General features: G+C 64.8%; 62 protein-coding genes, 3 tRNA genes and 1 pseudogene (1 of these 66 only partly in view). 35 read left to right on the top strand and 31 right to left on the bottom strand.

Annotation, left to right across the window (positions count from 1 at the left end; translation table 11 throughout):
- From VF194_RS18935 to VF194_RS18925, 3 genes are all read right to left on the bottom strand, one after another.
- Positions 1-374 carry the beginning of a carbohydrate ABC transporter permease gene (locus VF194_RS18935; protein WP_330892765.1) on the bottom strand. It extends 526 nt beyond the left edge of the window, so only the first 374 of its 900 coding nucleotides appear in the window; it begins with the start codon at positions 372-374; the stop codon falls past the left edge of the window.
- 12 nt (positions 375-386) lie between these two features.
- A complete protein-coding gene (locus tag VF194_RS18930; protein ID WP_330892764.1) occupies positions 387-1,289 on the bottom strand; it encodes a sugar ABC transporter permease in 903 nt (300 codons plus the stop codon).
- 74 nt (positions 1,290-1,363) lie between these two features.
- Complete coding sequence (locus tag VF194_RS18925) at positions 1,364-2,689, bottom strand: ABC transporter substrate-binding protein (protein WP_330892763.1); 1,326 nt, start codon at positions 2,687-2,689, stop codon at positions 1,364-1,366.
- Between the two features lie 370 nt (positions 2,690-3,059).
- Here VF194_RS18925 and VF194_RS18920 point away from each other — a divergent pair, with 370 nt between their 5' ends.
- Positions 3,060-3,446 carry a nuclear transport factor 2 family protein gene (locus VF194_RS18920; RefSeq protein WP_330892762.1) on the top strand — a complete coding sequence of 129 codons (387 nt, stop codon included), beginning with the start codon at positions 3,060-3,062 and terminating at the stop codon, positions 3,444-3,446.
- 21 nt (positions 3,447-3,467) lie between these two features.
- On the opposite strand, the gene VF194_RS18915 is transcribed toward VF194_RS18920, so the two are convergent.
- Positions 3,468-4,721 (bottom strand): MFS transporter, encoded by a 1,254-nt coding sequence (locus VF194_RS18915; protein ID WP_330892761.1) that lies wholly within the window; start codon positions 4,719-4,721, stop codon positions 3,468-3,470.
- 200 nt (positions 4,722-4,921) lie between these two features.
- Between VF194_RS18915 and VF194_RS18910 the strand changes: the two genes are divergently transcribed.
- Entirely contained in the window at positions 4,922-5,752 is an 831-nt protein-coding gene (locus VF194_RS18910; protein WP_330892760.1) for a penicillin-binding transpeptidase domain-containing protein, read from the top strand.
- 49 nt (positions 5,753-5,801) lie between these two features.
- On the opposite strand, the gene ruvX is transcribed toward VF194_RS18910, so the two are convergent.
- Entirely contained in the window at positions 5,802-6,308 is a 507-nt protein-coding gene (gene ruvX / locus VF194_RS18905; protein ID WP_330892759.1) for a Holliday junction resolvase RuvX, read from the bottom strand.
- Between the two features lie 78 nt (positions 6,309-6,386).
- Between ruvX and gatC the strand changes: the two genes are divergently transcribed.
- From gatC to VF194_RS18885, 4 genes are all read left to right on the top strand, one after another.
- The gene (gene gatC, locus VF194_RS18900; RefSeq protein WP_330892758.1) at positions 6,387-6,674 is read left to right on the top strand and encodes an Asp-tRNA(Asn)/Glu-tRNA(Gln) amidotransferase subunit GatC; all 288 of its coding nucleotides are present in this window, start codon (positions 6,387-6,389) and stop codon (positions 6,672-6,674) included.
- The gene (gene gatA, locus VF194_RS18895; protein WP_330892757.1) at positions 6,674-8,152 is read left to right on the top strand and encodes an Asp-tRNA(Asn)/Glu-tRNA(Gln) amidotransferase subunit GatA; all 1,479 of its coding nucleotides are present in this window, start codon (positions 6,674-6,676) and stop codon (positions 8,150-8,152) included. Before gatC ends, gatA begins: the two co-directional genes overlap by 1 nt.
- A gap of 1 nt (position 8,153) precedes the next feature.
- Positions 8,154-9,626 carry an Asp-tRNA(Asn)/Glu-tRNA(Gln) amidotransferase subunit GatB gene (gene gatB / locus VF194_RS18890; RefSeq protein ID WP_330892756.1) on the top strand — a complete coding sequence of 491 codons (1,473 nt, stop codon included), beginning with the start codon at positions 8,154-8,156 and terminating at the stop codon, positions 9,624-9,626.
- Between the two features lie 106 nt (positions 9,627-9,732).
- Positions 9,733-10,338 (top strand): DUF6655 family protein, encoded by a 606-nt coding sequence (locus VF194_RS18885; RefSeq protein WP_330892755.1) that lies wholly within the window; start codon positions 9,733-9,735, stop codon positions 10,336-10,338.
- A gap of 66 nt (positions 10,339-10,404) precedes the next feature.
- Here the strand turns inward: VF194_RS18885 and VF194_RS18880 are convergent, their stop codons facing one another.
- From VF194_RS18880 to VF194_RS18870, 3 genes are all read right to left on the bottom strand, one after another.
- On the bottom strand, positions 10,405-10,851 hold the full coding sequence (locus tag VF194_RS18880) for a CBS domain-containing protein (protein ID WP_330892754.1): 447 nt from the start codon (positions 10,849-10,851) through the stop codon (positions 10,405-10,407).
- Between the two features lie 196 nt (positions 10,852-11,047).
- On the bottom strand, positions 11,048-11,350 hold the full coding sequence (locus tag VF194_RS18875; protein ID WP_414656125.1) for a c-type cytochrome: 303 nt from the start codon (positions 11,348-11,350) through the stop codon (positions 11,048-11,050).
- Between the two features lie 234 nt (positions 11,351-11,584).
- Positions 11,585-11,947: a hypothetical protein gene (locus tag VF194_RS18870; protein WP_330892751.1), complete on the bottom strand. Its 363-nt coding sequence runs from the start codon at positions 11,945-11,947 to the stop codon at positions 11,585-11,587.
- 89 nt (positions 11,948-12,036) lie between these two features.
- Between VF194_RS18870 and VF194_RS18865 the strand changes: the two genes are divergently transcribed.
- Positions 12,037-12,411 carry a hypothetical protein gene (locus tag VF194_RS18865; protein WP_330892750.1) on the top strand — a complete coding sequence of 125 codons (375 nt, stop codon included), beginning with the start codon at positions 12,037-12,039 and terminating at the stop codon, positions 12,409-12,411.
- Positions 12,412-12,419: 8 nt separating this feature from the next.
- On the opposite strand, the gene VF194_RS18860 is transcribed toward VF194_RS18865, so the two are convergent.
- Positions 12,420-13,733 carry a flagellar hook-basal body complex protein gene (locus tag VF194_RS18860; RefSeq protein WP_330892749.1) on the bottom strand — a complete coding sequence of 438 codons (1,314 nt, stop codon included), beginning with the start codon at positions 13,731-13,733 and terminating at the stop codon, positions 12,420-12,422.
- A 210-nt stretch (positions 13,734-13,943) separates the two neighbouring features.
- On the opposite strand from VF194_RS18860, the gene VF194_RS18855 reads away from it, so the two are divergent.
- From VF194_RS18855 to VF194_RS18835, 5 genes are all read left to right on the top strand, one after another.
- Positions 13,944-16,181, top strand: a complete 2,238-nt coding sequence (locus VF194_RS18855; protein ID WP_330892747.1) for a PAS domain-containing sensor histidine kinase — start codon at positions 13,944-13,946, stop codon at positions 16,179-16,181.
- 130 nt (positions 16,182-16,311) lie between these two features.
- On the top strand, positions 16,312-17,298 hold the full coding sequence (locus VF194_RS18850; protein ID WP_330892746.1) for a sulfite oxidase heme-binding subunit YedZ: 987 nt from the start codon (positions 16,312-16,314) through the stop codon (positions 17,296-17,298).
- A complete protein-coding gene (locus tag VF194_RS18845) occupies positions 17,216-18,130 on the top strand; it encodes an NAD(P)-dependent oxidoreductase (protein WP_330892745.1) in 915 nt (304 codons plus the stop codon). The genes VF194_RS18850 and VF194_RS18845 overlap by 83 nt, the downstream gene beginning before the upstream one ends.
- A 19-nt stretch (positions 18,131-18,149) precedes the next feature.
- Positions 18,150-19,601, top strand: coding sequence for a D-aminoacylase (locus tag VF194_RS18840; RefSeq protein WP_330892744.1), 1,452 nt, complete (start codon positions 18,150-18,152; stop codon positions 19,599-19,601).
- A 17-nt stretch (positions 19,602-19,618) separates the two neighbouring features.
- Entirely contained in the window at positions 19,619-20,266 is a 648-nt protein-coding gene (locus VF194_RS18835) for a hypothetical protein (RefSeq protein ID WP_330892743.1), read from the top strand.
- Here VF194_RS18835 and VF194_RS18830 read toward each other — a convergent pair.
- The 5 genes from VF194_RS18830 to VF194_RS18810 all read right to left on the bottom strand — a co-directional run bounded on the left by VF194_RS18830 (position 20,261) and on the right by VF194_RS18810 (position 24,853).
- The gene (locus VF194_RS18830) at positions 20,261-22,393 is read right to left on the bottom strand and encodes a tetratricopeptide repeat protein (protein WP_330892742.1); all 2,133 of its coding nucleotides are present in this window, start codon (positions 22,391-22,393) and stop codon (positions 20,261-20,263) included. The two genes, VF194_RS18835 and VF194_RS18830, sit on opposite strands and share 6 nt — an antisense overlap.
- Before the next feature lie 54 nt (positions 22,394-22,447).
- Positions 22,448-22,729 (bottom strand): GNAT family N-acetyltransferase, encoded by a 282-nt coding sequence (locus tag VF194_RS18825; protein WP_330892741.1) that lies wholly within the window; start codon positions 22,727-22,729, stop codon positions 22,448-22,450.
- Positions 22,730-22,743: 14 nt separating this feature from the next.
- Positions 22,744-23,415, bottom strand: coding sequence for a glutathione S-transferase family protein (locus VF194_RS18820; RefSeq protein ID WP_330892740.1), 672 nt, complete (start codon positions 23,413-23,415; stop codon positions 22,744-22,746).
- Positions 23,416-23,488: 73 nt separating this feature from the next.
- Positions 23,489-23,905, bottom strand: a complete 417-nt coding sequence (locus tag VF194_RS18815; protein WP_330892739.1) for a hypothetical protein — start codon at positions 23,903-23,905, stop codon at positions 23,489-23,491.
- An 81-nt stretch (positions 23,906-23,986) separates the two neighbouring features.
- Positions 23,987-24,853: a class I SAM-dependent methyltransferase gene (locus VF194_RS18810; protein WP_330892738.1), complete on the bottom strand. Its 867-nt coding sequence runs from the start codon at positions 24,851-24,853 to the stop codon at positions 23,987-23,989.
- Positions 24,854-25,051: 198 nt separating this feature from the next.
- On the opposite strand from VF194_RS18810, the gene VF194_RS18805 reads away from it, so the two are divergent.
- Positions 25,052-25,939: an alpha/beta hydrolase gene (locus VF194_RS18805; RefSeq protein ID WP_330892737.1), complete on the top strand. Its 888-nt coding sequence runs from the start codon at positions 25,052-25,054 to the stop codon at positions 25,937-25,939.
- 200 nt (positions 25,940-26,139) lie between these two features.
- On the opposite strand, the gene VF194_RS18800 is transcribed toward VF194_RS18805, so the two are convergent.
- On the bottom strand, positions 26,140-26,448 hold the full coding sequence (locus VF194_RS18800; RefSeq protein ID WP_330892736.1) for a hypothetical protein: 309 nt from the start codon (positions 26,446-26,448) through the stop codon (positions 26,140-26,142).
- Between the two features lie 420 nt (positions 26,449-26,868).
- Here VF194_RS18800 and VF194_RS18795 point away from each other — a divergent pair, with 420 nt between their 5' ends.
- From VF194_RS18795 to VF194_RS18730, 14 genes are all read left to right on the top strand, one after another.
- Complete coding sequence (locus tag VF194_RS18795) at positions 26,869-27,573, top strand: glutathione binding-like protein (protein ID WP_330892735.1); 705 nt, start codon at positions 26,869-26,871, stop codon at positions 27,571-27,573.
- Between the two features lie 116 nt (positions 27,574-27,689).
- A complete protein-coding gene (locus tag VF194_RS18790) occupies positions 27,690-28,124 on the top strand; it encodes a GNAT family N-acetyltransferase (RefSeq protein ID WP_330892734.1) in 435 nt (144 codons plus the stop codon).
- A gap of 30 nt (positions 28,125-28,154) precedes the next feature.
- Positions 28,155-28,781, top strand: a complete 627-nt coding sequence (locus VF194_RS18785; protein ID WP_330892733.1) for a glutathione binding-like protein — start codon at positions 28,155-28,157, stop codon at positions 28,779-28,781.
- A gap of 24 nt (positions 28,782-28,805) precedes the next feature.
- Positions 28,806-29,444 (top strand): 2-hydroxychromene-2-carboxylate isomerase, encoded by a 639-nt coding sequence (locus tag VF194_RS18780; RefSeq protein WP_330892732.1) that lies wholly within the window; start codon positions 28,806-28,808, stop codon positions 29,442-29,444.
- The gene (locus VF194_RS18775) at positions 29,441-29,953 is read left to right on the top strand and encodes a YbaK/EbsC family protein (protein ID WP_330892731.1); all 513 of its coding nucleotides are present in this window, start codon (positions 29,441-29,443) and stop codon (positions 29,951-29,953) included. The genes VF194_RS18780 and VF194_RS18775 overlap by 4 nt, the downstream gene beginning before the upstream one ends.
- An 81-nt stretch (positions 29,954-30,034) precedes the next feature.
- Positions 30,035-30,127, top strand: a tRNA-Ser gene (locus tag VF194_RS18770).
- Between the two features lie 84 nt (positions 30,128-30,211).
- Positions 30,212-31,627: a multicopper oxidase family protein gene (locus tag VF194_RS18765; protein ID WP_330892730.1), complete on the top strand. Its 1,416-nt coding sequence runs from the start codon at positions 30,212-30,214 to the stop codon at positions 31,625-31,627.
- A 126-nt stretch (positions 31,628-31,753) separates the two neighbouring features.
- Positions 31,754-33,235, top strand: a complete 1,482-nt coding sequence (locus VF194_RS18760; protein WP_330892729.1) for a DegQ family serine endoprotease — start codon at positions 31,754-31,756, stop codon at positions 33,233-33,235.
- A gap of 63 nt (positions 33,236-33,298) precedes the next feature.
- Positions 33,299-33,979, top strand: a complete 681-nt coding sequence (locus VF194_RS18755; RefSeq protein ID WP_330892728.1) for a response regulator transcription factor — start codon at positions 33,299-33,301, stop codon at positions 33,977-33,979.
- The gene (locus VF194_RS18750) at positions 33,972-35,345 is read left to right on the top strand and encodes a HAMP domain-containing sensor histidine kinase (RefSeq protein ID WP_330892727.1); all 1,374 of its coding nucleotides are present in this window, start codon (positions 33,972-33,974) and stop codon (positions 35,343-35,345) included. Before VF194_RS18755 ends, VF194_RS18750 begins: the two co-directional genes overlap by 8 nt.
- An 89-nt stretch (positions 35,346-35,434) precedes the next feature.
- Positions 35,435-35,827: a hypothetical protein gene (locus VF194_RS18745; RefSeq protein ID WP_330892726.1), complete on the top strand. Its 393-nt coding sequence runs from the start codon at positions 35,435-35,437 to the stop codon at positions 35,825-35,827.
- A gap of 127 nt (positions 35,828-35,954) precedes the next feature.
- Positions 35,955-36,593 (top strand): nitrile hydratase subunit alpha, encoded by a 639-nt coding sequence (nthA, locus tag VF194_RS18740; RefSeq protein ID WP_330892725.1) that lies wholly within the window; start codon positions 35,955-35,957, stop codon positions 36,591-36,593.
- Positions 36,590-37,252: a nitrile hydratase subunit beta gene (nthB, locus tag VF194_RS18735; protein WP_330892724.1), complete on the top strand. Its 663-nt coding sequence runs from the start codon at positions 36,590-36,592 to the stop codon at positions 37,250-37,252. Before nthA ends, nthB begins: the two co-directional genes overlap by 4 nt.
- A complete protein-coding gene (locus VF194_RS18730) occupies positions 37,249-37,614 on the top strand; it encodes a nitrile hydratase accessory protein (protein ID WP_330892723.1) in 366 nt (121 codons plus the stop codon). Before nthB ends, VF194_RS18730 begins: the two co-directional genes overlap by 4 nt.
- Here the strand turns inward: VF194_RS18730 and VF194_RS18725 are convergent.
- The gene (locus VF194_RS18725; RefSeq protein ID WP_330892721.1) at positions 37,611-38,246 is read right to left on the bottom strand and encodes a helix-turn-helix domain-containing protein; all 636 of its coding nucleotides are present in this window, start codon (positions 38,244-38,246) and stop codon (positions 37,611-37,613) included. The genes VF194_RS18730 and VF194_RS18725 overlap by 4 nt on opposite strands.
- Positions 38,247-38,334: 88 nt before the next feature.
- On the opposite strand from VF194_RS18725, the gene VF194_RS18720 reads away from it, so the two are divergent.
- Positions 38,335-39,258, top strand: coding sequence for a VOC family protein (locus VF194_RS18720; protein ID WP_330892720.1), 924 nt, complete (start codon positions 38,335-38,337; stop codon positions 39,256-39,258).
- A gap of 6 nt (positions 39,259-39,264) precedes the next feature.
- Here the strand turns inward: VF194_RS18720 and VF194_RS18715 are convergent, their stop codons facing one another.
- The 5 genes from VF194_RS18715 to VF194_RS18695 form a co-directional block, all read right to left on the bottom strand.
- On the bottom strand, positions 39,265-40,326 hold the full coding sequence (locus VF194_RS18715; RefSeq protein ID WP_330892719.1) for an Ldh family oxidoreductase: 1,062 nt from the start codon (positions 40,324-40,326) through the stop codon (positions 39,265-39,267).
- A 70-nt stretch (positions 40,327-40,396) separates the two neighbouring features.
- Complete coding sequence (locus tag VF194_RS18710) at positions 40,397-41,194, bottom strand: xanthine dehydrogenase family protein subunit M (protein ID WP_330892718.1); 798 nt, start codon at positions 41,192-41,194, stop codon at positions 40,397-40,399.
- Between the two features lie 20 nt (positions 41,195-41,214).
- Positions 41,215-43,599: a xanthine dehydrogenase family protein molybdopterin-binding subunit gene (locus VF194_RS18705; protein WP_330892717.1), complete on the bottom strand. Its 2,385-nt coding sequence runs from the start codon at positions 43,597-43,599 to the stop codon at positions 41,215-41,217.
- Positions 43,600-43,603: 4 nt separating this feature from the next.
- Positions 43,604-44,074 (bottom strand): (2Fe-2S)-binding protein, encoded by a 471-nt coding sequence (locus tag VF194_RS18700; protein WP_330892716.1) that lies wholly within the window; start codon positions 44,072-44,074, stop codon positions 43,604-43,606.
- Between the two features lie 106 nt (positions 44,075-44,180).
- Positions 44,181-44,828 carry a carbon monoxide dehydrogenase subunit G gene (locus VF194_RS18695; protein ID WP_330892715.1) on the bottom strand — a complete coding sequence of 216 codons (648 nt, stop codon included), beginning with the start codon at positions 44,826-44,828 and terminating at the stop codon, positions 44,181-44,183.
- A gap of 99 nt (positions 44,829-44,927) precedes the next feature.
- Here VF194_RS18695 and VF194_RS18690 point away from each other — a divergent pair, with 99 nt between their 5' ends.
- Positions 44,928-45,659: a hypothetical protein gene (locus VF194_RS18690; RefSeq protein ID WP_330892714.1), complete on the top strand. Its 732-nt coding sequence runs from the start codon at positions 44,928-44,930 to the stop codon at positions 45,657-45,659.
- Positions 45,660-45,768: 109 nt separating this feature from the next.
- Positions 45,769-46,377 (top strand): cold-shock protein, encoded by a 609-nt coding sequence (locus VF194_RS18685; RefSeq protein ID WP_330892713.1) that lies wholly within the window; start codon positions 45,769-45,771, stop codon positions 46,375-46,377.
- Between the two features lie 55 nt (positions 46,378-46,432).
- Here VF194_RS18685 and VF194_RS18680 read toward each other — a convergent pair whose 3' ends face one another.
- Positions 46,433-46,969, bottom strand: coding sequence for a hypothetical protein (locus VF194_RS18680; RefSeq protein WP_330892712.1), 537 nt, complete (start codon positions 46,967-46,969; stop codon positions 46,433-46,435).
- Positions 46,970-47,100: 131 nt separating this feature from the next.
- On the opposite strand from VF194_RS18680, the gene VF194_RS18675 reads away from it, so the two are divergent.
- Together VF194_RS18675 and VF194_RS18670 are read left to right on the top strand one after the other, a co-directional pair.
- Positions 47,101-48,207 carry an acetoin utilization protein AcuC gene (locus tag VF194_RS18675; protein WP_330892711.1) on the top strand — a complete coding sequence of 369 codons (1,107 nt, stop codon included), beginning with the start codon at positions 47,101-47,103 and terminating at the stop codon, positions 48,205-48,207.
- Positions 48,204-48,704, top strand: a complete 501-nt coding sequence (locus VF194_RS18670; protein WP_330892710.1) for a DUF192 domain-containing protein — start codon at positions 48,204-48,206, stop codon at positions 48,702-48,704. The genes VF194_RS18675 and VF194_RS18670 overlap by 4 nt, the downstream gene beginning before the upstream one ends.
- Before the next feature lie 146 nt (positions 48,705-48,850).
- On the opposite strand, the gene VF194_RS18665 is transcribed toward VF194_RS18670, so the two are convergent.
- The 8 genes and pseudogenes from VF194_RS18665 to VF194_RS18635 all read right to left on the bottom strand — a co-directional run bounded on the left by VF194_RS18665 (position 48,851) and on the right by VF194_RS18635 (position 52,861).
- Entirely contained in the window at positions 48,851-49,567 is a 717-nt protein-coding gene (locus tag VF194_RS18665; RefSeq protein WP_330892709.1) for a site-specific integrase, read from the bottom strand.
- A 13-nt stretch (positions 49,568-49,580) separates the two neighbouring features.
- A complete protein-coding gene (locus VF194_RS18660; RefSeq protein WP_330892708.1) occupies positions 49,581-49,958 on the bottom strand; it encodes a hypothetical protein in 378 nt (125 codons plus the stop codon).
- Positions 49,959-49,981: 23 nt separating this feature from the next.
- Positions 49,982-50,131: pseudogene (locus VF194_RS19895) on the bottom strand (helix-turn-helix domain-containing protein); the annotation flags it as partial.
- A 127-nt stretch (positions 50,132-50,258) separates the two neighbouring features.
- Positions 50,259-50,681 (bottom strand): hypothetical protein, encoded by a 423-nt coding sequence (locus VF194_RS18655; protein ID WP_330892707.1) that lies wholly within the window; start codon positions 50,679-50,681, stop codon positions 50,259-50,261.
- Between the two features lie 958 nt (positions 50,682-51,639).
- Positions 51,640-51,885 (bottom strand): hypothetical protein, encoded by a 246-nt coding sequence (locus tag VF194_RS18650; protein ID WP_330892706.1) that lies wholly within the window; start codon positions 51,883-51,885, stop codon positions 51,640-51,642.
- Positions 51,872-52,048 (bottom strand): hypothetical protein, encoded by a 177-nt coding sequence (locus tag VF194_RS18645; RefSeq protein ID WP_330892705.1) that lies wholly within the window; start codon positions 52,046-52,048, stop codon positions 51,872-51,874. The genes VF194_RS18650 and VF194_RS18645 overlap by 14 nt, the downstream gene beginning before the upstream one ends.
- Before the next feature lie 9 nt (positions 52,049-52,057).
- Positions 52,058-52,186, bottom strand: coding sequence for a hypothetical protein (locus tag VF194_RS18640; protein WP_330892703.1), 129 nt, complete (start codon positions 52,184-52,186; stop codon positions 52,058-52,060).
- Positions 52,187-52,351: 165 nt separating this feature from the next.
- Positions 52,352-52,861 (bottom strand): helix-turn-helix domain-containing protein, encoded by a 510-nt coding sequence (locus VF194_RS18635; RefSeq protein WP_330892702.1) that lies wholly within the window; start codon positions 52,859-52,861, stop codon positions 52,352-52,354.
- A gap of 139 nt (positions 52,862-53,000) precedes the next feature.
- Between VF194_RS18635 and VF194_RS18630 the strand changes: the two genes are divergently transcribed.
- The 3 genes from VF194_RS18630 (at position 53,001) to VF194_RS18620 (ending at position 53,546) form a co-directional block, all read left to right on the top strand.
- Positions 53,001-53,077, top strand: a tRNA-Pro gene (locus VF194_RS18630).
- 39 nt (positions 53,078-53,116) lie between these two features.
- Complete coding sequence (locus VF194_RS18625; protein ID WP_330892701.1) at positions 53,117-53,413, top strand: ETC complex I subunit; 297 nt, start codon at positions 53,117-53,119, stop codon at positions 53,411-53,413.
- 56 nt (positions 53,414-53,469) lie between these two features.
- Positions 53,470-53,546, top strand: a tRNA-Arg gene (locus tag VF194_RS18620).
- A 24-nt stretch (positions 53,547-53,570) separates the two neighbouring features.
- Here VF194_RS18620 and VF194_RS18615 read toward each other — a convergent pair.
- Positions 53,571-54,462 (bottom strand): hypothetical protein (locus VF194_RS18615; protein ID WP_330892700.1); only part of this gene is annotated, 892 nt, incomplete at its 5' end.

Genomic DNA, 54,462 nt, shown 5'->3' with positions numbered 1-54,462 from the left:
CCCTTGAAGCGCAGCCTGGCGATCGCATAGGCCGCCAGCACCGAACAGAACAGCGACAGGGCGGTGGAGGCCACCGCCACGGTCATGGTGGTGACAAGCCATTGCGGATACTGGGTTTCGAACAGCAGCTTGTGGATATTGTCCAGCGTCGGATGCACCACCCAGAGCGGATCGAAATCGTGATAGTTCAGCAGCTCGCCGTTCGGCTTCACGGTCGTCAGCGCCATCCAGTAAAACGGGAACAGCAGCACGATGAGAAAGACGCCGAGCGGCAGCCATAACGTGACGAAACGGTAGGGGACCGTCTCGAGATACTGCATCCCTTCGCGGCCGGGCTTGGCGATCTTGGCGGTACTTTCTGCCTGAGCGCTCATCGCATCACCTCCTCACTGCCATTTCTTGCGCTGCAGCGCCAGGTAACTGACCGCCGTCGACAGGATCAGGAAGGGCACCATGGCAATGGCGATGGCCGCGCCTTCGCCCAGCATGCCGCCATTGATGCCGCGCTGGAAGGCCAGCGTAGCCATCAGATGGGTTGCGTTGTTGGGGCCGCCGCGGGTGATCGCGTAGATCAGCTGGAAATCCGTGAAGGTGAACAGGATCGAGAAGGTCAGCACGATGCTGAGCACCGGCATCAGGTTGGGCACGGTGACGTAACAGAAGCGCTGCCAGGCGTTGGCGCCGTCCAGCGACGCCGCTTCATACAGGCTGGGCGAGATCGTCTGCAGGCCGGCCAGCAGGCAGATCGCCACGAAGGGAATGCCGCGCCAGATATTGGCCGCGATCACCGCGGCGCGCGCGTTGTTCTCGTCGCCGAGGAAGTCGATGTATTGATCGATCAGCCCCAGTTTGGTCAGCATCCAGGACAGGATGGAGAATTGAGAATCGTAGATCCACCAGAAGGCGATCGCCGACAGCACGGTGGGCACGATATAGGGCAGCAGCACGATGGCGCGGATGAAGGCCTGGAACGGCAGGCGGCGATTCAGCAGCAGCGCCAGCCAGAGGCCGAGGGCGAATTTGACCACCGTGGCCGCGCTCGTATACAGCACCGTGTTGAACACCGATTTCAGGAAAATCGAATCCTGCAGCAGGGAGGCATAGTTCTCCCAGCCGATGAAAACGCCGGGACGTCCGATCCGCGTGTCGGTGAAGCCGAGCCAGATTCCCAAGCCCAGCGGATAGGTCAGGAAGACCAGCAGCAGCAGGCCCGCAGGCGCCATGAAAACGATGGTCAGAAAAAGCGTGTTGTCGCGCACGCGGTCCCAAAGCGGAACGTGGGGGGGCATACCAAGCCGATCCGTAGCAGACGATACTGTTGGGGAGGAGGCGGGGCGATAGCTCATATCGCCCCGCCCGGCCATCACACGCGGTAGACGCGCTGCAGCCGCTTTTCGGCTTCGGCCGCCGCTTCCTTCGGCGTTTTCGAGCCGGAAGCTGCCTGCGCCACCATGTTGTTGACGATGTAGTCGTTCAGCGCCGCCGCCGAAGAATAACCCAGCGTGCCCGAATAGCCGTGCCAGAGCATGTTCTTCACGGTATCGCGGTAGGGCAGGTTTTTCGGATCGGACTTCCAGACGGCATTGTTCTCATACGCCTTCAGCGGATGAGTGACGTAGCCGATCGCCGCCGACTGCCACGGCTCGTACTGCTCCTTCTCCATCATGTGCAGGAGATAGGCTTTCGCGGCATTCGGATACTTGGTGTATTTGAACACATAGGACTGGCTGAACAGATGCAGCTCCGTCGGATGTCCCACCGGGCCAACCGGGAAGTTGGCATGGTAGATGTCCTTGGCCATCTCGTTCAGTTTCGGATCGGGCGATTTCAGCGCCGCGTAGTAGACCGAGATGCCGTTATTGGTCAGGCTGATCTGGCCGTCGAGGAAGGCCTTGTTGTTGTTCGGATCGAGCCAGCCGAGCGTGCCCGGGATGAGGTTGGGATACAGCTCCTTGGCGTATTCGAGCGCCTTGATCGTCTCCGGGCTGTTGATGACGACATTGTTCTTGTCGTCGACCATCTTGCCGCCGAAGGCCCACATCAGCCAGTAGGTCCAGGAACCGTCGCCGACGGCGTTGCCGAGCGCGAAGCCGGCCGGCGTCCCCTTGTCATGCAGGCTCTTGCAGAGCTTGAGGAAGCCGTCCATGTCCTTGGGGAATTCCTTGAAGCCGGCGGCTTCCACATGGCTCTTGCGGTAGACCATGCAGGCGCCGGCCGCGCCCAGCGGCAGGCCGATCCATTTCTTGCCGCGCATGCTGTATTTTTCGCAGACCGGGAACCAGCCGCCGTATTTGTTGCCGAGATAGGTGGCGATGTCGGTCAGGTCGACGAGCTTGTCGGCGAAGAGCTGCGGCGAATCGAAGAAGTCGACGATGATGTCGGGGCCGGAGCCGACATTGGCCGCCACCGACGCCTTGGGCGACACGTCGGGCCAGTTCTCGCGGTCGATCCGGACTTCCACGCCGGTCTTCTCGGTGAACTTCTTGGTGTTCGCCATCCACTGGTCGATATCGCCCTGGACGAACTGGCTCCAGCGCAGCACGCGCAGTTTCGCGCCCTTCTCGATCTTCAGGTTCGGCGCCTGCTGCGCCATCACATGTTTCGGCAGCAGCAGGCCGCCGCCGGCAGCACCGACGGCAGCCGCGCCGACGGTGGTCTTCAGGACATCACGCCTGGTGAAATCTGACATGCGGATACGCCCTCCCATGGCTTCTTTTCGTTTCCGCCAGCCCCGCGGAATGCGTGGGCGGGCGATGATGAAACTCGCAACTGCCGCATATAAGGCGGCTTACGTGAACTGCGAACGCCACTCGTTAAGTCTGGGGTGCCCGCTTGGCACGGGCGCTTCGACGCTTCCTCACTCCTGCCCCGGTCATCGACGCCGCCGAGGTTGTATCTCATATACTTGTACCAAGCGTATGCATTGTAGCCCGCCGACGCAAGCGGCTTTGTCGCCGCACCCCGTTCCGGCGGCCGGCGGCCGGAAATGATCCCGTGCCAGGCATCGCTTGACGGCTCTGGCCGCGGTTGCTCTGCTGCCGCATGAGGAGGACAGCACCATGAGCATGCCGCAGGCCGAAGAGATTTTTCCCGTCGTTCAACTCTATCTCGATGGGCTTTACGAGGGCGATACCGCCAAGCTGCGTCAGGTCTTTCATCCGGCCTCGCACCTTTTTTCGGCGACCGGGGGCAAGCTGGTGGACGTGCCGTTCGAGCAATGGTGCGCCATGGTACAGAACCGCCCCGCGCCGCGCGCGACCGGGCAGGGGCGTCAGCATGATCGTATCCTATCGGTTCAGTTCCTCGCGCCGACCATGGCCGTGGTGGCCCTGAACTGCGCCATCCTGCCGAAGGTCTTCACCGACTGCCTGACCTTCATCAAACTCGATGGCCGCTGGCAGGTCATCAACAAGACCTACCATTTCGACCTTCAGCCGGCCGGCTGAGGCCGTCCGCCGACCTGATTCTTACTCGGCGGCGGCGGTCGCCGCTTGCGACTTGCGCCGCACGGTGAAGGCCGTGACGCTGCCGCAGGCCAGGATCGCCGCCACGAACAGCAGCACCTTATCGGCATGGCCGTGGTCCAGCAACTGGCCGATGATCAGCGGTACCAATGCCGAGCCGGCATCCAGGCCGGAATAGACGAAGCCGAAGACGCGGCCGGACGCGCCCTTCGGCGTGGCGCCGCGCACGATGAGATCGCGTGACGGCGTGGTGAATCCGAACAGGAAGCCGGCGCCGGCGACGCAGGCCACCAGCAGGGCGGCCGGCAGCGGCAGCAGGGCGACCACCAGCATCAGCGCGGCCGAGATGAGCAGGCCGCCGACGACGATCACCTCGACCGGAATGCCCCGGTCGGCGACCCAGCCGCCGCTCATGATGCCCACGGCAGAGGCCAGCAGGAAGCCGGTCAGCGCCGAGGTGCCGATGGCCAGCGGCGTGCCGAACAGGGTCTGCAAGGTCGCGGGCAGGAAATTCTGCAGGCCGATGGCGACGATCGACGTGAACATGAAATAGAAGAAACACATCACCACCGGCAGCGTCAGGATGGCGCCGAACGGTAATGGCGCCGGCACCGCCTGGCCCTGCTTGCCGGCATTGCGGCGGCTGGAGCCGGCATCGTCGCGCAGGAGGTTACGATTGAGGATCAGTGCGGCCAGGATCACCAGCCCGATAATGCCGGCGATGAGCGGCGCGAAATGCCAGCCGGCAAAGGCCGCCACGCCGCCCATCATGGCCGGCGCCAGCGCCCAGCCGAGATTGCCGGCGAAGGTGTGGCTGCCATAGGCGACGCCGAGCCGCTTGGAATCGATGCTGGCGCTGAGGATCGAGTAATCGGCCGGGTGAAACACACAATTGCCGAGGCCGGCCAGAAGCATGACCGGAAACAGCATCCAGTAGACCGGCACCACGGACAGCAGAAGGATGCCGAGGCAGAAGATCGCCAGTCCGCCGATCAGCACGGTGCGCGCGCCGATGCGATCCACCAGGAAGCCGGCCGGCGTCTGCAGGGTGCCGGATATCACGTAAAAGCAGGTCGTGATCAGGCCAAGCTCGGTATAGCTGACCTGGAAGGCATCCTTGAGCCAGGGGAACAGCGAGGGCAGCACCAGCTGAAAGAAATGGCTGCAGCCATGCGCGGCGCCGATCAGCACCATGACCTTCAGATCTCGGTTCGGGACGGAAGCGGGTTGGCCCGCGGGAAGGGCGAAGTCGGTCATGGGGGGCCTGCGAGAGGGCTGCTCGTTTTGTGGGCGTTTCGATACCCCGGCTGTAGCACCGCCGGTTGGAGCAAGGGTAACAGATTGTTTGTGTACGGCTAGGGGAAAGTTGCCCAAAAGTTGGAAACCGGACGGAAACCAGCCGCCCGGCCTGAACCGCGGTAAAAATTTTGCCGCAATTGCAGCCTCTAGCTGGAGGCATGCAACGCCACCTCGTTGTCCTATCCGCTTTCCTCCTGCTCGCCTTGGCCGGTAGTCCGGGCCGGGCCGCAGATGCCGGTGACGCCGCGGCGAAGGTGGCGCCGGTTTTCGCGGGCCTGGAGGGAGCCTTCGTGCTGCACGATGTCGGCAAGAAGGCGGATATCGTGCATTACAATCCCGAGCTGGCCGCCCAGCGCCTGTCGCCGTATTCCACCTTCAAGATCTGGAATACGTTGATCGGCCTCGATACCGGGGCGATCAGCGGCCTCGATTTCCGGCTGGAGTGGGATCCGGAAAAATACCCGCCGGAGGATTTCTGGCCGGAAAGCTGGAAACGCGGGCATGACCTGGCTTCCGCCTTCCAGAACTCGGTCGTGTGGTATTACCGCGAGGTGGCCTCCAGGGTCGGGGCCGGGCAGATGGGATGGATGCTGCGCCGGATCGGTTATGGCAACGCCGACATTTCCGGCGGCATCGACCGCTTCTGGCTCAATTCGACCTTGCAGATCTCGCCGGACGAACAGGTCGAACTGCTGACCCGTCTGGTCCGCGGCGAAATGCCATTCACCCAGCGCGACCTCGATATCCTGCGCACCATCATGACGGCGGGCGGCAAGCCCGGCGTCTATGTGCTGCGCGGCAAGACGGGCGCCGGTCCCGCGCCGGACGGGGAGGGCGCAATCGGCTGGTTCGTCGGCTATCTGGAAAAACACGACGGCACCTACACCTTCGCGACGCTGCTGCGCGGCCCCGACTATCCGTCGATTGCGGATAAGCGCATCCCGGCGACGCAGGATGCGCTCAAGCGGCTGGGGCTGATCGAGGAATAGGCGGCCGAGGAGAAGGCGGCCAAGGACCAGGCGATCAGGGAAGCGCCAGTCAGGCCGGCTGCCGCGCCAGCCAGTCCAGATAGGCCTGCAGGATGTAGCTGGCGGCTAGCTTGTCCACCAGTTCGGCCCGCCGCGCCCGGCTCAGATCGGCCTCGTCGGTCATCATCCGCTCCACCGCCATGGTGCTCATCCGCTCGTCCCACAGGGCGGTCGGCAGCGGCGCGATCCGGGCCATGTTGCGGGCGAAGGCCCGGGTAGCCTGACAGCGCGGGCCTTCGGTGCCGTCCATATTGACCGGCAGGCCCAGCACCAGGGCGCCGACCCCCTCCTTTTCGATGATCGCAGCCAGCTCGGCGGCGTCTTCCGTGAACTTGCGGCGCCTGATCGTGGCGTAGGGGCTGGCGATCCGGTGTCCGGCATCGGACAGCGCCAGGCCGACCGTTTTGGTGCCCAGATCCAGGCCGAGATACCGCTGCCCCGGCAGCAGCCGGATCGGACCTTCGGCGGGGCGGAAACGGGGTTTTTCCAGGGGTGGGTTAGGGTTGCCGGTGGGCATGCCGGGTGTTACTTTCCGCCGCCATTTCAAAGGGATTCGCGCCTATATATAGCGGACCCAGCAACGAGCGGACAGCATATGTCATTGGATAGAACCACAGTGGCCAAGATCGCCAAGCTGGCCCGGCTGAAGATGGAGCCGGACCGGCTGGAGGGGATGACCTCGGAATTGAACCAGATTCTCTCGTTCGTCGAGGAACTTCAGGCAGTTGATACGGAAAATGTCCCGCCGATGACTTCGGTGGCCCCGATGGCCCTGCGCCGGCGCGAGGATGTCGTGACCGATGGCGGCGATGCCGAGCGGGTGCTGAAGAACGCGCCGCAGCGCCAGGGCGATTTCTATACCGTTCCGAAGGTGGTGGAGTGATGAGCATCGATCCTGCCGCCCTGACGATTGCCGCTGCCCTGGACGGGCTGGCGAAGAAGGACTTCACCGCCGTCGAGCTGACCGAGGCCTGCATTGCCGCCATGCAGGCGGCCAAGCCGCTCAACGCCGTGATCACCGCAACGCCGGAGAAGGCGTTGGAGATGGCCAAGGCTTCCGATGCGCGCCGCGCCAAGGGGGAGGCCGGCCTGCTGGACGGCATTCCGCTGGCGGTCAAGGACCTGTTCTGCACCGAGGGCGTGCTGACCACGGCGGCGAGCCATATCCTCGATGGCTTTCACCCGACCTATGAAAGCACGGTGACGGCCAATCTATGGCAGGCCGGCGCGGTGATGCTGGGCAAGCTGAACCTGGACGAATTCGCCATGGGTTCGTCGAACGAGACAAGCTATTACGGCCCGGCGGTCAATCCCTGGCGCGCCAAGGACGGCACCAGACTCGTGCCGGGCGGCTCCTCCGGCGGCTCGGCCGCCGCGGTTTCCGCCGGCTTCGCGCTCGGCGCCACCGGCACCGATACCGGCGGCTCGATCCGCCAGCCGGCCGCCTTGTGCGGCATCACGGGAATCAAGCCGACCTATGGCCGCGTTTCGCGCTGGGGCATCGTCGCCTTCGCCTCGTCGCTGGATCAGGCCGGCCCGATGACGCGCAGCGTGCGCGATGCGGCGCTGATGCTGCAGGCCATGGCCGGGTTCGACCCGAAGGACAGCACCTGCGTCGACCAGCCGGTGCCCGACTATCTCGCCGACCTGGAGGGCGGCGTGAAGGGCATGCGCATCGGCATCCCGCGCGAATACCGCATGGAGGGCATGGACCCGGAAATCGAGGCGCTGTGGGCCAAGGGCAAGGAATGGCTGAAGGATGCCGGCGCCGAGATCGTCGATATCCATCTGCCGCACACCCATTATGCGTTGCCGGCCTATTACATCGTCGCGCCGGCGGAAGCCTCGTCCAATCTCGCCCGTTACGACGGCGTGCGCTACGGCCTGCGCGTGCCGGGCAAGGACCTGATCGAGATGTACGAGAACACCCGTGGCGAAGGCTTCGGCCGCGAGGTGCAGCGCCGCGTCATGATCGGTACTTATGTGCTGTCGGCCGGTTATTACGACGCCTACTACACCAAGGCGCAGAAGGTGCGCACGCTGATCAAGCGCGACTTCGAGCAGGCGTTCCAGCGGGTGGATGCGATCCTGACGCCGGCGACACCGAATGCGGCTTTCCCGCTCGGCGCCAAGACCGACGATCCGGTGACCATGTATCTGAACGACGTCTTCACCGTGCCGGTGAATCTCGCCGGGCTGCCTGGTCTGGCTGTGCCAGCCGGGTTGAATGGCCAGGGTCTGCCGCTCGGACTGCAGTTGATCGGCCGCCCGTTCGACGAGGCGGGCCTGTTGCGCGTCGGCCGCACGCTTGAGAAGGCGGCGAATTTTACGGCCCGGCCGGAAGCTTGGTGGAGGCAGTAAGATGCCAAGAGAAGGCAACGCGAAAGACTACATCCAGGGCGCGACCGGTCCGTGGGAAGTCGTCATCGGCATGGAAGTCCATGCCCAGGTGACCTCCAGGTCGAAGCTGTTCTCCGGCGCCTCGACCCAGTTCGGCGCCGAGCCGAACCATCAGGTCAGCCTGGTCGATGCCGCCATGCCCGGCATGCTGCCGGTGATCAATGCTTATTGTGTCGAGCAGGCGGTGCGTACCGGGCTTGGCCTGAAGGCGCAGATCAATCTGCATTCCGTGTTCGACCGAAAGAACTACTTCTACGCCGACCTGCCGCAGGGCTATCAGATCAGCCAGTACAAGCAGCCGATCGTCGGCGAGGGCGTGCTGCTGCTCGACATGCCGGACGGAACGACCCGCGAGATCGGCATCACCCGTCTGCATCTGGAACAGGATGCCGGCAAGAGCCTGCACGACCAGAGCCCGCGCGAGAGTTTCATCGACCTCAACCGCGCCGGCGTCGCGCTGATGGAGATCGTCTCCGAGCCCGACATGCGCAACGCGGAAGAAGCCGGCCTGTACCTGAAAAAGCTGCGCACGATCCTGCGCTATCTCGGCACCTGCGACGGCAACATGGAGGAAGGCTCCATGCGCGCCGACGTCAATGTTTCGGTGCGGCGGCCGGGCGAGCCTTATGGAACGCGCTGCGAGATCAAGAACGTCAACTCCGTGCGTTTCGTGCAGCAGGCGATCGAGTACGAGGCGCGCCGCCAGATCGAAATCCTCGAAGATGGCGGCACGATTGACCAGGAAACCCGCCTGTTCGACACGGGCAAGGGGATCACGCGTTCCATGCGCTCGAAGGAAGAGGCGCATGACTATCGCTATTTCCCTGACCCGGATCTCCTGCCGCTCGAACTCGATGGCGAGTGGGTCGAGCGGATCCGCGCGAGCCTGCCCGAACTGCCGGACGAGAAGAAGGCGCGTTTCATCGAGAAGCTGGGCCTGAGCGCCTACGACGCTTCGGTGCTGGTCGCCGAGAAGGAAGCGGCGGATTTCTACGAGGCGGTCGCCAAGGGGCGCGATCCGAAGCTGTGCGCCAATTGGGTGATCACTGAGTATTTCGGCGCGCTGAACAAGTCGGGCCAGTCGATGGCCGATTTCACCATCACGCCCGAGAAACTGGGCGGCCTGATCGACCTGATCGCCGACAACACGATCTCCAATCGGCTGGCCAAGGATGTCTTCGCGCTGATGGTCGAGACCGGCAAGGACGCCGCCGCCATCGTCGACGAAAAAGGCATGCGTCAGGTCACCGATACCGGCGCCATCGAAGCCGTCATCGATCAGGTGATGGCGGCCAATGCCGACAAGGTGGCCGAATACCGCTCGGGCAAGGAGAAGCTGTTCGGATTTTTCGTCGGCCAGGTGATGAAGGCCTCCGGCGGCAAGGCCAACCCGGCCGCGGTGAACGAGCTGCTGAAACGCAAGCTCGCCGGGTGATCGTGTGACCTTGCTGTGAAACGGGGCCGGAACGCCTGCCGTTCCGGCCTTTTTTCTGTCATTTTTGGGTTGGATAAAACCTGCTTCCGCAACCGATGGATGACCGATGTTTCGCAGTCTCGTTCTCGCTGCCACGCTGGTTCTGTTGCTGACGGCTTGTTCGAACAGGCGCGAGACAGAGCCCGAGCGGACCGCCACCGAGCAGCTTCTATTCTCCACCGCGGCGGAGCGCGCGGCCGACAAGCTGGCGCTGAGTATTGCGGAGGGAGAGAAGGTCTTCGTCGATGCCACCTATGCCGAGGGGCTGGATTCGAAATACCTGATCGGTACCATTCGCGACCGCGTGCTGCGCGCCGGCGGCGATCTGGTGAACAAGCGCGAGGCGGCCGATGTGGTGATCGAGCCGCGCATCGGCGCCATGTCGGTCGACCGCAACAGGACGCTGGTCGGCATCCCCGATTTCGGCATTCCGATCCCGCTCGCCGGGCCGCTGAATTTTCCCGAGATCGCCCTGTTCAAGCGCGATACGCAGCAGGGCGTGATCAAGATCGCGACCACGCAGTACAATGCCACAACCGGCATGCTGGTGCAGTCGCTCGATCCCGTTTACGGATTCGCGCATAAGACCGACTGGTCGGCGCTCATCTTCTTTTCCTGGCAGACGAACGATCTCGTGCCCGAGCCGGAACGGGAGAATTGGGTCGGCCGATAAAGCCGCCAGACCCATGACCGCCGCCTGGCAGCATGCGGCGGCGGCCATGGGGGATTTGGCTGCGGGTCAACGCATGCCGGCCATGCTCTGGCTATGCTGTCCGCCCGGAACGGAGACCTTGCGAACGGCGTCGGCTGCCAGCCGCGTGTTGCCTTCGGTGGCGATATTGCCCAGCGAAATGATGCCGACGAGGCGCTTCTCGCGGTTGACCACCGGCAGGCGGCGCACCTGGATATCGCCCATATTCTTGGCGACATGGCCGAGCGCTTCGTCCTCGTAGCAATATTTCACATCCGTCGTCATCACGTCGCGGATCTTGGTGTCCGGGCCGCAATTCTTGGCAACGCCGCGGATCGCGATATCGCGGTCGGTCAGCATGCCGACCAGGCGGTCGTCTTCGCCGACGGGAAGGCTGCCGGCGTCGATTTCCGCCATGATCTGGGCCGCTTCGGCGATGGTCTGGTCTGGATTGACGATGCGGACATCACGGCTCATCGCTTCGCTGACTTTCATGTCACCCTCCTGGGCAGAAATTGCGGATTTTCGTGCTCTCGCCATAGAAACACCGCAAGAGCGATACTGTTCGCCCGCCCCTGGGCGCGGGCAGGGGCGAGAGCTGGTCGCTATCTAGTCGGCGCGGGCGGTTTCGCAAGGCGAATGCCGCTGGAACCATTTTGCGATCAATCCGCGAAAGAGGCGGCGGGATCGGCTAACGGATGCCATTCGCCTCCTGGACCTCGCGGACAAAACGGATGATCGCCCGGATTTCCTCCGGCGTGACCTGCGGCTGCGGCGGCATGTCGCCGAAATTCCAATGGTGCTGCCGTGCCCCGCGCTGCACCGCAAGCGTGAAGGCGATGTCGGCATGATGCGACGGCTCGTAGATGCGGTGGATCAGCGGCGGCCCCTTGTCGGTGCCACTGCCCCAATCGCCGTGGCAGGCCGCACAGGCCTTATCGAAAGCGATGCGGCCGAATCTGGCCGGGACGCTGAACTGCTGCGGCTGCTTCACGCCGGCGCCCTGCGCCCAGGCGATGACCGAGACCGAGAAGCCGATTGCTGCGACGGGCAGCAGGATATGCAGGCCAAATCTGGGCGCTGCGGACCGGAAACGCTTGTTCATTCGAATGCTCTTGCGGTTGTTGCCTATTCGCTTGACGACGAAATTGCCCTTCATGCCGCTGTCGACGGTGACGGCATCGACCGGGGCAGCTGCGGCAAGATCGCCGCGGTCATCGGGCCGGTATCAGGCTCTTGGCGGTTCGGGCGGAGGAGGGAAAGCAGGATTCGCCGGCGGCGCGGCAGTCGGCGCGATGAAGTCCTGCGCGGCCAGTAAAGCCGGTTCGTCTACCGGTGTCGGCAGCGCGGCGATGCTGCACGGCGCGCAATCCCTGCAAAGCGCGGAGCCGGTATCGCAGGGCTTCTTTGCCGGCCCGTCGACGCCATGGCCGGCGTAACCGGCCGCCATGGCGACCGCCGGCGCCGCCGAAAGGGCCAGGTTTGGGGCGGAGAGCGCCAGGATTGCTGCATAGACGAGCGTCAGCGCGGCCAGCGCCGCTGTCGCGCAACGCCACAATCGGATGCCGTTCTCTGATGCCGACCGGATCATGCCGCCCGTGATCTATGGGATTCCCATATGGGAAGGTCAAGATGGCGGGCGAGCTGTGGTAAATTGCCGGCGAGACTCGCGAGGGCAGCATGAACCTGATGGAAGCGACCATCTTCGCCATTCTGATCAGCAACCCGGATCCGAGCGCGGCTGGCTTCGGCTGCCGGCTGACCAACGATCCCAAGGAAGCGTTGTGCAGCAACGATCTCGTGGTCAAGGAATTCGCCGACGGAACCTTGGAATTCGGCGGCAAGGTGCGGGTATCGAAAAATCGGCGGCGCGACCTGATCTTCTCGAACGGGATCAAGGCGTATTTCGACAGCTTCGGCTGGCTGCGCTTCTCGAACGGCTATGCCGTACGCCGTTTCGAGGGCAATACCTTCCACGTCGTGCCGCCGCAGGGCGAGCAGCAGGTCTGCCGCTATACGGCGCCGGACAAGATCACGCGCTGCACGCCGGGCTGAATCCCCGATCAGCGCTTCATGTCGATGGCGCGCGACAGCATGTCGTCGGATGCCTTGATCACCTGGCTGTTCATGCCATAGGCCTGCTGGGCGACGATCAGCCGGGTCATCTGCTCAGCGACATCGACGTTCGATTGCTCCAGCGAACTGGCGACGATATGGCCGAGGCCGGTGGTGCCGGTCGGATCGCCGGGAATGCCGTAGACGACGTCGCCGGCCACCGTGGTGCCGCGATAGGCCGTGCCATCGACCCGGTCGAGCCGGTCGGGCTCGGGGAAATTGGCGAGCAGGATCTGGCCGCCGACCTGCGAGCGGGCATTGGTATAGTTGTAGATGATCTGGCCGTCTTCGTCGAAGCTCACATTGGTGAACTGGCCGGACAGCAGGCCGTTCTGCGAGATGTCGAAATTGGTCGCCGCGGACGTCTGGCTGGCATATTGCGTCAGGCCGCTGGTGGAATCGGTGCTGAAAACCGAACCATAGGTGCCGAGATCGAGCGTGATGGCCTGCGCGCCGGCGCCGAAATCGGGACTGAAGCCGATCGTCGCCGCGCCGGCGCCGCTGACCGTCAGGTTCGGATCGGCGGTAGTCATGGATGCCAGTACGCCATTGGCGAAGGTGACGGTCACCGGCCCGAAGCTGGACGGCGTGCCGCCCGCGGTGTTGATGGTCAGATCCCAGGTATCGGCGGCCGTCTTCGTCCAGGTGACGCCGAAATCCTGCTGCACGCTGTTGGCATCGATCAAGCCGATGCCATTGGCGACCGTCGTGCCGGTATTCGCCGAGGCGGGCAGGTTGATCTTGTAGCTGATGGTGGAGGTCGGCACGGCGGCGATGTCGCTGTCGTCGATCACGAAATCGCCCGGCGTCGTGCCGTTCACGGCGGCGGCCTGCAGATAATAGCCCGCCGAATTGACCAGGCGGTTCGAATTGTCCAGGCGGAAGTCGCCCAGCCTGGTGTAGTAGGTCGTATCCTCGAAGCCCGATGGCGTGCCGTCGGCGGCGTTGAACCCGGTCGGCTTGGCCACCGGAATGAAGCCGGCGCCGTTGACCGCAATGGAGGTCAGGCTGTCGTCGTGGATGATCGTGCCCTGGCGCCGGTTGGCGAAATCGGGAATGGCGCTGACGCCCATGTTCCGGGTCGCGTCGCTGTTGCCGCCGGCGCCCTGCAGCTTGGTGAAGACAAGGTCGGAGAAGGCGGTGTCGACCTGCTTGTAGCCGTTCGTCCCCGCATTGGCGACATTGTCGGAAATATGTCCGATCGCGATGGTCTGGGCGGTGAGACCCAGCAGCGCTGTATCGAATGAGCCGAAACCGCTCATGCACGACTCCTGTCGTTCGAAATCTATGGCTGCGCTTTGCAAAGCAAGCCGCGTGCCGCCCGGGCGGACCCTCTAAGTCATTGTTTTCGTGTATGTTGCCGCCTGGACAGGCGCCACTGACCCGGCAATTTTTGCCGCCCGGCTAGGCGCGGCGAGCGGCAACGGTCATAATGTGCCGGCGATATACCGGCCGAGCCGCAAAAGGCGGACATGCTGCAACTGCCATTCAAGCTGACCGAGGACGAGGCACGCATTTTCGCGTGGACGGGCGAGTTCCGCGATCACCGACAGGAGCGGCGTTACCGCGAACAGCGGATCGAGACCATCCGCGCCATGCTGCGCGCCTGCGGCATTGCCGGAACCGGCTCCTTCTGCCTGCTGATCATCCGCGATTATCTGGTCCAGGGGCCGAACATCGTCTTTTACTGGGACCTGGTGCTGCGCAGCATCGGCCTTCTGACCGGCATCGTTTTCCAGCTCGTCGTCGCCCGCGCCACCACGACCAACACGCTGCATGCGGCGGCGACCGCGGGCATGCTGCTGCTTTCGATCCTGAGCGCGCTGATCTGGTATGTCACGCCGCCGCAGGGATTGTCGGGCGCCGCAATGGCCTTTGCCATTTTGCTGGCCTTCTATCTGATCACGCCGGGGCCGGCCTGGTCGATCCTGGGCAATGCCGCGCTGCTGACCGCCGGTACGGCGCTGATCAATCTTGCCTTGACGGCGCATCCGCCGGAGATCGTCTTCGGCATGGCCCTGCTGCTGGCGACAGGCAATGGCCTCGGCATCGTCGGCATGCGGCAATTCAAGCTGGAGCGGCGGCGCAATTTCCTCGCCCGCGACGAAGCGCAGAGGGTGACCGAGGCGCTGACATTGGCGCGCCAGGAAAGCCACCGCCGCAGCGAATACCAGGCCTGGGCGCTGGATGCCTTGCAGGTCGGCGTGCTGCTGGTCGATCCGGACGGCCGGCTGCATACGATCAACCGCCGCGCCGCCGAATTGCTGGCTTTGCCGCCGGGCAGCATCCTGCCGGGCGACCACCATGAAAAGCTGCTGCGGCTGCTGATCGACCGGCAGGACTTCCGCGACATCCAGCTTGCCGATTTCCGCTTCCATATCGACCGCCTGCTGCACGGCAAGGCATCGGCGACCGCCGTGCGCTCGCGCAGCACCGGAAAGGTGCTGGAATTCACCCTCGACCGGCTGCCGGACCAGTCGGTCGCGGTCACCATCTACGACGCATCCGAACGCTATGCCCTGAACCGGCGGCTGCGCCATGCCGTGGAAGTTGCCGGCGACGGCTTCGCCATTTACGACGTCAACGACCGTGTGGCCATCTGCTCCAGTCGCTTTGCGGCGCTCTATGGGCTGTCCGTCGAGCAGACCATCGGCAAGACATTCGACGAGCTGGTGGAGCGGAACTTCGAGCGCGGCGTTTTCGACCGCAACGACCGCGGCTCCGGCTCGCCGGCCGCCGCCGGCCTGACGCGGCGGCGCATGCCAGAGCGGGTGATCGAGATGCATACCATGACGGGCGAATGGTATCTCGTGCAGGAGCGGCTGACGCCCTCCGGCGATCTGGTGACGGTCCTCACCAACATCACCGCCCGGCGCCGGATAGAAGACGAATTGCGCCATTCCAAGGAGGAGGCCGAACGGACGCTCGCCGATCTGCGCGACGCCCAGGCCAATCTCGTCCTTGCCGAGAAAATGGCGTCGCTCGGCTCTCTGGTGGCCGGCATGAGCCATGAGATTTCCACCCCGCTCGGCATCGGCGTTTCGGCCGCATCCCACCTCAAGGAAGAGCTCAGCCGGCTCGCCGAGGCCTTCCGGGGCGATCGGCTCAAGCGCGCCGATCTGGAGGATTTCCTCGAGACGGCCAGCGAGGCCCTGCGCATCATGCAGGGCAATCTGGGCCGTGCCGCCCGCCTGATTCAGGCCTTCAAGCAGGTCTCGACCGATCAGACCAGCGACGTGATCCGCAGTTTCGATCTCGGCGAGTATCTGCGCGAAATCCTGCTCAGCCTTGCGCCGGTCGTGCGCCGTACGCCGCATAAGGTCGAAATCGAATCTCCGCCCGGGATCATGGTGCGCAGCCGCCCGGGCGCATTGGGACAGATCGTCACCAATCTGGTCATGAACGCCCTGCAGCATGCCTTCGAGGGGCGTTTTGAACCGGGCCTGCTCCGGATCAAGGTCAGCGAGCCGCGCGAGGGCCGCATCGCCATCGAATTCAGCGACGACGGCAAAGGGATCGCCATGGAGGACCTGCCGCGCGTCTTCGATCCTTTCTTCACCACGAAACGCGGCGCGGGCGGCACCGGCCTTGGCCTGCATATCGTGTACAATCTCGTCAGCCAGGTGCTTGGCGGCACGGTCGCCGCCTCCAGCCGCGAAGGCGAGGGGGCGCGCTTCACCATCAGCTTCCCGCGCGATGTGAAGGGCTGAGGCGGGGCGACCGGTGCCCGCTTGCAGGGCCCATCAAAAATCGGAGAGCGTGCGGCCGTAACGTTCACAATCCGGTGCATTCGTTTCGGGAAGCCTTGCTGCGGATGATGCTCTCCGCGAAAGATGCGGCATGACCGATACCGCATTGCCTCCCCGGCCGGCCCTCGGCGTCGGCGGCTGGTCCTGGCCCTGGCTGGATCGCGCCGGCCGTTTCTCCTTCCTGAAGGCGGGCGTGCTGGCGTTGCTGCTGGCGCCGGGATTGTGGCTGCTGGCGCGCATGGCCATGGCCGATCTTGGCCCGCGGCCGCTCACCGAGGTGATCCATCAGACCGGGCTTTGGACTTTCCGTTTTCTGCTGCTGTCGCTGGCGGTCACGCCGGCCCGGCATATTTTCCGCTGGGGACGCCTGGTCCTGGTGCGGCGCATGATCGGTCTCGGGGCGGCGGCCTATGTCGCCGTGCATCTGCTGTATTACATGGCCAATGTGATGTTCGATCTGCCGCGCATCCTGGGCGAGATCGCCAAGGCCAATTACCTGATCATCGGGCTGGTTGCCTTGCTCGGCCTTGCCGTGCTGGCGGCGACATCGACCGACGGAATGATCCGCCGGCTCGGCGGCCGGCGCTGGCAGGCGCTGCATCGTCTGGTCTACCCGATCGCGGGGTTCGGGCTTTTGCATTTCTTCATGCAGTCGAAGCTTGATGTCACCGAGCCGACGCTGCTGGCCGGGCTGCTGCTCTGGCTGCTGGCCTATCGCCTGCTCAAGGCCAGGCTGCCGCGCCGCCCGGCCTTGCCGCTCTGGCTACTTGCGATGCTCGGGCTCGGTTCTGCCGTTCTCACCATGCTGGGCGAGGCCGTCTATTTCGCCCAGCGGACCAATTTGGCTTTGGTGCCGCGCGTGCTGGCCGCGAATTTCAGCATCGATATGGGGGTGCGGCCGGGCATCTGGGTCCTGCTGGCCGGGATGGGGGTGACTCTTGCCGCGCTCGCCGCCAGTATAGGGGCCCGTCATTCCCTGCAGCGAGAGATATCCCGTGCGTTCCGTTTTCGTCGATGCCAATCCGACCCTGGGCGAACTGGCCCAGCGCCTGCACCGCCAGGGCGATCCCCCTCTTAGCATCAATCGCCAGCCTGACGTAAAGCCCGAACAGCTTCCGGCGGTTCTCGACGGCGCCGAGATCGCCTGGATCGACCATACCTATCTGCCGACCGCCATTGCCCGCCAGTGCAAGGGGCTGCGCCATGTCGTCTTTCTCGGCACCGGCGCGCGCAGCTACATGAATGTCGAGGAGCTTGCCGATCTCGGTATCGCGGTGCATCTGATCAAGGGCTACGGCGATACCGCCGTGGCGGAATGCGCCTTTGCCCTCATGTGGGCGGCGGCGCGCGGCCTGGCCCGCATGGACCGCGAGATGCGCGCCGGCAATTGGCTGCGGTCCGACGGCATGCAATTGACCGGCAAGACCGTCGGCCTGATCGGCTATGGCGGGATCGGCGCCGAGATGGCGCGGCTCTGCTCCGGCGCGGGTATGACGGTGCTGGCCTGGAACCGCACGCCGAAGGAGAAGGATCCGGCCGTGCAGTTCGTCGAACTCGACCATCTGCTGGCCGAGAGCCATGTGGTTTCGCTGCATCTGCTGCTCAACGATGAAACGCGCGGCTTTCTGTCGAAGGAGCGGATCGGCCGCATGCGGCCCGGGGCGCTGCTGATCAACACCGCGCGCGGCGCCCTGGTCGACGAGGCCGCGATGATCGAGGCGCTGAAATCGGGCCATATCGCCCATGCCGGGCTGGACGTTTTCGATGTCGAGCCTTTGCCGGCCGCTCACCCGCTGACGCAACTGCCGAACGTCACGCTCTCCGCGCATTCCGCCTTCCGCACGCCGGAAGCGAGCGAAAATCTGATCAATGCCGCGCTGGAGCACAGCCGCCGGATAGCCCGGGGATAGACAACAGGGGAGGGAGCCCATGCCGCGCTACGACCTCTTGATCCGCCACGCCACGATCTATGACGGCACCGGCAGCCCGGCCCGCAAGGGCGATGTCGGCGTTGCGGGCGAGCGCATTGTTGCGATCGGCGATCTTTCGGCTGCCACCGCCGACCGCGAGGTGGATGCCGGGGGTAGGGCGCTGGCGCCGGGCTTCATCGACGCCCATACCCATGACGATCAATCCGTTCTCTGTGGCGCCGATTGCATGCTGCCCAAGCTGTCGCAGGGCGTCACCACCGTGGTGATCGGCAATTGCGGATTGAGCCTGTCGCCGGCGACGATGCGCAAGCGGCCGCCGGCGCCGCTCGATCTGATCGGCGGTGCCGATGCCTGGCAGTTCGACAGCTTCTCGGCCTATGCCGACACTTTGCGCCGCGCGCCGCCGGCGACCAACGTCTATGCCCTGATCGGCCATATGGTGTTGCGCTGCGAGGCGATGGATTTCGACCTCGACCGGCCCGCCACCGACAAGGAGGCCGAGCGCATGCGCCGGCGTCTGGCCGAGGCGCTGATGCAGGGCGCTTCCGGCTTCTCCACCGGCCTGTGGTATCCGCCCAGCAGGCATGCGCCGACCGACGAGGTGATCGCCGTGGCCGAAGCGCTGCGCAATCACGGCGGCCTGTACGTCACCCATATGCGCGACGAGGGCGATGGCGTGCTCGACAGCATCGAGGAAACGCTGAAGATCGGCCGTGACACCGGCTCCGCCGTGGTGATCAGCCATCACAAATGCATGCTGCCGCAGAATTTCGGCCGCTCAACGGAGACGCTGGCGCGCATCGACCGGGCCGCGAAGACGCAGAAAGTGGATTTCGACGTCTATCCTTATCCTGCCGGCTCGACCGCGCTGATGCCCGACCGGGTCAGCGCCGATCTGCCGATCCAGATCAGCTCATCCGAGCCGCATCCCGAAATGGCCGGCCGCATGCTGAACGACATCGCCGCCGAATGGGGCATCGATGCGGTGGGGGCGGCGAAGCGCCTGCTGCCCGCTGCGGCGATCTATTTCTTCATGCATGAGGACGATGTGCGCCGTATTCTCAGGCATCCGCGCAGCATGATCGGCTCGGACGGCATCCCCAGCAACGACATGCCGCATCCGCGGCTATGGGGAACCTTTCCGCGGGTCCTCGGCCATTATGCGCGCGAGCTCGGCCTGATCAGCCTGGAGCAGGCGGTGCACAAGATGACCGGCCTGACCGCCGGCGTCTTCGGCATGACGGATCGTGGCGTGCTGCGCGAAGGCGCCTATGCCGATCTCGTGCTGTTCGATCCGGATACGGTGGTCGATACCGCCAGCTACACGGCGCCGAAGACGCCCGCCAGGGGCATCGAGGAGGTCTGGGTCAATGGCGTGTCCTCCTATGTCGGCGGCAAGGGGGTGACCGGCGAATGCGCCGGCCGGCTGGTGACGCGCAACGCACAGTGAGGCAGCAAGGAGGGGGAATGCGCCGTCTGCGGCTTTCGATTGGTCTGGTCTTTGCGCTTGGCTGCGGCGTTTTCGCGCCGTCCGTTCGGGCGGGCGCCGGCCAGGATGTCTGGGACCGCGCCTATGATGCGGCCCAGGAAGTGCGCTTCATCCCGCTGCAGCTCATCATCGGCGGGGCATGGGACGGCCAGCGCAGGATCAGCTATCCGCAGGGGCAGTTCATCGAACCCTTCAATCCCGGCATCGTCTGGTCGGGTCCCCGGCAATGGAAGCAGCCGCGGACCGGCGAGATGCGGACCGTCTACGACCGCCTGCGCGGCGCCTCGAAGCAGATCTTCGCGGTGCGCCATGACCAACGCGCCCTCGGCCGCGTCGCCGATGCTGGCGAAGGCATCGAGGCCTGCGACGAGCCGGCGCAATTTCCGCTCGGCCGCTGGCGCCAGGGCGAGTTGCGCAAGTTCGATTACGTCTGCTGGGTCGCCGGCCAGACGAAGTTCGAGCGGGCGACCATCATCATCCAGGAGATCGACTACAGCTTCCGCGGCATCGACCATTGCCTGCGCGTCGAATGGCTGCTGCAGAACAGGGACGACGAGAGCATCCTGGAACACCGGGTCTATGTCTTCGCGCCCGAGCGCGGCGTCATCTTCGAGCAGGAGCTATGAAGCCCGGCGCTGCTCCAGCGCCTGAAGCAGCGCCGTCTCGAAAGCCCGCACCACCTCGACCTGGTTGTCGAGCCGCGCCGCGCGCCGGCGCAGTTGGTCGCGCCGCGCGTGGAAGCCGGCCGGATCGTCGCGCCGCTGCGCTGCCAGCCGCCGGGCATGGGCGATATAGGCGTCTGTCGTGGCGGCGATCGTCTCGGTGCAGCCGGTCTGGCGCAGCGCGCCGGCCGCCAGACGCTGGCGCAGGCCGGCGCCTTCGAGCGTGACGACGGGCAGGCCGCGATGCAGCGCCTGCCAGGCGGTCGTATAGCCCGAGAAGCCGGGGCAATCGAGGTAGACATCCATGGCGTCCAGCAGGCTGTAGAACGGCCCGGTCGGCAGCCAGCGCAGCGGCACGATGGCCGCGTCGCCGTCCACGCCCGCAGCGGCGCAGGCGCGGCGCAGCCGCGCCAGCAGCCGCCCGGTGATGGCCGGCTCGTTCTCGCGCACGATGACGAACAGCCGTGCCGGGGCGGCTTGCGCCAGGATTTGCGCATACAGCGCATCGGCGGCCGGATCGAATTTGAAGGCATGCTGGCACAGGATGAAGCGCACGACGTTGCGGTCCGCCGGCAAAGCGGCGGCGATGTCCGGCGGCAGCGGCTCGGCCGCGACGGCGGGCGGCAGCGTCGCCGCGCCGGTTCCGGGCAGCCGCACCAGCCGTTCGCGATAATGCGCCTCGGCATCGGCCGGCTCGAGCAGCTCGCCGGAGAGATACAGATCGATTTCCGGCAGGCCGCTGGTGATCGGATGGCCCCAGCCGGCCGCCTGCAGCGGCGCCAGCCGCAGACTGGCCAGCCGCGCGGTCAGCGGGCACATGCCGATCTCGGGATAGTAGACGATGTCCGGCTGCTCGCGGCGCAGGATCGCCAGCGCCGCGGCGAAGCTGCCCGGATTGGCATGGAAGCGCTCGACCATGTGGCGCGGATCGGCCTCGGCGGCATCCGCCGGCGCGCTTCCGGTATGCAGCAGCACCGTCTCGAAGCGCGTGCGGTCGATCTGCCGCAGCAGGCCTTCGAGCAGCACCGTCCAGACCGAGTGGCGACGGACATGCTTGCTGACGATGACGAGCTTCGGCCGCGACCGCACAGGCATACCCGGCAGGTCCTGGCCCCAGCGCGCGCGCATCAGTTCGGCGGTGACGTCGCCGAAACGCGTCAGCCGGTCGCGGTGATTGCCGGCCCGGTAGGCCAGATAGAACGGCTGCTTGTCGCCGATGACGGCCGCCGCGGCGTCGCGATGCGGCGGCTGCCTCGCCCAATCGGCCCACTCGGCCAGGCGGCGGTCGAAAGCGGCCAGCGCCGCATCGGCTTCTTTGCCGTCGCGCGGCAGCACCGGCAGGCTGAAGGTGAGCCGGCAGAGCCGCGCCAGGGCGTGATCCGGCGCGATCGCCAGCGCCTGGTCGATCAGCGCAAGTGCGCCGTCGCTGTCGCCCTGTTCGTGCATCAGGGCGGCGAGGTTGCAGTAGAGGTCGGGTTGCTGCGCCGAAACGCCCAGCGCCTGCCGGTAGAGCGCGATTGCCTCTTGCGCCCGGCCGGCATCGCCGAGCAGATTGGCGAGGTTGTTCAGTGCCGGCACCAGATCGGGTTGCCGCGCCAGCGCCTGGCGATAGGCGGCCTCGGCGGCGGCGAGGCGGTTCTGCGCCTCCAGCACATTGCCCAGATTGTAGCAGAGCGGCGCATGCTCCGGCCGCAGATCGAGCGCCGCGCGGAAGGCCGTTTCCGCCTCGGCCAGCCGGCCCGCCTCCTGCAGCAGGCTGCCGAGGTCGTTCAGCGCCACGCTGCGCTGCGCGGGCGGCGCTTTGCTGTCCGCCGCCCGGCGCAGGATCACGGCGGCCTCGTCGATGCGGCCCAGCCGCTGCAGCAGCCGGGCCAGTTGCCGGTAGGCCTCGATGCGGTCCGGCTCGAGGATGGTGATGCGTTTCCAGTATCCGGCCGCCTTGAGGGGCTGGTTCAAGTTCTCGCAGCAACTGGCGGCGACGCTGAGCAGTTGCGTATCCTTCGGCTGCCGGCGCAGCAGGAATTCCGCCGCCCGCAGGGCCTTGTTGAGGTTGCGCGCCTCGGTCTCGTTCTGATGATGGCTGACAGACATCCGGCCCAGCCTGCCGCAGGGCCCCTAATGCCGGGTAAATGCGCCGCCGCCGGCTCAGGCCAGCATGTCGGCGAATTCCTGGTGCCGCTTCAGCCAGGCGGCGGCATAGCTGCAATGCGGAACCACCTTCACGCCCTCGGCCCGGAGCCGTTCCATGATGCCCTGCATAAGCCTGGAGGCGGCGCCGGTGCCGCGCAATTGCGGCGGCGCCTCGACATGGGCGATGGTGACGATCCCGTCGGCCCGCCGGTAGCTGGCGAAAGCCACGGCGCCGTCGACGGTGATCTCGAAGCGGTGATGGGCGGCGTTGTCGATGACAGGCGATGCGGCGGTCATGGACCTAATATAGGTCAGGTCAGCGCCTGAAGGAATGCCGGCAGCCGGCGGTTCTGGCTCAAAAGATAGCGGCCCATGGCGCCGGCGACCTGCCGCACCGCGGGCCGGGCGTCCATCCGCTCGCGCCAGGCGATCAGCCGCCCGGCCGCGCCGGGGATCGGCGCGCCCATGCGCTCGCCGAATAGCTGCGCCATGTAGAAGGCGATGTCGGCATAGGTGTATTGCGTTCCGGCGAGCCAGGGCCGGCCATCGGCCAGCAGGGTTTCGATGTCGGCATAATAGGCCGCCGCGCCCGCGCGGGCCGCGATTGCCGCCGGATCCTCGGGCGCGTCCTGCAGGCCCATGAGGCGGATGATATGCGGGAAATACACCTCGTCGGATTTCAGCTCCAGCAGGCGGGCGCGGGCCCGCGCCGCCGGCTCTTGCGGCCACAGGGCGGGCGAGGGGCAAAGGTCTTCGAGATATTCGAAAATCTGCGTCGAATCGAAAATCTCCAGATCGTCGTGGATCAGCACCGGCACCTGGCGCTTCGGGTTGATGCGCAGCACCTCCGGATGCTTGGGCTCGTAGAGCGTCTTCATCGCGAAGGGCACCATGACCAGCTCGGCCTCGATGCCCTTTTCCAGCACGGCGATCTGCGCCTTGGCGCCGTACATGCTGAGCGGACCGGAATATAGACGGAACATGCACTCCCCCTGCTTGCTGAGCCTGCCATCCTAGGGGCGTCCTGCTGACAGGGTTGTGTCAGGAGCGTCGTTGCTAGGCCGCCTCGGCCGGCGCCAGCCAGTGCAGGGCGCTGTCGCGGTCGTGGAAGACGCGATGGCGGAAGCGCGGGAAGAAGCCGGCGGCGCCCTTGACCAGCAGCGCGATCGCCGGATTGCCGACGACATAGGCGATACGCCCGGTCTCGCCCGGCGGCGGGCCCCATTTCGCCATGTTGGCCACGGCGCGGATCGCCGTCCAATCGACGATGCCGCTGAAGCGCGAGACGTCGACGAGGCAGGGCTGGGCCAGCCCGATCCAGCCGCCGGCAAGGCTGCTTTCGATCACGGCCTCGATCTGCGGCCCGGTAGGGGCGCCGACGACCTCGATGAACAGAATGCCGTTTTTGATTTCGGCATGGACGTAATCGTTCGAGCGGCCGCAGTGGATCTGCGTTGTTTTCTTATGGGGCATCCAAGCTTCGCCGCGCATTCCCTGTCTTGCGGCAGGACTGTATAGGATTGTCCCCGAAATGCCAGCATTTCCGGGCGGATTTTAGACCTTCGTCGCACGCACCAGCCAGGTCGCGATGCCCAGCCGCACGCCCTCGGGCGTTTCCAGCGGCGCCAGCAGGGCATCCAGCTCGGCCCTGATCGCCGCCTTGACCGCCGCGTCCTGGCCGCGGAAAAGCCGGCTGGCCGGCCCCATCTCGAGCAGCATGGCGGCGGTCTCCTCGCGCGTGCCGCCGCCAACCTTGTGATCGAACGGCGCGATCTCGATGGCGGCGAAGCCGGCCTCGGAGAGGATCGCGCGCACATAATCGGCATCGGCGAAGGCGAAGGGCCCGGGGGCGGGCGGATCGGCGGCGTCCGGCCGCGGCACATGGCGCAAGGCGGCCTGCATCGGGATCGCGACATACTCGCTTTCCTGCGGCGCGCGCCAGCAGGCGAATGACAGCCGCCCGCCGGAGCGCAGCGCGCCCAGCAGGTTGCGGAAAGCGGCGACGGGATCGGCGAAGAACATCACCCCGAAGCGCGAGAAGATCAGATCGAAGCTGGCCGGCGAGAAGGCGTAGCTCTGCGCGTCGCCCAGCAGGAAGCTGGCATTCGCCGTTCCGGTGCGCCGCATAAGCGCCTTCGCTGCGTCCAGCAGCATGCGCGAGGCATCGATGCCGATCACCGCGCCGCCGGGGCCGACGCGCTGCGCCAGCTCCAGGCTGGTTTCGCCGCAGCCGCAGCCGACATCCAGCACGCGCTCGCCCGCCGCCAGCGCGGCGCGGTCCATCGCGGCCTGACCGATCGGCGCGATCTGCGGATTCAGCCGTTCATGCTGCCTGAGCCAGCGTTGGCCTGTCTCGCCGTTCCAGTCCTCGACCTGGGCGGCATTCGCGCCGGCTGCGGGATTGGCTGCGGCTTCGGACATGGCGGGCCTCGCGCGATGATTCGCTGATGCCAGAATACACCAGGCATCAACGGCGAAAACCGCCGCCGCTGCGGGCGATTACGGCGGATGCTGAAAAAAACCGGCGGGTCCTTGCGAAGAATTCAACGCCTGCTGGCGCGCGGCGGCGCTAGTCTTCGGCAGCCGATTTTCGGCAAAACGAAGCAAAAGGAGGAAGGCATGGCATTGTTCGAGGGCTTTTCGCGCAAGAGCGTCACCGTGGCGGGCATCGACATCGCCTGCGTGATCGGCGGCAAGGGCCCGCCGGTGCTGCTGCTGCACGGCTTTCCGCAGAACCGCGCGATGTGGGTGCGCGTCGCGCCGATCCTGGCGCGCGATTACACCGTCGTCTGCGCCGATCTGCGCGGCTATGGCGATTCATCGAAGCCGCAATGCCTGCCCGACCGCTCGAATTACGCGTTCCGCGCCATGGCGCAGGACCAGCTCGGCCTGATGCGCCAGCTCGGCTTCGAGCGTTTCCACCTGGTCGGCCATGACCGCGGCGGACGCACGGGGTATCGCATGGCGCTCGACCACCCCGACGCGCTCCTGTCGCTCACCGTGATGGATATCGTGCCGACCTACGCGATGTTCATGGACACCAGCCGCAAGGTCGCCGGCGCCTACTGGCACTGGTATTTCCTTTCGCAGCCCGAGCCGTTTCCCGAACACATGATCGGCAAGGACCCGGATTTCTTCTACGAAACCTGTCTGGTCGGCTGGGGCGCGACGACGCTGAACGATTTCGATGCCGAGATGCTGGCCGATTACCGCCGCTGCTGGCGCGAGCCCGGCATGATTCACGGCTCATGCTCGGATTACCGCGCGGCGGCCAGCATCGACCTCGAACACGACGAGGCCGATATCGACCGCAAGGTGCAATGCCCGACGCTGGTGTTCTACGGATCGAAAGGCGTGATGGCGCAGCTTTTCGACATTCCCGCCGAATGGAAGAAGTGCTGCGCCAATGTCAGCGCGGCTTCGCTGCCCGGCGGCCATTTCTTCGTCGATGCCTTTCCGCAGGAGACGGCGGAGGAGGTGCGGGCGTTCCTGGCAAGGGCAGGGTAGGCGGCGGCGTTTTTCACGGGGCACAGGCCAGCGGATGCGTTGCCTGACGCTACACTCTCCCACTCAACGTCGCATCGCATTGGCTAGACATTCGATCATTCGCTTGCCAATCTCATATGATGCAACTGCTTCACTAAATGTGGCGTGTGATGGGATTCTGCCTTCATGTGCAATTCGTGACGCCAGACAATAACACTATTCTAGCTCGATAGAATGCTCCGCTTTGATCTGCGCAAAGCATCTTCTTCAGCTTTTTCTACATTGTTCTTAAATCTGCGGACATATCTCGCGCCAAATCTATCGACATCCTCACGTAAGTTTCTATAACGGATGACTATGTCTCCCCCTTTGAGCATATCTGCAATTCCACTGAGGGTATAATCCGACGGGTAAGTGGCTATGTCGTGCTGAACATGGATTTCATCCTCATCATCTTCGCGGTCAAAGTCGATTTCGCTGTATGCTGCGTCGGCATTAATCGCATCCACTTGCGTCGGCGGCGAACGCATGGTGCAGGCGGTGATCAGGGCCGAGCAGAGCCGACTCGCCGTCAACTATCAGGCGCAGAAGCTCTTTGCCGCCGAGGGCGGGGCCGCCGAGAGGCGGGTCGGCATATGAGAGAGACATATGAGAGAGACGGGCGAAAACGGGCAAGGCCCCGGTGCGCGCCTGGCATCGAATTGGCCCGCCATCGTGCCGCCCTTGGCTGCCGCTTGGCGCGCACTTGTCATGCAATTGGCTCGAATGGGCTGCAATTGGTTCGCAACTGATCGTGATGCAGCGATGCGGATGGGCGCTCCGTGCTTGATAACCCGTTGTTCGGGCTCTAGTTCGGCCCGACATGCTCCGGTGCGGGCGGGCCGTCTGCGCCTTGCCGGGCCGGCAGCGATGTCTCAATCTGTCCATCGTTCAACCTGGAGTCCCGCACGATGATCGACCTCTACTACTGGCCGACCCCGAACGGCCACAAGATCACGCTCTTTCTGGAAGAGACCGGCACGCCCTACACGATCAAGCCGGTCAATATCAGCAAGGGCGAGCAGTTCCAGCCGGACTTCCTCAAGATCTCGCCCAACAACCGCATGCCGGCCATCGTCGATCACGAGCCCGCCGACAAGGGCGCGCCGATCAGCGTTTTCGAATCCGGCGCGATCCTGCTCTATCTGGCCGACAAGTATAAGAAGCACATCCCGCAGGATCTGCGCGGCCGCGTCGTCTGCACCGAATGGCTGTTCTGGCAGATGGGCGGCCTCGGCCCCATGCTCGGCCAGAACCATCATTTCAGCCAGTACGCGCCCGAGAAGATCGAGTATGCGATCAACCGTTATGTCAACGAAACCAACCGGCTTTACGGCGTTCTGAACAAGCGGCTCGAAGGGCGCGAGTTCATCTGCGGCGACGAATACACCATCGCCGACATGGCCGCCTATCCCTGGATCGTGCCGCATGAGCGCCAGGGCCAGAAGCTGGAGGATTTCCCCAACCTGAAGCGCTGGTTCGACAGCATCTGGGCCCGCCCGGCCACCAAGATCGCCTACGAAAAGGGCAAGGCGGTGAACCAGGGCGTGCCGACCGTCACCGAGGAGGCCCGCAAGGTCCTGTTCGGCCAGACCGCCGCCGTGGTGAAGGGATAGCGCGCTCAAAACGACCGTGCCATGGCCGGGCTCGTCCCGGCCATCCGCACGTTCTTTTGCATGAAAAAATGGATGCCCGGAACAAGCCCGGGCATGACAAAAAAGTGGAACCGAGAATGCAAAAACCTGCCGTCCATATCGCCGATACCGACGAAAAGATCGCTGCCTGTTTCCCGGTCATGCACGAGCTGCGGCCGCATCTGAAGGACGCCGCCGAACTCGTTGAGCGGGTCAGGCGCCAGCAGCAGCAGGGCTTCGTGCTGGCCTATGCGACGGACGGCGACGGCCTGCCGGCCGCCTGCATGGGCTTTCGCCGCCTGGATCGCCTGGCGCATGGCGCGGTGATCTATGTCGACGATCTCGTCACCAGGGCAAGCGGCCGTTCGCGCGGCTTTGGCGCGCTGCTGCTCGACTGGGTCGAGGCGCTGGCCCGCAAGGAAGGCCGCCAGGTGGTCGATCTGGACAGCGGCACGCATCGCACCGAGGCGCACCGCTTCTATTTCCGCCAGCGCTACAGCATCTCCAGCTTTCATTTCGTGAAGAAGCTGTAGGGTGAGCAAAACAATGAAAAGGAGTCTTTCGTGATCGATCTTTATGTCTGGGGCACGTCGAATGGTCGCAAGGTTTCCATCATGCTGGAGGAAACCGGGCTGCCCTATCAGGTCTTTCCGATCGACATCACCAAGAACGAGCAGTTCGCGCCCGACTACAAGCGCATCAACCCGAATTCGAAGATTCCGGCCATCGTCGATCACGATCCGCTGGCCGCCTACGGCAAAGGGCCGTTCACGCTGTGGGAGTCGGGCGCGATCCTGATCTATCTCGCCGAAAAGACCGGCCGGTTCATGCCGCAGGATGCGCGCGGGCGCATGATCGCGATCCAGTGGCTGATGTTCCAGATGGGCGGCGTCGGTCCCAATTTCGGCCAGGCGCATCATTTCCGCCGCGCGGCGAAGGAGCAGGTGCCCTATGCGCTGAAGCGTTTCGATACCGAAGTGGCGCGGCTGTATGGCGTGATGAACGAACGCCTGGGCGAGAGCGCCTATCTCGCCGCGGCGGACTATACGATTGCCGATATCGCCACCTATCCCTGGGTGGCGCGGCATGACTGGCAGGGCATCGACCTTGCCGCCTATCCGAACGTGCAGCGCTGGTTCGAGGCGATCAAGGCGCGTCCCGCCGTGCAGCGCGGCTTCGAGGTGCCGTAGGACCGGGAGGCGGGGGAGGCGGCGGTGACGGCCCGGCGGATCGCGTTCTGGTTCGATTATGCCAGTCCGTATGCCTATCTGGCGGCATCGCGCATCGCTGCCTTGCGCGATCTGCGGCTGCCCGGCGCGGCGATCGACTGGCGGCCGTTTCTGCTCGGTCCGATCTTCCAGCGCCGGCCGCAGAATCCCGGCCCGTTCCAGGAGGTCGCCCCGGCCGAACGCGCCTATCGCTGGCGCGATATCGAGCGTTCGTCGGCGCTCTACGGTATTGCCTGGCGGCGGCCCGAGCGCTATCCGCCGAATGGTTTGCGCGCGGCGCGGCTGACCCTGGTGGCGCAGGATCAGGGCTGGGGCGAGGCATGCATCCGGGCCGTGTTCCGCGCCGCCTTCGGCGAGAACCGGGATATCGCCGATCCGGCCGTGCTGGCCGCCATTGTCGATGCCCTGGGCCGCGACGGCGCCGATCTGATCGAGCGGGCGCAGCATGACGCCGTCAAGCGGCGCCTGCGGGATCAGGTCGAGGCGGCGATGGCGGCAGGCATATTCGGCGCGCCGACCCTGGTGCTGGACGACGGCGAGATGTTTTGGGGCAATGACCGCCTCGAACAGGCTTTCGATTGGGCGGCAAAACCCTGGTTTGACAAATGCGAGACGAAGGAATGACGGAAGCGATTTCGGAAAATGCCGCCATCTTGGAGAATGCCTCGGTGCGCCGCGTGCGCGATGCGCTGCGGGCCCTGGGCGCGGGCGAGCGGGTCATCGTACTGTCCGATTCCGCGCGCACCGCGCAGCAGGCTGCCGATGCCCTGGGCTGCCCGGTCGGCGCCATCGTCAAGTCGCTGGTGTTTTCCCATGACGGCAAGGCGGTCATGGCGCTGGTCGCCGGCGACCGGCAATGCGACCTCGCGGCGCTCGGCCGGGCGCTCGGGCTGGGCGCTGCGCCCAAGCGCGCCGATGCCGATCTGGTGCGTCGGGCGACCGGTTTCGCCATCGGCGGCGTCGCGCCGCTGGGCCATGCCGAGACGCTGCCCATCGCCATCGATGCCAGCCTCGGGCGCTTCGACAGGCTGCATGCCGCCGCCGGCCACCCGCATGCCGTTTTTCCCTTGAGCTATCAGGAGTTGCTGGATTGGACGGGCGGCGTGGCAGCGGAGGGTTTGGGCAAGGCATGAAGCGGGCTTGATCGTTGACAGAGCCACCCCGCGCCCTTAGAAGGGGCCCCGCATACGCCGTGTTAATACCCACTCGCGTGCGGAGGGGTGGCCGAGTGGCTGAAGGCGGCGGTTTGCTAAACCGTTATACGGCGTCAAGCCGTATCGAGGGTTCGAATCCCTTCCCCTCCGCCACTTACCTGTCTGTTCCGACCGGCTCATGCCCCGTTGTCTGGTCGCGCAGCCTTGCGACGCCGGCGCGCGTGAAGTGAGGGTGTGATGCATTCTGGTTTCTCCCGCAGGTCGCTGCTCAAGGCCGGTGCCGCAATGGGTATCGCGGCCTTGCTGCCGCGCGCCGCGGCGGCGGCCGCCGGCGATGGTCCGGTGACGCTGACGGCGGGCGAGATGCCGCATCTGCTGCCCGGCTGTTCCGAGCCGAGCCGGTTCTGGGGCTATAACGGCACCTGGCCGCTGGAGCTGCGGGTGCGGCGCGGCCAGCCTTTCGCAGCCGTGCTGAAGAATGCGCTGCCCGAGCATACCGCGATCCACTGGCATGGCCTGCGCATTCCCTTCGCGATGGACGGCGTGCCGTATTTCAGCCAGGACCCGGTCGAGCCGGGGCAGAGCTTCCGCTACGCGTTTACGCCGCCCGATCCGGGCACCTTCTTCTTCCATCCGCATTGCGACACGGTCGCGCAGCTTGGCCGCGGGCTTGCCGGCGTGCTGATCGTGGAGGATCCGCGCGATGCCGGCCTGTTCGATCAGGAACAGACGCTGGTGATCAAGGACTGGCGCGTGCGCAAGGACGGCAGCTTCCGGGAATTCAGCACCGCGGCGGGCGCCGCCAAGGCCGGCACGTTCGGCAACCTGCGCACGGTGAATGGCGGCGCGGCGCCCACTATCGTGGTGCGGCCCGGCGCGCGGTTGCGCCTGCGGCTGCTCAATATCGACCTGACGCGGATTCCCATGCTGGGCCTGCGCGGCGCCGAGCGGGCCATGGTGGTCGCCACCGACGGCAATGCCTGCGCGCCATTCGCGGTGGATGGCTGGCGGCTCGGACCGGCGATGCGCGCCGATCTCGCCCTAGTGATGCCCATGAGGGAAGGCGCCGAAGCCTTCCTGGAGGACATCTGGAGCAGCAAGCCGCATCTCCTGGCCCGGATCGTCACCAGGGGCGAGGCGGTGCGGCGCGATCCCGGGCAGCCGCTGACCTTGCCCGCGGCCGAACTGCCCGAGCCGGACCTGAAGGCGGCAGGGCGGCTGGATTTCTCGCTGCTGGCCGGCCACGAGGATGCCGGGCTCGCGGCCTGGGCGAAGGAGAACGGCGGCGGCCTGGACGATCTCTGCCTCACCCGGCAGGTCTTCTGGTCGATCAACCGCCAGGCCTGGCCGGGCATGGGGCCGGGGCTGAAGGCCGACCCGCTTTTCGAGCTGAAAAGCGGCCGCAGCTATGTGGCGGAAATCTTCAACGGCACGCCGCATACCCACCCGATGCATCTGCACGGCCATACATTCAAGGTGGTTGGCTCGACCGAGGAGGATGTGCGCCCGCATTGGTGCGATACCGTGCTGGTGCGGCCCAAGGAGCGGGTCAGAATCGCCTTCGTCGCCGGCACGCCCGGCGACTGGATGTTCCATTGCCACATCACCGAGCATCAGGAGACCGGGATGATGGGCTATCTGCGGGTGATTTAGGCCGGGTTTTCCGGCGAATCCCGCCGCCGCGACCGATTAATTCTTTTTAATCCGCCTTTCAGTTCCGGCGAAACCCGATTTCGTCATCTTGTGTTTGAGAGTTCTTCCCAGCGCAGGAGTAGACCAATGACCGAATCGCATTCCGCCCAGCCGAGCCGGAGCAAGCGCGCCATAGCGGCCGCGCTGCTGGCAACCACGATCTTTGCCGGTGGCGGCGGCTGGCTGGCCGCCCGCGGCTTCAGCCAGGATGCCATGGCGCAGACCATCCAGCCGATACAGCCCTCGGCGCCGATGCAGAGTTTCGCCGACCTGGTCCAGCGCGTCCGGCCCGCCGTGGTCAATATCGCGACCACCGAGAAGGCGCCGCCGCAGATGCAGCAGCGCATGCCGAACTTCCCGCCCGGCTCGCCGTTCGAGGAATTCTTCAAGCAGTTCTTCGACCAGCAGCAGCGCGGCCCGCGCCATGCCCTGGGGTCCGGCTTCCTGATCAGCTCGGACGGCTACATCGTGACCAATAACCATGTGGTCAAAGGCGCGACCAAGATCGAAGTCACGATGTCGGATGGCACCACCTATCCGGCCGAAGTGAAGGGCACCGATCCGAAAACCGATGTGGCGCTGCTCAAGATCGACGCCAAGAAGGAATTGCCGCATGTGGTGTTCGGCGATTCCGAGAAGGCGCGCATCGGCGACTGGGTGGTCGCGGTGGGCAATCCCTTCGGCCTGGGCGGCAGCGTCACCGCCGGGATCATCTCGGCCAGCGGCCGCGAGATCAACGCCGGCCCCTACGACAACTTCCTGCAGATCGACGCGCCGATCAATCCGGGCAATTCCGGCGGTCCCGTGTTCAATCAGCGAGGCGAGGTGATCGGCATCTCCTCCGCGATCTACACGCCGAGCGGCGGCAATGTCGGCATCGGCTTCGCCATTCCGTCCAAGCTGGCCAGCCATATCGTCGAGCAGCTCAAGTCGAGCGGCAAGGTCGAGCGCGGCTGGCTCGGCGTGCAGATGCAGCCGATGACGGATACCCTCGCCAAGGCGGTCGGCCGGCCGAACGACAAGGGCGTGATCGTCAGCATGGTGACGCCGGATTCGCCGGCCGAGCGTGGCGGCGTCAAGCAGGGCGACGTCATCATCGGCATTAATGGCGACACGATCGAACAACCGCGCGATCTTGCCCTGGCGGTGGCCGATCTGAAGGCGGGCGACAAGGCCAAGCTCCAGGTCTGGCGCAACGGCAAGGAGCAGACGCTCAACGTCACCATCGGTTCGCAGCCGGCGGATCAGACCGCCTCGGCCGGCGAGGAAAGCAGCGACGACAAAGTCGGGCTGGCGCTGGCGCCGCTGACGCCGGAGCTGCGCGGCCAGCTTGGCCTGGAAAGCCAGGTCAGCGGCGTGGTGGTCGCCGATGTCGTCTCCGGCAGCCGCGCCGAGGAAAGCGGCGTGCATCAGGGCGACGTGATCGTCCAGGTCGCCGGCGAGAAGGTGAGTTCGCCCGATCAGGTGGCCAGCAAGATCCGCTCCGCCCGGCGGGCCAAGAAGGAGGCCGTAACCCTACTGGTGCTCCGTGGCGGCACCACGTATTATCTGGCCCTGCCACTCGCGTAACGATTGCGGCCGGGGCGGACGGCTTGCCCCGGCCCGTTCTGGCCTCAGACGGCCCGGTGCTTCATGAAGGTTCTACTGGTCGAAGACAATCCGAAAGTCAGCCAGTTCGTTTGCAAGGGGCTCGCCGAAGGCGGGCATGTCGTCGATCATGCCGATAACGGCCGCGACGGCCTGTTCATGGCGACCTCCGAGACCTACGACGCGCTGATCCTCGATCGCATGCTGCCGGGCGGCGTCGACGGCCTCGGCATCATCGAGGCCCTGCGCAAGACCGGCAACCGCACGCCGATTCTGATCCTGAGCGCGCTTGCCGATGTCGACGAGCGCATCCGCGGGCTCAAGGCCGGCGGCGACGATTACCTGACCAAGCCTTTCGCCTATGGCGAATTGGAAGCGCGCCTTCTGGCCCTCGTGCGGCGCGCCCATAAGAGCGAGACGCAGACCACGTTGGAGGTCGGCGACCTCAAGCTGGACATGCTCTCGCGCAAAGTGAGCCGCGCCGGCCAGCCGATCCAGCTCAAGCCGCGCGAATACAAGCTGCTCGAATTCCTCATGCGTCACGCCAACCAGGTGGTGACGCGGACCATGCTGCTGGAAAATGTCTGGGATTATCATTTCGATCCGCAGACGAACGTGATCGACGTCCATATCAGCAATCTGCGTCAGAAGATCGATGCCGGCTTCGACCGGCCGCTGCTGCACACCGTCAGGGGTGCCGGTTACCGCCTGTCGACGGATGACTAAGCTGCTGCGATCCACCTCGCTGCGGCTGGCGCTCGCCTATGCCGCGCTGTTCGTCGTATCCTCGATATTGCTGATCGGACTCCTGTGGTGGACGACGGCGGGCTATCTCGAGCGCGAGACCGATGCGGTGATCGCGGCCGATGTCAGGGCGATCGGCGACCGTCTGAAGGATTTCGGCGTGCCGGGCGCGATCCAGACCGTCAATGAACGCGTGCTGGCCGATACGGATCAGAAGGCGATCTACCTGCTGACCGATCCCTTGCTCAATCCGCTGGCGGGCAATCTCGATGCCTGGCCGCTGAAGATCGGCCGGACACCGGGCTGGTACGAGATGGATCTCGTCTATGAGAACCATCTGCATGCAACCCGGCTGCTGCATGTGGTGCTGCCGGGCGATTTCCAGCTGATCATCGGCCGCGACGTGCAGGAGCGCATCGCCATGCGGGCGCTGTTCCTGCGCGGCGTCGTCTGGGCCGTGGTGGCGGCCTTCCTTCTGGCCGTGGTCGGCGGCCTGATGATCCGGCGGGTCGTGCTGCGCCGCATCGAAACCATCAACCGCACGGCGGGCGCTATCATGCAGGGCGATCTTGGCCGGCGGGTGGCGCTGCAGGGCGGCGATGACGAATTCGATCACCTGGCCCTTACGATCAACAAGATGCTGGATCAGATCCAGCAGCTTGTCGAAGGCGTGCGCAATGTGTCGAATGCCGTGGCCCACGACCTGAGAACGCCGCTCGCCGAATTGCGGGCGCGGCTCGAGGCGCTGCTGCGGGAAAAGCCGGCTGCGGAGCGGATGCTGGACGAGGTGGGCGAGGCAGTCGCCGACATCGACCGGCTGATCGGCACATTCAACGCCCTGCTGCGGCTTGCCGAGGTCGATTCCGGATTGCAGCGCGCCGGCTTCACCAAGGTCGATCTGAAGCCGCTGATGGAGGATGTGGCGGAACTCTATGGCCCTTCGGCGGAAGCCAAGGGAATCTCCTTGCGCCAGGACATCGCTGCCGATCTGCAGGTCGACGGCGACCCCTACCTGCTGGCCCAGGCGGTGGGCAATCTGCTCGACAATGCTGTGAAATACACGCCCGCGGGCGGCACCATCGCTCTCGCGCTCAAAGCCGGCGAGGACGGGTATTGCCGCATCGGGGTCAGCGACAGCGGCCCCGGGATTCCTGAAGCCGAGCGTGCACTGGTCACCAGACGTTTCTACCGCGGCGATCTAAGCCGCAGTACTAGCGGTGCCGGCCTCGGCCTGAGCCTGGTCGAGGCGGTGGTGCGGCTGCATGGCGGCAGACTGGCGCTGACCGACAACAGCCCGGGTTTGATGGCCGTCATCAGCCTGCCGCTGCCAAGTATGAATTCGAATTAATGCGCCTTTCACCCAGCTGTTAGCGACGTTTTGGCAGTCTGTGCGCGTTGTGGTCATAGGCCAGTCAGACAGGCATAAGGAGGACCACCATGCGTATCCGGTTTACGAAATTGATGCTCGCAGCCACCGTCGGGCTTGCGACATCGGCGATGATCGCCGGGGCTGCCTCGGCGCAGAACAAGCCGATGGACATGAGCCCGTCGCAGACCAATTCCGGCCCGTCGCAGATGAGCCATGCGAAGATGCATGAGCTGAAGCAGATCGACGTTCCCGGCCGGCCGGTTCCGAAGACCAAAGGCGAGCGTCAGTATGATGCTCGCGCCACTCGTGCGCTGAACTTGCTGATGGCTGGCGGTTATACGGACTTCCAGAATTTCCATCAGCAAGGCGATGATTTCGCCGCAACCGTCGTCCAGAACGGCAAGACCCAGACGGTTCTGGTCGACCCGGATAACGGCAAGATCGAAACCTCGGCCAGTTAAGCCTCCCTTTCCCCCCCGTCAATCGCGTCTTCTTCGCCCTTCCAAGGCAACTTGGAAGGGCTTTCTCTTGCCGTTCACAGGCCGGCGATTTCTGCTATCGTGGCCGGGCGTCATTGCGGGAGTCAGCATGTCCCATAGCCACGATCACCATCATCATGACCATCACGAAGGCACGGTGCTTTCCGAGGTCGAGCTGCGCGTCCGTGCCCTGGAATCCGTCCTTGTCGAGAAAGGCTATGTCGATCCGGCCGCGCTGGACATCCTGATCGAGACCTACGAGACGAAGGTCGGGCCTCACAATGGCGCGCGGGTCGTCGCCAAGGCCTGGAGCGATCCGGCCTATCTCGAATGGCTGCGCAAGGATGCGACGGCGGCGATCGCCTCGCTCGGCTATAGCGGGCGGCAGGGCGAGCATATCGTTGCCGTGGAGAATACGCCGCTCGTCCATAACATGGTCGTCTGCACGCTCTGCTCCTGCTATCCCTGGTCTGTGCTGGGATTGCCGCCGGTCTGGTACAAGTCGGCGCCCTATCGATCGCGGGCGGTTCTCGATCCGCGCGGCGTGCTGCGGGATTTCGGCATCGAACTGGCGCCGGAGAAGCAGATTCGCGTCTGGGATTCGACCGCCGAGATCCGCTACCTCGTGATCCCGGAACGGCCGGCCGGCACCGAGGACTGGGCCGAGGCGGATCTGGCCAAACTGGTCACGCGCGACAGCATGATCGGCACCGGTTTCGCCAAAGCGCCGGCGGAGGTGTCGCGATGAATGGCGCTGCCGATATGGGCGGCATGATGGGCTTCGGCCCGGTGCAGCCCGAAAAGAACGAGCCGATTTTTCATACCGAATGGGAGCGGCGGGCCTTTGCGCTGGCGCTGGCAATGGGCGCCACCGGGCAATGGAATCTCGATATGTCGCGCGCCGCCCGTGAAAGCCTGCCGCCGCCGAAATATCTGGCGAGCAGCTATTACGAGATCTGGCTGGGCGGCATGGAGAAACTGATGGCCGAGCGCGGCCTGGTGACGGGGGACGAAATCGCCGCCGGCAAGATGCTGCATCCGCCCAAGCCGCTGCCGCGCATCCTGAAAGCGGAGGCGGTACCAGGAGCCCTGGCCAAAGGCAGCCCGACCGAGCGCGCAGCCACTTCGCCGGCAAAATTCAAACTCGGCGACAAGGTCCGCGCCAGGAACATGCATCCCGTCACCCATACGCGATTGCCCCGCTATGTGCGCGGCCATATCGGCGTGATCGAACTGCTGCATGGCGCGCATGTCTTCCCCGACAGCAATGCCCTGGGGCAGGGCGAGCAGCCGCAATGGCTGTATACCGTACGGTTCGCCGGGACCGAGCTGTGGGGCGCAGCGGCCGATCCGACCCTGTCGGTGTCGGTCGATGCCTGGGAGAGCTACCTGGAGCCGGCATCGTGAGTGGCGCAGCGAAAGGACCGGATCATCGCATTCTGCCTGATCTGCCTTGCGACGCGGAGGGGCCGGTCTTCCGCGCCCCCTGGGAAGCACAGGCTTTCGCCATGGCGGTGGCGCTGCACCAGAAGGGTCTGTTCACCTGGCCGGAATGGGCGGCGGCGCTGAGCGCCGAGATCAGGGCCGCGCAGGCTGCCGGCGATCCCGATACCGGCGAGACCTATTACCGGCATTGGCTGAATGCGCTGGAACGGCTGGTGGTCGAGAAAGGGGCGGCCTCGACCGATGGGCTGCAGGAGCGGGCCAAGGCCTGGGATCGCGCGGCGCGAGCTACGCCGCACGGCCAGCCGATCGTACTGAAAGCCTAGGCGAGGGGCGGCAGAGGCGGGAGCGGCCGGCGCGCCACCTCGTCGGCGTCCTTCGGCGCCATGCCGAGCCCGCGCAGGATGCTCGCCGCCACAGCGCTGATGTGGCTGCGCCCGGCGGCGCCTGTCAGCAGACTGCGTATTGCCGCCATGTTGGTGCCGCTGATCAGGTCCATCGCGGCTTCCTTGCTGGCGACGTGAAAGCGCTTTTGCCGAATGCCCAGCATGAGGTCGGCATGGATATAGGGGCGAATCTTTTCGTCCCAGACCTTCGACGACAGGGCGACCGACAGCATGAAGCGCGCCATCTGCGGCTGCTCCAAGGCCAAGGTCATGTAGTTGCGGCCACCGATTGCCATGCGCTCGGCGCCATCTTCGATATGGGCGTAGCTGGCGGAAATCCGCTCGCAAAAGCTGACGCCGTACTGGATGGCCGCCGCTTCGAGAATCGCTTCCTTGGTGGGGAAGTAGTTGTAGAAGGTCCCGTTCGCGACCCCCGCTGCCGCGGTGATTTCCTGGATCGCCGCGGCGTCGAATCCCCTTTCCGCAAATACCTTGGCGGCAGCCAGCAGGAGTTGCTGGCGGGTTCGCTCGCGCTTGGGCAGCGGCGGGGCGGTTTTTTTGGCGGTTGACAAAATGAGAAACCTCTCATAAATGACAAGACTCTCAATATGAGAGTTATCTCATATTTACCTTAACGATGCGTTACCGGAAGGGAAAGCCATGCAGCTGGGGTATCTGGTCTTCGAAGTCCGCAACCTGAAACGCTGGCAGGAATTCGCCGGCACGATCCTCGGCTGCATGGAAGGCGATCGCGGCGGCGAGGCGCTGGGTCTTAGGGTCGACGACGCTGCCTACCGCCTGCTGCTGCGCGAAGGCAAGGCCGACGACATCGTGGCGCTGGGCTGGGGATTGCAAGACCGGCCGGAACTGGCGCGGCTGGCGGACCGGCTGAGGGCCTGCGGCGTTGATGCCATCGAGATGTCCGCCCGGGACTGCGAAGCGCGCGGAGTCGAAGCGGGGCTTCGGTTTGCCGATCCGCTGGGGCTGATCAACGAGGCCGTCGTCGATCTGCCGCGCGCGAAAAGCAGCTTCCGTTCCGAAACCATGCCGGGCGGCTTCACCGCCGGCGATCTGGGGCTGGGCCATGCCGTATTGAGTACCGGGCACAGGGCTGCCGAGCTCGAGCGGTTCTATATCGAGGCACTCGGTCTTGCGTTGACGGAGAACATCGCCACCAAGGTCGGCCCGCTCCGGGTCGAGGGCGTCTTCCTGCATTGCAACCGGCGCCATCACTCGCTGGCGCTGATCGCGGTCCCCAGCCGCAAGAGGCTGCTGCATTTCATGCTCCAGGCCAATCGGCTGCGCGATGTGGGCCTTGCGCTGGAACGGACCAAGGCGGCGGGGATACCGTTGAGCCTGGAATTGGGTCAGCATCCCGATCCCGACGGTACGATTTCCTTTTACGCGGCGACGCCGTCCGGCTTCGATTTCGAGATCGGCGTCGGCAGCGGCGAGATCGATCCGGCCAGCCATCAGCCGGAGGTCAAGACCCGGACCAGCGACTGGGGCCATGCCCCGAGCGCAAGGCTGAAGCTGCGCGGCGCTTTCGACTTGCTGGTCGACCGCTTCCGCCGGGCTGCATGAATACAGCTAGATCGTCGCAGGCAGCGGCACGCCGAGCTTTTCGGCCCAGGGTTTCAGGCTCGGCATGATCTCTGGATGCAGGGCCACGCCGCTCTGCTGCTGTTCGCGGCGCAGCTTCAGGCCGCGTTCGCCAGGCAGACGCACAGCCGGATCGCCAGGTTTCACCGGCGCGGTGCGGCAGGCCCGGCCCAGCCACTCGGTTTCGCGCTGAAAGGCTTCTCTGCCGCCGAAAGCCGCCGGGTCGATCACCTGAACGAAAACGCTGGCGCCCCATTGCTTCGGCGCATCGGCGCGGCCATGGCCGCTCAGAGCGGAGGTCAGCATCTCCACCAGCAGGCCGAGCGCGAAGCCCTTATGGCCCAGATCCATGCCGCCGAGCGGCAGGATGGCGCCGGGCGGATCGGCAAGGAAGCAGGCCGGATCGTCGGTGGCGTTGCCTTGGTTATCGACCAGCCACGGGCCGCCCAGCTTGCCGCCCTGGCCAAGCCGATTGAGCCGGTTGACCATGCCGTTGGTGGTGGTCGAGGCGCTGATGTCGAAGATCACCGCGTCGTCCTCTTCCAGCGGCCAGCCGCCGGCGATCGGATTGGGGGTGTAGCGGCCGGCAATGGCGCCGAAAGGCGCGACCGACCCGGCAGCCGGATCGGAGCAGGCGAGCAGAAGCGCCATGCCTTGCTCGATGGCGCGCAGGGGATAGGCGGCCAGGCAGCCGATATGATGCGAGCGGCGGATCGCCACCGTGCCGGTGCCGTAGATCTTCGCTCGCTCGATGGCGGCGTCGATGGCTTCCAGGGCAAGCCAGGGCCCCGGCAGGCAGCCGCCATCCCAGGTGAGCGCCGCCGGCCGCTCGGCGAGTACAATGGGGGTACCACTTTTGGCCATGCGGCCGGCCTCGACCTCACCGAGATAGCCGCCAAGCAGTTGCAGCCCGTGGGTGCTATGGCCCATCAGATCGCCTTCGACCAGAATGCGGGCCGTCGCTTCGGCTTTGTCGGTATCCAGCCCGGCCTCGACCAGCAAGGCGATGGCAAAGGCGGTGAGGGCGTCTGCGCTGTAGCGTGTGGTCATCGCTCCATCCGAAAAAGAAAACGGCGCGCCATCGAGAGCGCGCCGCTGTGAACGAAAGTCAGGACCGACCTTAACCCAGAGCGGCCTGCACGGCGCGCCTGGCCATGACGCCGACCAGATGCGCGCGGTATTCGGCACTGGCATGGATGTCGTTGTTCATCTGGCCGGCATCGGTTCTGATTCCCTTCAGGGCGTCGGGCGAGAAGGACTTGGCAAGCGCCGCTTCCATCTCCTTGTGCCGGAAGACACAGGGCGCCGCGCCGTTGATGGCGACACGGATGCCCGTGCCGGTATCGGCCACGAAGGCGCCGACCATCACATAGCGCGAAGCCGGATTGGGGAATTTCACATAGCCGGCCCGCTTCGGGATCGGGAACTCAACCGTGGTGATGATCTCGCCATCCTCCAGGGCGGTCTCGAACATGCCGGTGAAGAAATCATCGGCCGCGATCTTGCGCTTGTTGGTATGCACCGTGGCGCCCAGTCCGAGCACGGCGGCCGGGTAGTCCGCTGCCGGATCGTTATTGGCAAGCGAGCCGCCGATGGTGCCCATATTGCGCACCTGCGGGTCGCCTATGCCGCCGGCAAGCTTGGCCAGGGTCGGGATCGCCTTCTGGATTTCGGCCGAGGAGGCGACGGCGGCATGCCGGGTCGCCGCGCCGACGGTTACGCTGCTGCCCGAGACCTTGATGCCGTTCAGTTCGGCGATGCCGTTCAGGTCGATCAGGTCGGAGGGCGAGGCCAGCCGCTGCTTCAGGGTCGGCAGCAAGGTCTGGCCGCCGGCGATGAACTTGCCGTCGCTGGCATTGCTCAGAAGCCTGGCTGCATCGGCAAGCGACGACGGGCGATGGTAGTTGAATGCATACATGGGGCGCTCTCCAATACGAACTATTCCGCTGCAGCAGCGAGGTTGCGGCTCTGGATCACGTTCCAGACCTTCAGCGGCGTTGCCGGCATGTCGATCTGTTCCGTGCCGAGCGCGTCGGTGATGGCGTTCATCAGCGCGGCCGGAGCGGCGATCGCACCGGCCTCGCCGCAGCCCTTGACGCCGAGCGGGTTATGCGGGCAGGGGGTTTCGATCATGTCGATCTTGTAGGATGGCAGATTGTCCGCCCGCGGCATACAGTAGTCGAGGAAGGAGGCCGTAAGCAGCTGGCCGCTTTCCTTGTCGTAGACGACGCCCTCGAGCATCGCCTGGCCGACGCCTTGGGCGATGCCGCCATGCACCTGGCCTTCGACGATCATCGGGTTGATCACCTTGCCGAAATCGTCCACCGCCACCCAGTTCACGATCTCGGTGACGCCTGTATCGCCGTCGATTTCGATCTCGGCGATATGGACGCCGGCCGGGAAGGTGAAGTTGGCCGGATCGTAGAAGGCGCTGGCCTCCAGTCCCGGTTCGAGATCGGCGGGATAATTGTGCGGCACATAGGCCGTGAAGGCCACCTGGGCCATCGGCACCTGCTTGTCGGTGCCTTTGACCGAGAAGACGCCCTTGTCGTAGGCGATGTCCTCGACCGAGGCTTCCATCAGATGGGCAGCGATCTTCTTGCCCTTCTCGATGATCTTGTCGGTGGCGCGGATGATCGCCGAGCCGCCAACCGCCAGCGAGCGCGAGCCGTAGGTTCCCATGCCCATGGGCACCTGAGCCGTGTCGCCATGCACGACCTCGATCTGCTCGATCGGCACACCGAGCCTGTCGGAGACGATCTGGGCGAAGGTCGTCTCGTGTCCCTGGCCATGGCTGTGCGAGCCGGTATAGACGAACACGCTGCCGGTCGCGTTGAAGCGGATCTGCGCCGACTCCCACAAGCCGACGCCGGCGCCGAGCGAGCCGACCACGGCAGACGGCGCGATGCCGCAGGCTTCGATATAGGCGCAGATGCCGATGCCGCGCAGCTTGCCCTGCCGGGCAGCCTCCGCCTTGCGCTTGGCGAAGTTGCTGTAGTCGGCCAGTGCGCAGGCCTTGTCGAGCGCCTTGGCGTATTGGCCGGAATCGTACACGCAGGCGACGGGCGTCTGATACGGGAAGGCATCGGGCGGCACGAAATTGCGCCGCCGGATTTCGGCCGGATCGATCTTCAACTCGCGTGCCGCCGCCTCGACCAGGCGCTCGACCACATAGGTCGCTTCGGGCCGGCCGGCGCCGCGATAGGCATCCACCGGCGTGGTGTTGGTGAATACCGCCTTGACCTCGGCATAGATCGCCGGCGTGGTGTATTGGCCAGCCAGCAGCAGCGCGTAGAGATAGGTCGGCACCGCCGAGGCGAAGGTCGACAGATACGCGCCCATATTCGCCATGGTGGCGACGCGCAGACCGAGGAACTTACCGGTCTTGTCCAGCGCCAGTTCGGCATGGGTGACATGGTCGCGACCATGCGCGTCGGTGAGGAAGGCCTCGGTGCGGTCCGCGGTCCATTTCACCGGCTTTTTCAGCTTGCGCGCCGCCCAGACGCAGGCGGTCTCTTCCGGATAGTTGAAGATCTTGGAGCCAAAGCCGCCGCCGACATCCGGCGCGATCACGCGCACCTTGTGTTCCGGCAGGCCGAAGACGAAGGCACACAGGATCAGCCGCAGAACATGCGGATTCTGCGAGGTGGTGTAGACCGTCGTCGTGTCGGTGCCGGGATCGTATTCGCCGATCGCGCTGCGCGGTTCCATCGGATTGGGAGAAAGACGGTTGTTGACCAGCTCCAGCTTGGTCACATGCGCCGCGCCGGCGAAAGCCTTCTCGGTCGCTGCCTTGTCGCCGAACTCCCAGTCGTAACACAGATTGCCGGGTACATCGGCATGCACCTGCGGCGCGCCCGGCTTCAGGGCCTCACGCATGTCGATGACGGGCGTCAGCACGTCGTAATCGACCTCGATCGCTTCGGTCGCGTCCCTGGCATGGGCAGGCGTATCTGCAATGACGACGGCGACCTGATCGCCGACATGGCGGACATACTCGACGGCAATGATGTCATGCCGCGGCGCCTTATGCGGTTCGCCCTTTTTGTCCTTGACGGTCCAGCCGCAAATCAGGCCGCCGACCTTGTCGGCGGCGACATCCTGGCCGGTGAACACGGCGATCACGCCCGGCATGGCCTTGGCGGCGGAAGTGTCGATCTTCTTGATCTTGGCGAAGGCGTGCGGCGAACGGAGGAATGCCGCGTAGACCTGGCCGGGGCGGTTGATATCGTCGGTGTAATGGCCCTGACCGGTGATGAAGCGGAAGTCCTCCTTGCGGCGGACGGCTTGCCCGATACCGTTGTTGCTGGCCTGGTCGTTCATGGCATTACCCCCGCATAGCTTGTGCCCCGGCCATCACGGCCTTGACGATGTTGTGATAGCCCGTGCAGCGGCAGAGGTTGCCCTCCAGCTCGTGACGGACGGTTTCTTCGCTGGGATTGGGATGGCGCTGGGCGAGATCGACCGCGCTCATGATCATGCCCGGCGTGCAGAAGCCGCATTGCAGGGCATGATGTTCACGGAAGGCTTCCTGCATCGGATGCAGCTTGCCGTCCTTGGCGAGGCCTTCGATGGTGGTGACCTTCGCGCCTTGCGCCTGCGCGGCGAGCATCGTGCACGATTTGACGCTGCGGCCGTCGACATGGACGACGCAGGCGCCGCATTGGCTGGTATCGCAGCCGACATGCGTGCCGGTGAGGTTGAGGTGGTCTCGAAGGAACTGGACCAGCAGGGTGCGCGGCTCGACGTCGCGCGTCACCGACTGGCCGTTGACGGTCATCGTCACGGAAATGGTCATGCTTTCCTCCCTCAAAGCACAGAACGAAACGCTGCGATACGCCTCAACAGATCAGACTGTGAGCGAATCGCGGCGAAGGCGCAAGTTGCAAAAACGGATGAGGTTGTCAGCGACGCAACACAAAGAATGTTACGACGCAAACGATCGCGATCAGGCCGGCGATCCACAGCCAACTTGGTATCCCCTTGGATACTGCCGGCAGTTCGGAGGGCGGCGTCGCCGAGCGCATTTCGGGCTGCGTCGCCCCGGCGGGCAGGGGCTGCGGCTCCGCCACCGGTTCGGCCGCCGCCGCCGGCTCCGCCGCGGCGGGCGCGCCGACGATGGTGTTGAATTTGGCAAAGAAGTCCTCGGCCATTTTCGCCGCCACGCCATCGACCAGCCGGGCACCGATCTGCGCCAGCTTGCCGCCGACCTGGGCCTGGGCCTGATAGGTCAGGCGCGTCGCGCCGCCATCGGCGTCCGAAAGCTGGACCTTGGCGCCGCCTTTGCCGAAACCGGCCGCGACACCGCCCTGAGCCTCGCCGCTGATGGTGCAGCTATTGGGCGGATCGAGGTCGGAGAGGGTGACCTTGCCCTTGAACTTGGCTTTCACCGGGCCAACCTTGACCTGAACCGCGGCTTCAAAATCCGTATCCGACGTTTTGGTCACGGTTTCACAACCCGGTATGCACTGGCGGAGGATGTCGGGGTCGTTGAGAGCCGCCCAGACTTTCTCGCGTGGCGCAGGGATGATCTGTTCGCCGGTCAATTCCATGATAAGTCTCCAAAATCTGGGCGCTTTCGATTCAGAACCTGTTAAGATTAACTGCCTATTGTGGCAATAACCAGTTTCAGGCTTGACGCAAGGTGAGGGATGGTCCCCGCGACGCGCTCCGGTATCGATGTCAGCTTCTGGCTGCTAGAACGCGCAGCCGGCGAACGTATCGCCATGTCGCTGCCGAAGCTGCGCTGGCTGCTGTATCTGGCCCAGGCGCATTACGCGATTGCGCGCGAGGGCGCCAAGCTGATGCCGGCGACCTTTCTGGTCGGCGATGACGGGCCGATCGAGCCGACGCTCGATCTGGTCTTTCAGGCCGGCATCGAAAATCCCTGGAGCCCGTCCCTGAGCGAGACGGCCGAGGCTTTCCTGGAGGGCTTCTGGAAACGGTTCGGGGCGCTGCCTGCGGTTGCGTTGCACAAGCTGGTGGTTGGCGACCCGGCCTGGCGCAAGGCGCAGGAGAACGGCCCGGGCAGCGAAATCCACGTCGAAACCCATCGCAGTCCCAGCGGCAAGGCCGCCAAGCCCAGTGCGGCGGCCTCGACCGTCCGGCAGCAAGTCGAACTGCCGCCATTCGAGGAAGAGTTGCGGGCCAAGATCGCCGAGCATGCCGGCGGCGCGATGCATCCGCTGACCCGGGCCATGCGCGGGCAGCCGGTCAAGTCCCCCAACGGAAAGGCTCAGGCCGGCCGGACCGCCTCCGTCGCCGAAGCGGTTGGGCATTTGCGCGCCGCGCCGCCCGACAGCCAGGAGGTCCGTTTCACGGCCGACGGCCGCTCGGTCACCCGCTGGCGGCCGAAACGCCGGGTCGACGGACCAACCATCTAACTTTCACAGACGGGCCTAACCCCCTTAGGCTTCTTTAGAATCGCTTTGGCAGCACACTTAAAAGATGTTACGCTGAGGGGCGTATTGCGACTATTGAAGGATTACAAGAGTGGATCAAGGGGGCTTCGGCGACGCGGAAATCGTAAAGATTTCTGGCAAGGTCAAGTGGTTCAACGCCGTCAAAGGTTTTGGTTTCGTCAGTCCCGACGACAACTCCGGTGACGTGTTCTTGCATCTTTCCTGTTTGCGGCAGGCCGGCTACGAAAGCATCGAGGAAGGCGCAACGATGGTGCTGGAGGTCGCAAGGCGGCCCAAGGGCATGCAGGCGGTCCGCGTCCTCTCGGTCGATACCAGCACGGCTGTTCCCGGCGGCGCGGGGCGCGCTCCGGGAGGCATGGGCGGCGGCCCGCGGCCTCCGAGGGCGCCGCGCTTCGGCAGTGATCGTCCCGGCTTCGGCGGCGGATTTGGCGGCGATCGCGCGCCGCGGTTCCCGTCTGTGGTCGCTCAGGGCGACTTCTTCGAGGCCAAGGTGAAGTGGTTCAACGCGGTCAAGGGTTATGGCTTCGTATCGCGTGGCGATGGCCAGCAGGATATCTTCGTGCATATGGAGGTCCTGCGCCGCGAGGGGATTCAGGAACTGCAGCCGGGGCAATCGGTCCGCGTCCGCATTGGCCAGGGGCCGAAGGGGCCGCAGGTTGCGGAAATCCGGGTCGACTGATCCAAGCCCGCTTTGAAGTCTTTTTAGCGCCGGCGCCGGTCAAGCGCCGGCGTTTCTATTGCCGCTGCCGGTCGCCGCTGTCGGTGTTCCCAGCCCTGGGCTCGGGAAGCGGCGGCAGTTCCGCGTTCAGCGCCAGTTCGTCGTCTGGATAGCCGTTCAGGACGAGCAGCATATCGACGCTCTCACCGTTGCCGGAGAGCGGGTAGTATACGCGCTCGGTGCGGATGAAATCGCGCCCCGGATGCGGCATGGCAAAGGCGTCGTAGAGCGGCCGCTTCTGTTCGGCGCAGGCCGTCATGTTGGACTTGATGCGGTCGTAGAATTCCGGAAGCACCGCATCTTCGAGATAGAGACCGGTGATGTTGCGGGCGGCGACAAGCGTCTGCATGGTGCCGATCAGGCGGTAGCGGAAGCGGCGCGGCCTGCCGTCGCCTTCGACATCGACAAGATTGATGTAGGGCAGCAAAGTCTTAAATACGATCGGATCGAGATCCTGTCGTCCGGCCAGCCGGCCGGGCCGGGCGATGCGCTGCAGATAGTCGCGCATCCAGGCATATCGCGGGTGTAGGTCTTCGTATATCGGACTCCACATGACAATCTCCCTGCCTCGGTCGAGATGCCTTGCGGCGAAACCTGATGCCGATGGGAAGATAATAGCCGCTTTGACCCTGGATAGAGGTAAAAAAGCGGTAAGAAAACGCCGGACGCAAATGTGACGGGGCGATGCCGCTTTTCATCGGGAATGAGATTTATCGTCGCTCGTCGCTGGGCGGAAAACATCCGCTCGCGATCCCGCGCGTGTCCACCGTCATGGACCTGGCCCGAAGCCTCGGTTGGCTTGCTCCGGCCAAGTACCGCGAAAGCCATCCGGCAAGCGCGGAGCGGCTGCAGCGGTTTCACCGGCCGGACTATGTCGCCGCCGTGCGGACAGCCGAGCGGACGCAGACGATCAGCGCAGAGGATTCCCTCCGCTACAATCTGGGGCGCGGCGGGAACCCGATCTACGGCACCATGTTCCGTCGGCCGGCCACCGGTGTGGGCGCCAGCCTGATGGCGGCGGAGCATCTGCTGCGCGAAGGGGGAATCGTCTACAGCCCGGCGGGTGGCACGCATCATGGCCGGCCGGCACAGGCCTCCGGTTTCTGCTATTTCAACGACCCCGTCCTGGCCATTCTATGCCTTCTGGATGGCGGCCTCGGGCGCATCGCCTATGTCGATCTCGATGTACATCACGGCGATGGCGTGGCGGATGCCTTTGCCGCCGACGATCGTGTGCTTGTCATTTCGGTGCATGAAGCCGGCCGCTGGCCGCATTCCGGCGGCCTGGATGAGGAGGGCCGGGGCAACCTCTTCAACCTGCCGGTTCCACCGGGGATGCGCGACGACGAGATGTTTGCCTTGATCGAGGGGGCGATCGGCCCGCTGGTGGAGAATTTCCGGCCCGCCGCACTGATCATGCAATGCGGAGCCGATGCCTTGGCGGACGATCCCCTGGCCAAGCAGGAACTCTCGAACAACGCCCTGTGGGCAGCGGTGCGGAATTTGAAAAGCCTGTCGCCCCGGCTGTTGGTACTCGGCGGCGGAGGATATAATCCGTGGTCGGTGGCGCGGTGCTGGACCGGCATCTGGGCGGAGCTGAACGGCCTGGACAAGCCGGACCGGCTGCCGCCCGCGGCGGAAACGCTCCTGCGCAGCCTGAGCTGGGACCGGGCGGCGGGGCGCAATCCCCCGGAGCACTGGTTCACTACCCTGACCGACACCCCGCACCACGGTCCCGTCCGCAGCGCGGTGCGGGACCTGATACGGCGAGTCCATGAGAGGATGACGTGATCACCCGACGCTTGTTTCTGACTTTGCTGTTTGCCGTCTTCTTGACCCTTCCGGGCTTTCTTGCCGCCCCCGGCGCCGCGCAACCGCAGCCGGCCCTGCCAAAAAGCGATCTGGTGATCCGGACCGCAAACGGACCGAAGCATTTCACCGTGGAACTGGCCGATAATGACATCAGCCGGGAACGCGGCCTGATGTTCCGCACCAGCATGGCCGCCGATGCCGGCATGCTGTTCGATTTCAAGCAGGAGCAGATGACGTCGTTCTGGATGCGAAACACGCTGATCCCGCTCGACATGCTGTTCATCAAGGCCGACGGCACCATCTTGAACATCCACCAGCGCGCCATCCCGCATGACGAGAGCGGCATCAATTCCGCCGGTCCGGTGCGGGCGGTGCTGGAACTCAACGGCGGCACGGTCTCGCGGCTTGGCATCAAGCCGGGGGACAAGGTCGAGCATGCCATCTTCGGCAATCCGCCGAAGTCAGCCGGCCGCTGACCGGCGGAAATTCCGGGATATCTTCGTGGTGACGGGGCTGGCCGGGGGTAGGCGCTTTATGCTAAAAGGCCCTCGATTTCCCGCCATTCGGGCAGGGTGTAGCTCAGTCTGGTAGAGCGCTTGCTTTGGGACGGCAGACATCGTCTCTATTTCACCTTGCTAATCAATAGCTTGGTTTTCTGGTGACTGTCAGCGTGACGCATACGTGACGCGAGCGTTGCCAGCGCTCGATCCTTTGCTTCGGTGTCATGGTGGGCATATCGCATCGTCGTTTGAATGACTTCGTGGCCCAGCACCTCCTTGACGATCTCCAGCGGAATGCCCGATTGCACCATCCAACTGCCTGCCGTATGGCGCAGGTCGTGGAACCGGAAATCCTTGATCTCCGCCCGGCGGCAGGCTGCCCGGAATGCCGTCTTGACCGACTTCACCGCGGCGCCCTCATAGGTGAATACGGGGCCTTTCTCGGCCGGCCCCTGCTTCCGCAGTAGCGCGGCGAGGTCGTCGGTGATCGGCAGGATGTGATTCTTGCCTCCCTGCTTCTTGCTCTTGATCTTGAAGGTGATCCGCCGGTTCGGCAGGTCGACCTGGCTCCAGTCCAGCCCAATGATGTTGGCGGCCCTGGCGCCGGTCAGCAGGGCAAATTCGATTATCGGTTGGAGGTGAGGGGAAGCGGCTGCGATCAGGCGCGCCGCTTCATCATTGCTCAGGTAGCGGGTGCGGTGATCGGGCTCCCGGAGTTTCAATTCCTTCCAGTTGACGGTTCCGACTTCCGCTTCCAGGTGGATCTTGGCGCGATAGACGACCGCCCGGAGTAGCTGCAGTTCGCGATTGACCGAGGAATTCGATATCAGCCGTTTCACGCGGACGCTCGGATCATCGGTAGCAAAGGTGCCCTTCGCTGTTTCCCCCTCGGCGCTTTGCTATGTAGCGCGCCACAACCGAATTAGAGAGTAAGTGCAGTTGGAAATCCTTGCCGATAATGCGCAGCAATCGCTGGCCTGTTCGGTAGATCGTGTCGGCACCGGGAAGGTGCGCGCCGTGCTGCTCATAGTACCAGCCGAATGCCTGATCGAGGGTGAACCGGGCCTTTTGGCCCGTCACCAGCCCCATGATGGCATCGTGCTTTAGCTTGGCTTCGACGATCTCGGCGTCCGAGCGGCGATCCGTTTCCGTGCTGCCTCTAAACCGACGACCCTTGACGGTAAAATCATACTGCCAGTGTGGGCTATCCCCGCGCCTGTAGAGGGCCATGACACCTTGCTCCCGTCAATGAATTCCCGGAGGTCTGCAGGATCGAACATGCGCCGGCGGCCGATCAGGACGTAGCGCAACCGGCCGTCACGGATATGCTTGTTCAGCGTCTTATCAGACTTTATGCCGAGCATCCTGCAGGCTTCGGCTGTTGTGTAGAGAAGGCGGGGCAGCTATGCCGCCCCGTCCGTTCCTGTCGCTTTGATCTGGTCCGTCATCCGGCGCTCCAATTGCTGTTTATGCGTCCCATCTTGGGAATCTACTTGCGACCTACGATTTGGAATGTAATTCGCTCCTGCGTCACGTGGGGTAATCTTCGAACGCAATGCCGGCAAAGAATTCACCGGCTACCGTGGCGGGGTCCAAACCAGCGTGTTTAAAGATGACTGGCAGTGCCGTTTCCAGCGCCGTCAGTGCCGACTTGCGATCCTCTTCATGCTCGGAATCGAGGCTGTCAACGCGAGAAAGTGCCAACATGATCAGGACGGCGGCTTCCGCTGGGGTCTTCGCAGGCAGCTTCATAGCGGCATCGCCCAAGGCGGTAAGGCGGTTAAACGCCGCGTGCCAACCTCGATCATGACGATACCATTCGTCGCTCTCGCGATCCGCCTTTTGCCTATCATCCTCACAGCGGTGCATGGTGGCGATTTCGACGGGAAACTGCATGGCCAGAGTGAGAATGAGAGACTGGCGGGTTTCGGTCGTGCGGGTGTGCTTGGTCATGGTGCGTCCATACATTTGGCCTATCAGGCCGACCCGCGGGCGGCGCGGGCGCCGGGGGCTGATAACTCGCGTATGGACGAGCGGGCTTCTTTCCCTATCGGGTATTGTATCCGCCGCACCCCCGACTCAAAATTGGGGCGCAAAAATACCGCCAAGGCCACGGTATCCCTGAATCGCCTTGATCGGATAAAGACCAGACCGAATGGCGGCGCGCGGCAATATGGCACATTTCAGTTACCAGCCAATGACTTGGCGGCAATCCGGGTATGCGTAAAACACGCATTAGGACTTCCTTGACCCGAATCACGTAAAGCACCATCTTATCGCTGTACCCGCTCTGCCTCGGCATCGGGCTTGGAAGACCAGCCTTCGGGTTGGCAGGTGCCGCGACCTGGCGATACCAAGCCTGTGGCACCTAGATAAAGCCCCGCTGGAAACAGCGGGGCTTTCTGCTTCTCGGTGCTCCTCAGATCCGAAAGTTTTATCTGACAGAGAGTACGCGCGACTGCCGCACTGGTCCATTGCGGAGGGTTTGGGAGAGATTCTTGCATCTCCGGGCCGCGATAGTACCGAGCATCGCCTCCTCGCTCCTGTAGGCAGGGCGTACCGGGCTTGCTAGGCTAACCGCGCAGGCAGCACAGGGAGGAAGCCATGGATGTAGAAGCCGCGCGCCCCGCTGAGCGCAAAACCCTTCGGGATGTTCGAACAACGCCTCGATCGAACACAGGGGCGGAATAGCACTCGGCCAGATCGCCGACGAGCTGCTGAACATCAGGCATGTCTTGCAGGATATTGCCGTGTCCGCCCATGCCATTGCGACGAAGCGCTAAAGCAAACACCCGCGCGCTTCCCGCCGGCGGTTAGCTTAGCGGTAGAGCATACCCTTCACATGGGTGGGGCCGGAGGTTCATATCTCGGACGGGCCGCCGCCGGCTGCATGGCTGGGCTATAGGGCCATTCAGCCATGCCGCGGTCTCCGGAGGAGCTGGTCCAGCTTGTTACCGCCCGATTCGGGTAGATCGGTAAAAGCCGCATCCAGTGCAAAGCGGTCCCAAACCAACCGGCTATTGATCCGCTTGGGCTTGGGCATCCGGCCATCAGCAACCATTTCATCGAACAGCGTAACGCCAACCCCCACGTATCGCGAGGCTTCATCCCGCGACATCCCGCGCGGCGGATAGGCGTAGGCATCAAGCCTCTTCACTGCCACCCTCCTCAGCACGCCTGCTGAGTTCTGCGGCATGGTCCCGCTGTGCTAGGCTCTGGCCGAGCGCTTCTGCAAGCGCTATTACGGCTGCATCCAGATTCGGTGAAAGTGGCTGTTGCTGGTCCTGAGCCTGCTTAGCCTTTTCGTCCAGTTCATCCATTGCCGATCCTCATTTCCTTGAATGCAATGCAGCCTGTCCGCTGCTTGGCTGCTTGGCCAGGAAGTCGAGAAAGGCCCGCATGGGGGTGTTGCTGTTGTCGTAGGCCATGACGGGCAGCTCGGCAGGACTGAGGCTCATGGCGAATTCCCATGCCTGCTCTGTAGAGCCGTCGTATCGACTGCAGCGCTTGACTAGGTGGCTTGCTGGGTCCGTCATGCCGTGACGCGTCACTGGGCGCTCCCTGATCAGCGCTTGGTATAGTTCCCTTTGGTTTAGTTAAGTGAGTCTGGTTAAGTGGTATAGTTAGGGTGACATCCTGTGACACCCCCGGGTGTCATCCTGTGTCACCCCCGGGTGACATACGGTGTCAGGGGTAGGGGTGTCACACTGTGTCACCCGTCCCTCTGCGGCGGGCCGAGTTTCAAAGCGCACCCGGTAGAGATTCGAGGACTTGCCAACGCCGTTCGGCTGCAGCTCGATCGAGATGTGTCCGGCCGCCTCCAGTGCCCGGAGGTGCCTCTGCACCATGCGGGGGCTGTATCCGTCTCCCAGACGCTCCGCGAGGGTGCCGATTGAGGGCCAGCATTTGCCCTCCTGGTCGATGTAGGCGCACAGGGCGGCCAGCACCCGCAGCGCAGAGGCGGGGAGGTTGGGATCGAAGATTGCCGCCTGGGGCAGCCGGGCGAAAATCTGCCGATCTGGTTGCTCCGGCGATTCGGTTGAGGTATGCTCTTGGTTGTCGAGTTTCGATGAGTCATCAGCCCGGTTGTCGCCCGCCAGCGGCGCCGGGTTTGCTCGTTTCAGCGGTGTCATTATGCCCATGGCTGAAACACCCTGCGAACACGGCGTGACGCATACGTGACGCGATGTTCCAAATAGGGGCGGCTACGTTCTTGTTTTTGCCGAGTTCGCGAAGTAGCTTTCCCCGCGAAATAGCTGGTTTTGCTGGCATCGGGGTGTAGCTCAGTCTGGTAGAGCGCTTGCTTTGGGAGCAAGAAGTCGCTGGTTCGAATCCAGTCACCCCGACCATGATGGCTCGATCGGCAAGATTGCGATTCAGAGGATGGCATGGTTAAGGCACGGATTTATCAGCCGGCCAAAACGGCGATGCAGTCAGGCAGGGCGCAGACCCGAAAATGGCGGCTGGAATACGACACCGCTGATGCGCGGTTCGTCGAGCCATTGATGGGCTGGACCGGCGCGCGGGATACCCGCGGCCAGCTCAACCTGCGTTTCGACACCAAGGAAGAGGCGATCGCCTACGCCGAGAAATACAAGATTCCCTACGAAGTCGAGGAGCCGCAGCCGCGCAAGCTGATCCGGCGCGCCTACGCGGACAATTTTGCGTTTACCAGAATCCGGTAATCTCGAGCCGGTCGGGCGCGGTGTCAGCGGCGGCCCGCCGGCCCACTCTGAATTGGGCGCCCTTAGCTCAGCTGGATAGAGCAGCCGCCTTCTAAGCGGCAGGTCGTGGGTTCGAGTCCCGCAGGGCGCGCCATACCGCAAGGCGAACGGCCGCTGATCAGTCGGCCGAGGTCACCACCGGGAGCATGTTGGGGTCCTGATGCGTGCGCGCATGCCGGCCGGTGCGGCGCACGAGCCCGAACGCCCGCAGGAGCGCGTCGAGCGACGATGGCCGGTTCCCGCCGACGAAGCGGACCGCGACGAGCCGCTCGGCGAGGCGACGTGGTGCGGCGGCGACCAGCATGGCCCAGACGACGACCAGCGCGCGCGTCAGCGGCGGGGCGGGAGCGCGGCAGGCGATTCGCGCGATGTAGCGGACGAGCCGCGGCAGCGTGTCGGTCGGCACCGGGTACTGGTCGCGGCACAGCTTGAGCGCCGCCAGGCGGAACTGCAGGTGGAACCAGGAGCGGTCGAGGACGTCGTCGGGGAGGAAGATCCCGAGCGCCTCCGAGTGCCATCTGAGAAATGTCGCGCGGCGGCGATCGACCGCGACGTTGTAGACGAACTTCTCCGGCGCGAGACCGGCCTGCGCATGATGGTTGCGCCCGTGGAACCTGTACTCGGCCAGCACGTCCGGCAGCGCCACGACATCGCCGTAGAGCGGCGCCACGGCGTTGAGCGGGCCATCCGCGCCATAGCGGAAGAGCTGCGTCGGCAGCGGCATCGCCTTGTCGAGGTACCAGCGGGCGAAGGCGTTGCCGCTCATCGGCGGGCAGGGATAGAGCCCGTCGCGCAGCACGGTTTCGCGAATGCGCGCCGGCGTCCAGTTCGGCGGCAGCGGCGGGTAGACCCCGCCCAGCGAGCGTCCGTGCCCGTCGATTGTCTCGAGGCAGAACTGGACGGCGCTCACGCCGGGGCGCATCGCCGCGAGCACGCGGGCGGCGGCGCCGGGGCGAAGCCGGTCGTCGGCGTCGAGGAAGAAGACGACCTCGCCGCGCGCCGCGGCGATG

It is taken from the genome of Ferrovibrio sp., from assembly GCF_036381655.1.
Classification (GTDB): Bacteria; Pseudomonadota; Alphaproteobacteria; order Ferrovibrionales; family Ferrovibrionaceae; genus Ferrovibrio.
The sequence above is the reverse complement of the archived record's forward strand: the minus strand, read 5'-3'. Positions and strand labels throughout refer to the sequence as shown.

Coding starts and splice junctions, on each gene's coding strand:
- VF194_RS18805 (WP_330892737.1), top strand. CDS start 25,052: ATGGCATTGTTCGAGGGCTTTTCGCGCAAGAGCGTCACCGTGGCGGGC.
- VF194_RS18715 (WP_330892719.1), bottom strand. CDS start 40,326: ATGACCACACGCTACAGCGCAGACGCCCTCACCGCCTTTGCCATCGCC.
- VF194_RS18830 (WP_330892742.1), bottom strand. CDS start 22,393: ATGTCTGTCAGCCATCATCAGAACGAGACCGAGGCGCGCAACCTCAAC.
- nthA (WP_330892725.1), top strand. CDS start 35,955: ATGTCCCATAGCCACGATCACCATCATCATGACCATCACGAAGGCACG.
- VF194_RS18915 (WP_330892761.1), bottom strand. CDS start 4,721: ATGACCGACTTCGCCCTTCCCGCGGGCCAACCCGCTTCCGTCCCGAAC.
- gatB (WP_330892756.1), top strand. CDS start 8,154: ATGCCAAGAGAAGGCAACGCGAAAGACTACATCCAGGGCGCGACCGGT.
- VF194_RS18810 (WP_330892738.1), bottom strand. CDS start 24,853: ATGTCCGAAGCCGCAGCCAATCCCGCAGCCGGCGCGAATGCCGCCCAG.
- gatC (WP_330892758.1), top strand. CDS start 6,387: ATGTCATTGGATAGAACCACAGTGGCCAAGATCGCCAAGCTGGCCCGG.
- VF194_RS18700 (WP_330892716.1), bottom strand. CDS start 44,074: ATGACCATTTCCGTGACGATGACCGTCAACGGCCAGTCGGTGACGCGC.
- VF194_RS18695 (WP_330892715.1), bottom strand. CDS start 44,828: ATGGAATTGACCGGCGAACAGATCATCCCTGCGCCACGCGAGAAAGTC.
- VF194_RS18925 (WP_330892763.1), bottom strand. CDS start 2,689: ATGTCAGATTTCACCAGGCGTGATGTCCTGAAGACCACCGTCGGCGCG.
- ruvX (WP_330892759.1), bottom strand. CDS start 6,308: ATGCCCACCGGCAACCCTAACCCACCCCTGGAAAAACCCCGTTTCCGC.
- nthB (WP_330892724.1), top strand. CDS start 36,590: ATGAATGGCGCTGCCGATATGGGCGGCATGATGGGCTTCGGCCCGGTG.
- VF194_RS18850 (WP_330892746.1), top strand. CDS start 16,312: ATGACCGATACCGCATTGCCTCCCCGGCCGGCCCTCGGCGTCGGCGGC.
- VF194_RS18870 (WP_330892751.1), bottom strand. CDS start 11,947: ATGATCCGGTCGGCATCAGAGAACGGCATCCGATTGTGGCGTTGCGCG.
- VF194_RS18930 (WP_330892764.1), bottom strand. CDS start 1,289: ATGCCCCCCCACGTTCCGCTTTGGGACCGCGTGCGCGACAACACGCTT.
- VF194_RS18660 (WP_330892708.1), bottom strand. CDS start 49,958: ATGGCCCTCTACAGGCGCGGGGATAGCCCACACTGGCAGTATGATTTT.
- VF194_RS18720 (WP_330892720.1), top strand. CDS start 38,335: ATGCAGCTGGGGTATCTGGTCTTCGAAGTCCGCAACCTGAAACGCTGG.
- VF194_RS18815 (WP_330892739.1), bottom strand. CDS start 23,905: ATGCCCCATAAGAAAACAACGCAGATCCACTGCGGCCGCTCGAACGAT.
- VF194_RS18865 (WP_330892750.1), top strand. CDS start 12,037: ATGAACCTGATGGAAGCGACCATCTTCGCCATTCTGATCAGCAACCCG.
- VF194_RS18910 (WP_330892760.1), top strand. CDS start 4,922: ATGCAACGCCACCTCGTTGTCCTATCCGCTTTCCTCCTGCTCGCCTTG.
- VF194_RS18795 (WP_330892735.1), top strand. CDS start 26,869: ATGATCGACCTCTACTACTGGCCGACCCCGAACGGCCACAAGATCACG.
- VF194_RS18655 (WP_330892707.1), bottom strand. CDS start 50,681: ATGACCAAGCACACCCGCACGACCGAAACCCGCCAGTCTCTCATTCTC.
- VF194_RS18640 (WP_330892703.1), bottom strand. CDS start 52,186: ATGAGCCTCAGTCCTGCCGAGCTGCCCGTCATGGCCTACGACAACAGC.
- VF194_RS18825 (WP_330892741.1), bottom strand. CDS start 22,729: ATGACCGCCGCATCGCCTGTCATCGACAACGCCGCCCATCACCGCTTC.
- VF194_RS18625 (WP_330892701.1), top strand. CDS start 53,117: ATGGTTAAGGCACGGATTTATCAGCCGGCCAAAACGGCGATGCAGTCA.
- VF194_RS18800 (WP_330892736.1), bottom strand. CDS start 26,448: ATGCGTTCGCCGCCGACGCAAGTGGATGCGATTAATGCCGACGCAGCA.
- VF194_RS18920 (WP_330892762.1), top strand. CDS start 3,060: ATGAGCATGCCGCAGGCCGAAGAGATTTTTCCCGTCGTTCAACTCTAT.
- VF194_RS18790 (WP_330892734.1), top strand. CDS start 27,690: ATGCAAAAACCTGCCGTCCATATCGCCGATACCGACGAAAAGATCGCT.
- VF194_RS18745 (WP_330892726.1), top strand. CDS start 35,435: ATGCGTATCCGGTTTACGAAATTGATGCTCGCAGCCACCGTCGGGCTT.
- VF194_RS18675 (WP_330892711.1), top strand. CDS start 47,101: ATGCCGCTTTTCATCGGGAATGAGATTTATCGTCGCTCGTCGCTGGGC.
- VF194_RS18680 (WP_330892712.1), bottom strand. CDS start 46,969: ATGTGGAGTCCGATATACGAAGACCTACACCCGCGATATGCCTGGATG.
- VF194_RS18840 (WP_330892744.1), top strand. CDS start 18,150: ATGCCGCGCTACGACCTCTTGATCCGCCACGCCACGATCTATGACGGC.
- VF194_RS18765 (WP_330892730.1), top strand. CDS start 30,212: ATGCATTCTGGTTTCTCCCGCAGGTCGCTGCTCAAGGCCGGTGCCGCA.
- VF194_RS18645 (WP_330892705.1), bottom strand. CDS start 52,048: ATGGATGAACTGGACGAAAAGGCTAAGCAGGCTCAGGACCAGCAACAG.
- VF194_RS18705 (WP_330892717.1), bottom strand. CDS start 43,599: ATGAACGACCAGGCCAGCAACAACGGTATCGGGCAAGCCGTCCGCCGC.
- VF194_RS18835 (WP_330892743.1), top strand. CDS start 19,619: ATGCGCCGTCTGCGGCTTTCGATTGGTCTGGTCTTTGCGCTTGGCTGC.
- VF194_RS18755 (WP_330892728.1), top strand. CDS start 33,299: ATGAAGGTTCTACTGGTCGAAGACAATCCGAAAGTCAGCCAGTTCGTT.
- VF194_RS18820 (WP_330892740.1), bottom strand. CDS start 23,415: ATGTTCCGTCTATATTCCGGTCCGCTCAGCATGTACGGCGCCAAGGCG.
- gatA (WP_330892757.1), top strand. CDS start 6,674: ATGAGCATCGATCCTGCCGCCCTGACGATTGCCGCTGCCCTGGACGGG.
- VF194_RS18710 (WP_330892718.1), bottom strand. CDS start 41,194: ATGTATGCATTCAACTACCATCGCCCGTCGTCGCTTGCCGATGCAGCC.
- VF194_RS18880 (WP_330892754.1), bottom strand. CDS start 10,851: ATGAAAGTCAGCGAAGCGATGAGCCGTGATGTCCGCATCGTCAATCCA.
- VF194_RS18760 (WP_330892729.1), top strand. CDS start 31,754: ATGACCGAATCGCATTCCGCCCAGCCGAGCCGGAGCAAGCGCGCCATA.
- VF194_RS18635 (WP_330892702.1), bottom strand. CDS start 52,861: ATGACACCGCTGAAACGAGCAAACCCGGCGCCGCTGGCGGGCGACAAC.
- VF194_RS18775 (WP_330892731.1), top strand. CDS start 29,441: ATGACGGAAGCGATTTCGGAAAATGCCGCCATCTTGGAGAATGCCTCG.
- VF194_RS18690 (WP_330892714.1), top strand. CDS start 44,928: ATGGTCCCCGCGACGCGCTCCGGTATCGATGTCAGCTTCTGGCTGCTA.
- VF194_RS18860 (WP_330892749.1), bottom strand. CDS start 13,733: ATGAGCGGTTTCGGCTCATTCGATACAGCGCTGCTGGGTCTCACCGCC.
- VF194_RS18885 (WP_330892755.1), top strand. CDS start 9,733: ATGTTTCGCAGTCTCGTTCTCGCTGCCACGCTGGTTCTGTTGCTGACG.
- VF194_RS18750 (WP_330892727.1), top strand. CDS start 33,972: ATGACTAAGCTGCTGCGATCCACCTCGCTGCGGCTGGCGCTCGCCTAT.
- VF194_RS18855 (WP_330892747.1), top strand. CDS start 13,944: ATGCTGCAACTGCCATTCAAGCTGACCGAGGACGAGGCACGCATTTTC.